43 protein-coding genes and 1 pseudogene are annotated in these 43,479 nt (G+C 65.5%); 16 read left to right on the top strand and 28 right to left on the bottom strand.

Annotated features, from left to right (window positions below; all coding sequences use genetic code 11):
* Positions 1–63 precede the first annotated feature (63 nt).
* Entirely contained in the window at positions 64–1,959 is a 1,896-nt protein-coding gene (locus tag B8446_RS09670) for a CocE/NonD family hydrolase (RefSeq protein ID WP_048849161.1), read from the bottom strand.
* 87 nt (positions 1,960–2,046) lie between these two features.
* Here B8446_RS09670 and B8446_RS09665 point away from each other — a divergent pair, with 87 nt between their 5' ends.
* Both B8446_RS09665 and B8446_RS09660 read left to right on the top strand, forming a co-directional pair.
* Positions 2,047–2,943: a peptidylprolyl isomerase gene (locus B8446_RS09665; protein WP_048849152.1), complete on the top strand. Its 897-nt coding sequence runs from the start codon at positions 2,047–2,049 to the stop codon at positions 2,941–2,943.
* On the top strand, positions 2,940–3,356 hold the full coding sequence (locus B8446_RS09660) for a hypothetical protein (RefSeq protein ID WP_048849151.1): 417 nt from the start codon (positions 2,940–2,942) through the stop codon (positions 3,354–3,356). The genes B8446_RS09665 and B8446_RS09660 overlap by 4 nt, the downstream gene beginning before the upstream one ends.
* A 23-nt stretch (positions 3,357–3,379) precedes the next feature.
* Here B8446_RS09660 and B8446_RS09655 read toward each other — a convergent pair whose 3' ends face one another.
* Both B8446_RS09655 and glnA read right to left on the bottom strand, forming a co-directional pair.
* On the bottom strand, positions 3,380–4,840 hold the full coding sequence (locus tag B8446_RS09655; RefSeq protein ID WP_148505940.1) for a GGDEF domain-containing protein: 1,461 nt from the start codon (positions 4,838–4,840) through the stop codon (positions 3,380–3,382).
* Positions 4,771–6,258 carry a type I glutamate--ammonia ligase gene (gene glnA, locus B8446_RS09650; protein ID WP_048849149.1) on the bottom strand — a complete coding sequence of 496 codons (1,488 nt, stop codon included), beginning with the start codon at positions 6,256–6,258 and terminating at the stop codon, positions 4,771–4,773. Before glnA ends, B8446_RS09655 begins: the two co-directional genes overlap by 70 nt.
* A 126-nt stretch (positions 6,259–6,384) precedes the next feature.
* Here glnA and bla point away from each other — a divergent pair, with 126 nt between their 5' ends.
* Positions 6,385–7,257: a class A beta-lactamase gene (gene bla, locus B8446_RS09645; protein WP_053053798.1), complete on the top strand. Its 873-nt coding sequence runs from the start codon at positions 6,385–6,387 to the stop codon at positions 7,255–7,257.
* A 396-nt stretch (positions 7,258–7,653) separates the two neighbouring features.
* Here bla and B8446_RS09640 read toward each other — a convergent pair whose 3' ends face one another.
* Positions 7,654–8,100: a hypothetical protein gene (locus B8446_RS09640; RefSeq protein WP_053053800.1), complete on the bottom strand. Its 447-nt coding sequence runs from the start codon at positions 8,098–8,100 to the stop codon at positions 7,654–7,656.
* Positions 8,101–8,196: 96 nt separating this feature from the next.
* Here B8446_RS09640 and B8446_RS09635 point away from each other — a divergent pair, with 96 nt between their 5' ends.
* A complete protein-coding gene (locus B8446_RS09635) occupies positions 8,197–9,168 on the top strand; it encodes an MBL fold metallo-hydrolase (RefSeq protein WP_048849148.1) in 972 nt (323 codons plus the stop codon).
* A 35-nt stretch (positions 9,169–9,203) separates the two neighbouring features.
* On the opposite strand, the gene B8446_RS09630 is transcribed toward B8446_RS09635, so the two are convergent.
* The 3 genes from B8446_RS09630 to murA all read right to left on the bottom strand — a co-directional run bounded on the left by B8446_RS09630 (position 9,204) and on the right by murA (position 11,243).
* Positions 9,204–9,428, bottom strand: a complete 225-nt coding sequence (locus B8446_RS09630) for a hypothetical protein (RefSeq protein ID WP_148505939.1) — start codon at positions 9,426–9,428, stop codon at positions 9,204–9,206.
* 91 nt (positions 9,429–9,519) lie between these two features.
* Positions 9,520–9,858, bottom strand: coding sequence for a hypothetical protein (locus B8446_RS09625; RefSeq protein ID WP_148505938.1), 339 nt, complete (start codon positions 9,856–9,858; stop codon positions 9,520–9,522).
* A gap of 122 nt (positions 9,859–9,980) precedes the next feature.
* On the bottom strand, positions 9,981–11,243 hold the full coding sequence (murA, locus tag B8446_RS09620) for a UDP-N-acetylglucosamine 1-carboxyvinyltransferase (protein WP_048849145.1): 1,263 nt from the start codon (positions 11,241–11,243) through the stop codon (positions 9,981–9,983).
* Between the two features lie 150 nt (positions 11,244–11,393).
* On the opposite strand from murA, the gene B8446_RS09615 reads away from it, so the two are divergent.
* Positions 11,394–11,804 carry a hypothetical protein gene (locus tag B8446_RS09615; RefSeq protein WP_048849144.1) on the top strand — a complete coding sequence of 137 codons (411 nt, stop codon included), beginning with the start codon at positions 11,394–11,396 and terminating at the stop codon, positions 11,802–11,804.
* Here B8446_RS09615 and B8446_RS09610 read toward each other — a convergent pair.
* Positions 11,786–12,712, bottom strand: a complete 927-nt coding sequence (locus B8446_RS09610) for a DMT family transporter (RefSeq protein ID WP_158507554.1) — start codon at positions 12,710–12,712, stop codon at positions 11,786–11,788. The two genes, B8446_RS09615 and B8446_RS09610, sit on opposite strands and share 19 nt — an antisense overlap.
* Before the next feature lie 42 nt (positions 12,713–12,754).
* Here B8446_RS09610 and B8446_RS09605 point away from each other — a divergent pair, with 42 nt between their 5' ends.
* Complete coding sequence (locus B8446_RS09605) at positions 12,755–13,174, top strand: GNAT family acetyltransferase (RefSeq protein WP_048849142.1); 420 nt, start codon at positions 12,755–12,757, stop codon at positions 13,172–13,174.
* Between the two features lie 15 nt (positions 13,175–13,189).
* Here the strand turns inward: B8446_RS09605 and dcd are convergent, their stop codons facing one another.
* On the bottom strand, positions 13,190–13,741 hold the full coding sequence (gene dcd / locus B8446_RS09600) for a dCTP deaminase (RefSeq protein WP_048849141.1): 552 nt from the start codon (positions 13,739–13,741) through the stop codon (positions 13,190–13,192).
* 182 nt (positions 13,742–13,923) lie between these two features.
* On the opposite strand from dcd, the gene B8446_RS09595 reads away from it, so the two are divergent.
* A complete protein-coding gene (locus B8446_RS09595) occupies positions 13,924–15,114 on the top strand; it encodes a WD40 repeat domain-containing protein (protein WP_148505937.1) in 1,191 nt (396 codons plus the stop codon).
* 101 nt (positions 15,115–15,215) lie between these two features.
* On the opposite strand, the gene B8446_RS09590 is transcribed toward B8446_RS09595, so the two are convergent.
* The 8 genes from B8446_RS09590 to B8446_RS09555 all read right to left on the bottom strand — a co-directional run bounded on the left by B8446_RS09590 (position 15,216) and on the right by B8446_RS09555 (position 23,570).
* The gene (locus B8446_RS09590; RefSeq protein ID WP_048849139.1) at positions 15,216–16,166 is read right to left on the bottom strand and encodes an efflux RND transporter periplasmic adaptor subunit; all 951 of its coding nucleotides are present in this window, start codon (positions 16,164–16,166) and stop codon (positions 15,216–15,218) included.
* A gap of 27 nt (positions 16,167–16,193) precedes the next feature.
* Positions 16,194–16,388 (bottom strand): DUF1656 domain-containing protein, encoded by a 195-nt coding sequence (locus B8446_RS09585; RefSeq protein WP_048849138.1) that lies wholly within the window; start codon positions 16,386–16,388, stop codon positions 16,194–16,196.
* Complete coding sequence (locus tag B8446_RS09580; protein ID WP_048849137.1) at positions 16,388–18,445, bottom strand: FUSC family protein; 2,058 nt, start codon at positions 18,443–18,445, stop codon at positions 16,388–16,390. The genes B8446_RS09585 and B8446_RS09580 overlap by 1 nt, the downstream gene beginning before the upstream one ends.
* Before the next feature lie 119 nt (positions 18,446–18,564).
* Positions 18,565–19,110 (bottom strand): GNAT family N-acetyltransferase, encoded by a 546-nt coding sequence (locus B8446_RS09575; protein WP_241767729.1) that lies wholly within the window; start codon positions 19,108–19,110, stop codon positions 18,565–18,567.
* A complete protein-coding gene (locus B8446_RS09570) occupies positions 19,107–19,304 on the bottom strand; it encodes a hypothetical protein (RefSeq protein ID WP_048849136.1) in 198 nt (65 codons plus the stop codon). Before B8446_RS09570 ends, B8446_RS09575 begins: the two co-directional genes overlap by 4 nt.
* 13 nt (positions 19,305–19,317) lie before the next feature.
* A complete protein-coding gene (locus B8446_RS09565; RefSeq protein ID WP_048849135.1) occupies positions 19,318–20,544 on the bottom strand; it encodes a glycosyltransferase family 4 protein in 1,227 nt (408 codons plus the stop codon).
* A 41-nt stretch (positions 20,545–20,585) separates the two neighbouring features.
* Positions 20,586–22,508: a transglycosylase SLT domain-containing protein gene (locus tag B8446_RS09560; protein ID WP_306301107.1), complete on the bottom strand. Its 1,923-nt coding sequence runs from the start codon at positions 22,506–22,508 to the stop codon at positions 20,586–20,588.
* Positions 22,509–22,712: 204 nt separating this feature from the next.
* Positions 22,713–23,570, bottom strand: a complete 858-nt coding sequence (locus B8446_RS09555; RefSeq protein WP_048849133.1) for a uracil-DNA glycosylase — start codon at positions 23,568–23,570, stop codon at positions 22,713–22,715.
* Between the two features lie 125 nt (positions 23,571–23,695).
* Here B8446_RS09555 and B8446_RS09550 point away from each other — a divergent pair, with 125 nt between their 5' ends.
* The 3 genes from B8446_RS09550 to B8446_RS09540 are packed head-to-tail and all read left to right on the top strand — an operon-like array spanning position 23,696 to position 26,822.
* Positions 23,696–25,468 (top strand): tetratricopeptide repeat protein, encoded by a 1,773-nt coding sequence (locus B8446_RS09550; protein ID WP_048849132.1) that lies wholly within the window; start codon positions 23,696–23,698, stop codon positions 25,466–25,468.
* Positions 25,465–26,373: a 4-(cytidine 5'-diphospho)-2-C-methyl-D-erythritol kinase gene (locus tag B8446_RS09545; protein WP_048849131.1), complete on the top strand. Its 909-nt coding sequence runs from the start codon at positions 25,465–25,467 to the stop codon at positions 26,371–26,373. Before B8446_RS09550 ends, B8446_RS09545 begins: the two co-directional genes overlap by 4 nt.
* Before the next feature lie 59 nt (positions 26,374–26,432).
* Positions 26,433–26,822 (top strand): hypothetical protein, encoded by a 390-nt coding sequence (locus tag B8446_RS09540; RefSeq protein WP_241767728.1) that lies wholly within the window; start codon positions 26,433–26,435, stop codon positions 26,820–26,822.
* Between the two features lie 18 nt (positions 26,823–26,840).
* On the opposite strand, the gene B8446_RS09535 is transcribed toward B8446_RS09540, so the two are convergent.
* From B8446_RS09535 to B8446_RS09515, 5 genes are all read right to left on the bottom strand, one after another.
* The gene (locus B8446_RS09535) at positions 26,841–27,833 is read right to left on the bottom strand and encodes an SDR family oxidoreductase (protein ID WP_048849130.1); all 993 of its coding nucleotides are present in this window, start codon (positions 27,831–27,833) and stop codon (positions 26,841–26,843) included.
* An 8-nt stretch (positions 27,834–27,841) separates the two neighbouring features.
* Positions 27,842–28,420 carry a YqaA family protein gene (locus B8446_RS09530; protein ID WP_048849156.1) on the bottom strand — a complete coding sequence of 193 codons (579 nt, stop codon included), beginning with the start codon at positions 28,418–28,420 and terminating at the stop codon, positions 27,842–27,844.
* Positions 28,421–28,590: 170 nt separating this feature from the next.
* Entirely contained in the window at positions 28,591–30,162 is a 1,572-nt protein-coding gene (locus tag B8446_RS09525) for an ATP-binding protein (RefSeq protein WP_241767727.1), read from the bottom strand.
* A complete protein-coding gene (locus B8446_RS09520; protein ID WP_048849129.1) occupies positions 30,162–30,881 on the bottom strand; it encodes a response regulator in 720 nt (239 codons plus the stop codon). The genes B8446_RS09525 and B8446_RS09520 overlap by 1 nt, the downstream gene beginning before the upstream one ends.
* 85 nt (positions 30,882–30,966) lie before the next feature.
* On the bottom strand, positions 30,967–32,001 hold the full coding sequence (locus tag B8446_RS09515; RefSeq protein WP_048849128.1) for a cysteine synthase A: 1,035 nt from the start codon (positions 31,999–32,001) through the stop codon (positions 30,967–30,969).
* A 93-nt stretch (positions 32,002–32,094) separates the two neighbouring features.
* Between B8446_RS09515 and B8446_RS09510 the strand changes: the two genes are divergently transcribed.
* Positions 32,095–32,505 carry a rhodanese-like domain-containing protein gene (locus B8446_RS09510; protein WP_048849127.1) on the top strand — a complete coding sequence of 137 codons (411 nt, stop codon included), beginning with the start codon at positions 32,095–32,097 and terminating at the stop codon, positions 32,503–32,505.
* 31 nt (positions 32,506–32,536) lie between these two features.
* Here B8446_RS09510 and B8446_RS09505 read toward each other — a convergent pair.
* The 3 genes and pseudogenes from B8446_RS09505 to mtnA all read right to left on the bottom strand — a co-directional run bounded on the left by B8446_RS09505 (position 32,537) and on the right by mtnA (position 35,641).
* Positions 32,537–33,319, bottom strand: a pseudogene (locus tag B8446_RS09505) (SDR family oxidoreductase).
* Between the two features lie 162 nt (positions 33,320–33,481).
* Positions 33,482–34,405, bottom strand: a complete 924-nt coding sequence (locus tag B8446_RS09500; RefSeq protein WP_048849126.1) for a DUF2272 domain-containing protein — start codon at positions 34,403–34,405, stop codon at positions 33,482–33,484.
* Positions 34,406–34,525: 120 nt separating this feature from the next.
* Positions 34,526–35,641 (bottom strand): S-methyl-5-thioribose-1-phosphate isomerase, encoded by a 1,116-nt coding sequence (mtnA, locus tag B8446_RS09495; RefSeq protein ID WP_048849125.1) that lies wholly within the window; start codon positions 35,639–35,641, stop codon positions 34,526–34,528.
* Positions 35,642–36,060: 419 nt separating this feature from the next.
* Here mtnA and B8446_RS09485 point away from each other — a divergent pair, with 419 nt between their 5' ends.
* Complete coding sequence (locus B8446_RS09485) at positions 36,061–36,753, top strand: hypothetical protein (RefSeq protein ID WP_148505936.1); 693 nt, start codon at positions 36,061–36,063, stop codon at positions 36,751–36,753.
* 170 nt (positions 36,754–36,923) lie between these two features.
* Here the strand turns inward: B8446_RS09485 and B8446_RS09480 are convergent, their stop codons facing one another.
* The 3 genes from B8446_RS09480 to B8446_RS09470 are packed head-to-tail and all read right to left on the bottom strand — an operon-like array spanning position 36,924 to position 39,843.
* The gene (locus tag B8446_RS09480; RefSeq protein WP_048849123.1) at positions 36,924–37,868 is read right to left on the bottom strand and encodes a hypothetical protein; all 945 of its coding nucleotides are present in this window, start codon (positions 37,866–37,868) and stop codon (positions 36,924–36,926) included.
* Positions 37,869–37,897: 29 nt separating this feature from the next.
* Positions 37,898–39,166 carry an AAA family ATPase gene (locus B8446_RS09475; RefSeq protein ID WP_048849122.1) on the bottom strand — a complete coding sequence of 423 codons (1,269 nt, stop codon included), beginning with the start codon at positions 39,164–39,166 and terminating at the stop codon, positions 37,898–37,900.
* Positions 39,163–39,843 carry a hypothetical protein gene (locus tag B8446_RS09470; RefSeq protein WP_148505935.1) on the bottom strand — a complete coding sequence of 227 codons (681 nt, stop codon included), beginning with the start codon at positions 39,841–39,843 and terminating at the stop codon, positions 39,163–39,165. Before B8446_RS09470 ends, B8446_RS09475 begins: the two co-directional genes overlap by 4 nt.
* A 213-nt stretch (positions 39,844–40,056) precedes the next feature.
* On the opposite strand from B8446_RS09470, the gene rimP reads away from it, so the two are divergent.
* The 4 genes from rimP to B8446_RS09450 form a co-directional block, all read left to right on the top strand.
* Entirely contained in the window at positions 40,057–40,692 is a 636-nt protein-coding gene (rimP, locus tag B8446_RS09465; RefSeq protein WP_048849120.1) for a ribosome maturation factor RimP, read from the top strand.
* An 89-nt stretch (positions 40,693–40,781) separates the two neighbouring features.
* Positions 40,782–42,347, top strand: a complete 1,566-nt coding sequence (gene nusA, locus B8446_RS09460) for a transcription termination factor NusA (protein ID WP_048849119.1) — start codon at positions 40,782–40,784, stop codon at positions 42,345–42,347.
* A gap of 10 nt (positions 42,348–42,357) precedes the next feature.
* Positions 42,358–43,023, top strand: a complete 666-nt coding sequence (locus B8446_RS09455; protein WP_084712232.1) for an RNA-binding protein — start codon at positions 42,358–42,360, stop codon at positions 43,021–43,023.
* Positions 43,020–43,479: translation initiation factor IF-2 associated domain-containing protein (locus tag B8446_RS09450; protein ID WP_048849118.1), on the top strand; the 460-nt coding region annotated here is incomplete at its 3' end. The genes B8446_RS09455 and B8446_RS09450, both read left to right, overlap by 4 nt.

Raw genomic sequence — 43,479 nt, 5'->3', positions numbered from 1 at the left:
GGGGCGGGCGCACCTGTCCCGCCGTTCAGGCGCGACGTCCCCGGCCGGATGCCGTGCCGGCCGTTACGGCACGACCGGCAGCATGACGGCACTCGCCTGACCGGGTGCGTGGAACACCTTGATTGTCACCTTCCGGAAATCCTTTGGCTTCGCATCGAAGATGTTCGGAACGAACGTCTGCGGGTTCCGGTCGTAAAGCGGGAACCAGCTCGACTGGATCTGCACCATGATGCGGTGGCCGGGCAGGAAGGCGTGGTCCACGTTGGGCAGCGCGAAGCGGTAGGTCTGCGGCTGGTTGGCCGGGATCGGCTCGGCATGGTCGAACCCGTGGCGATAGCGGCCGCGCAGGATGTCCATGGCAATGGGAAGCTGATACCCGCTCAGTTCCGGCGCATCGGGATCCTCGTCCGGATAGACGTCGATCAGCTTGACCACGAAATCACCATCCGTGCCGGTCGTGGCTGCAATGATGTCTGCAACCGGTGCGCCCGCGATCGTGACTGCATGGTCCAGAGGTGCGGTTTCATAGGTCAGGACATCGGTGCGATCGGAGAACGGGCGCTGGTCGTCCACCAGCCAGTCATGCCAGGTCGAACCCTTGGCGTAGGTCGGACGGATCGGCCGCAGACGATAGGGGATCGGTTTCTGCGGGTCCGAGACGTAAGCATCGGATGCCGGGCCGGTCGCGGGTGCCGCGAACGACAGACCGCCATCCGGCTGAAGATAGAGCGCGCGGCTCGGCTTTGCGGCAGGCCAGTTCCCGAGATGCTGCCACGTGTTCGTGCCGGTCTGGAATGCGAGCACCGGCGGCAGGTTGGCAGGCGGGCTGCCGGGCACGAGCGCCGCGTTCAGGAACGGCAGCAACACGGATTGCCGGAACCACAGGCCGGTCGAACTGTCGAACTGGATCGGTCCGAGGGACGCGCCGCTGCTCGCCCATCCGCCGTGATGCCACGGCCCGAGCACGAGATGTTCCAGCCCATGCGTGTCATGCGGACGCAGCGCCTCGAAGGCCGCGACCGCGCCATACATGTCCTCCTGATCCCACTGGCCCGCGATCCACAGGGTCGGCACGGTGATGGGCGTTTTCGGCAGGATCGTCTCCAGAGCCTGGGCCTGCCAGAAGCCGTCATAGGCCGGATGATCGTGCAGCTTGCGCACGAAGCCGAGCTGTTCGAGCCCGTGCTGCGCCACGAAGCCGCTGGCAGAGCCCGCGTGCAGGAACGTCGTGTAATCGTCGTAGTCGTTGCGCCACAGATCGCCGGAATCGCCGCGGGCCGCATCCTGCTCATAATAGTAGTCATAGCCGATCATGCGGAACGCGCCGCCGTGGAAGTCATCGTCGTTCATCCAGGTGTTGATGACCGGGTTGGCCGGGATCGCGACTTTCAGGGCGGGATGTGGGTGCGTGAGCGCCATCGCGACCAGCATGCCGTCATATGATGTGCCGATCATGCCGACACGGCCGTTGTTGCGCGGCACGTTGTGCGTCAGCCATTCGATCGTATCCCACGCGTCGGTCGCATGATCGATCGGCGTCGGGTTGTCGGGGCCATGCAGCGGACGCTCGTTGACGTAGTCGCCTTCCGAGCCGTCCTTGCCGCGTACATCCTCGAAGGCAAGGATATAGCCCGCGCGGAGCAGGGTGGATTCGTAACCGCGCACCAGCATCGCGCCGTCCGCGTTGCCGTGGCCGACCATGGATTCGGCGTCATAGGGCGTGCGTTCCAGCATGATCGGCGCGGTCGTCCGGCCTGCGGGCAGGGATTTCGCGGCGAGAACCACGGCATGCAGATGCACGCCATCACGCATCGGGATCATGACCGAGGTGCGTGTGTAGTCGAAGGTCGAATCGGCGTCGTGGAATGTATCGGGCGTGTCGGGTGCGATCGAGGGCGCAGCGTGGGCTGCGAGCGGTGCGAGGATGGTGGACAAGGCAAGCAGGGTGCGGCGGATCATGAACGGTTTCCGAAGGATCATCTTGGCCGCGAGCATGGGGCCGGAGTGCCGTGTGCGCAATCTTGCGTTCCGTCGCATGCGACAGGCATGATCGATGCTATGCGCCGCGCCCTGTCGATCCTTGTCGCCCTGTTGCCGACCGCCGCCGTCGCGGCCCCGGCTCTGACACCGTCCGAAATCGTGGATCACGCTCCGAACAGTGCCTGGACCGATGTGCCGGAGGATCGGCTTGTGGTCATGACGCTCGGGGATGGCGGTCAGGTAGTGATCGAGACCGCACCCGATTTCGCGCCCGTGCATGTCGCCAACATCGTGAGTTTTGCACGCGCGCATCGCTGGGATGGTGGGGCGATCACCCGCGTGCAGGATGATTATGTCGTCCAGTGGCAGCCGCGCGACGAGAAGGCGCCGCTGCCCTCGCGTATCGTGGCCCATCCGCCTGCGGAATACGAGCGCTCCAGACAGGGACTTTCCTTACAGGGTCTTGCTTTTTTCGATTCCTATGCAAAGGCGGTAGGCTTCGCCGATGGCTGGCCGGTTGGGAGCGACGGCGGCCATGTATGGCTTGCGCATTGCTATGGCATGGTCGGCGTGGCGCGCGACATGCCGCCGGATACGGGCGACGGGCAGGAACTGTACGTCGTCAATGCGGAAGCGCCGCGTCAGCTGGATCGGAATCTCGCTCTGGTCGGGCGCGTGTTGAGCGGAATGGAACGTCTGGGCGCGCTGCCGCGCGGGACCGGGGCGCAGGGATTTTATGTCGACAAGGCACAGGATGTCGCAATCCGCAGCGTCTCACCCGCCGCCGATTTGCCGCCAGCGCAACAGCCGCATCTTCAGCTCATGCGCACGGATTCTCCGGCATTTGCCGCCTATCTGAATGCGCGCGCGAACCGCACCGACCCGTTCTACGTCCGGCCGGCGCACGGGGTGTCGCTATGCAACGTGCCTGTTCCGGTCCGGACGAGACCATCCGCGCCATGACCGCGCCGTTGCTCCTGGCGGCAGGCGGAGCGTTCGGGATCGGCACGGTCGTGGGCTGGTTCCTGTATTTTACCAATCGCTATCGTCGTGACGTCACGTTCGCGGATGTCGGACATCTGCTGGTCGCACTGGCGGGAGGCGCCAGCACGGCCGTGTTCAGATGGGACGGGCCGACCCATATGGTCATCTGGGGCAGCTACGGGCTCGGCATCTTTTCGGGATTTTTCGGGTATTTCGCGGTGCTACTCGTCCTGATGGCACGCAGCAGGGGTGCGTTTTCGGCATCGTACCTGATCGATGGCCGCAGCCGACTGCCGGGCCCAGGCGAGGGCTATGCACCGGGCACGGAGCCACCCGCGCACAGCTTCACGGCGCGTCCTGAACCAATCGGGCCGTCGCATCCAGATCAGTAGGGGCGTCTCGCGTGGCGCGAGTATCACGCATATGCGATGCGGTTTCGTCCGGCGTGTTTGGCTGTGTAGAGGGCGGTATCGGCATCCTCCATCAGCCCGTTGACGGCAGTTGGTGACGTGCTCTCAGCCCGGGCGATCCCGACACTCAGGGTTGCGCCGATCGCGATCCCGTCCATCACGGCGGCTTCACGGGCGAAGTCCGCGCGAATGCTTTCGGCTATCAGATGAGCCCGCAGCTCGTTCGCCGGTGTCAGAATGACGACGAATTCTTCGCCTCCGATCCGATAGACCGCATCGTGGCCGTGGATATGGCGTAGCACGATTGCGGCAGCCAGCCTGATGATCCGATCGCCCAGAGCATGGCCGTGACAGTCGTTGATCGCCTTGAAACGATCGAGGTCGATCGCGAGGACCGCGATCTCGGACGTCTCATTACGCTGTCGCGCCGTCCATTCATCGAACGCACGTCTGTTGCTGACGCCTGTCAGTGGATCCCGCAAGGCCAGCAACTGACTTTGTGCGAGTGCGCGGTCACGGGGCAGAACGATCAGAAAGAACGTCACCAGCAGGACTTCGCCCATCGCCTGCATATTGAACACAATAACCGACCACAGGGCGGTCGGTCTGGGGCCAAGCGGGGCCGGAAGCCAGGGCAGCACTGGAATACGGATCGCCATGAAGGCGGCCGACAGCGCGAGCACCCAGAACAGCGCTGATATCGCGGAAGGCTCGTCATTCCGCCGACGGTTCACGTCGTACGCGGCGCGCGCATTGAAATAGCTCAGCAGCGTCACATCCATGTATGACCCGGCAACATGCACTAAGCCTGTCGCGTGGTCGAATATGGATAACGCTAATGATCCTGCGCTGGGCAGGAGGGCTGAAAGCAGCTCGGGCGGCTGTTTCGTACAGACCCTGATTGCCTGCCAGCCCATTCCGTACGCGAAAATCAGAAAGAACGAGCCTATGCGCAGGCTCCAAAGCCCGGGCAGAATTGCAGGAACTGTCAGAAAGGCGCCACCGATGCCTGCGCAGATGAACGGACCTGCCAGCCAGAATGCCTGGCGCCGCCACAGCCCGTGGTTTCGTGCGGCCCAGAGAAAACAAAGGCCGATCAGAAAGACGATCGTCGTGCTGTAGCCGATGACCATCGCCGCTTGTGGAGTCTGCGGACCCATGAACTTCCCTGCACGCGGATTGGTCTCGACGTGAGAACTCTTTAGCTCCCTATGCCGACCGAACCAATATGGCATGAATCCAGCGCAGGTTTTCGGGTGTCGCACTCGCACGCATGCGTCTGAAGCACGACCCGACATCGCAGGGCCGTCTGCATACGGGAGATCGGCTCCCGAGAGATCCGGCCAACTGCGGGCAATAAAAAACCCGGCCATTTCTGGCCGGGTTTTCGCTCGGATCAGACCGAGTAATACATCTCGAATTCCGCCGGGTGAGGCGTGTGTTCGAACTTGAACACTTCCTTCCACTTCAGCTCGATATAGCTCTCGATCTGGTCCTTCGTGAACACGCCGCCTTCGAGCAGGAAGGCATGATCGGCCGCAAGCGCCTCGAGCGCCTCGCGCAACGATCCGCACACCGTCGGAATCTGCGCCAGCTCGTCCTTGGGCAGTTCGTACAGATCCTTGTCCATGGCATCGCCCGGATGGATCTTGTTACGGATGCCGTCCAGACCGGCCATCAGCATGGCCGCGAACGACAGATAGGGGTTCGCCGTGGGGTCGGGGAAACGAACCTCGACGCGCTTGGCCTTCGGGCTGGACGCATGCGGGATACGGCACGACGCCGAACGGTTGGCCTGCGAATAGGCCAGCAGCACGGGAGCTTCGAAGCCCGGGATCAGGCGCTTGTAGGAGTTGGTCGACGGGTTGGTGAACGCGTTCAGCGCCTTGGCATGCTTGATGATCCCGCCAATGTAGAACAGCGCTTCTTCCGAAAGGCCTGCATATTCGCCGCCTGCGAAAGCGGGCTTGCCGTCGCGCCAGATCGACTGGTGGACGTGCATGCCCGAACCGTTGTCGCCCGCGATGGGCTTGGGCATGAACGTCGCCGTCTTGCCGTAGGAATGGGCGACGTTGTGGACGCAGTATTTGTAGATCTGCATGAAGTCCGCCGAGCGCACCAGCGTCTCGAACTTCGTGCCGAGCTCATGCTGCGACTGCGCCACCTCGTGGTGGTGCTTCTCGATCGGCAGGCCCATCTCGCCCATGGTCGAGAGCATCTCGGCGCGCAGGTCGTTCTCGCTGTCGACCGGCGGGACGGGGAAATAGCCGCCCTTGACCACCGGACGATGGCCCATGTTGCCTTCCGGATAGTCCTTCAGGGACGCGTCCGGGCCTTCGATGCTCTCGAGGCGATAGATGCCGTAGTTCGGGCCGGTGCCGAACTTGACGCTGTCGAAAATGAAGAATTCGGCTTCGGGGCCGAAGAACGCCGTGTCACCGAAGCCTGCGCTCTTGAGATAGGCTTCCGCGAGCTTCGCCGTCGAACGCGGGTCACGGTTGTAGAAACCACCCGTGCGCGGATCGATGATGTCGCAGAAGAGGATGAGCTGCGGCTTCGCGGCAAACGGGTCCATGACGGCGGTCGCTGCATCCGGTAGCAGGACCATGTCGGACTCGTTGATGGCCTTCCAGCCCTGGATCGACGAACCGTCGAACATGAAGCCTTCGACGAACGTGTCTTCCTCGATCGTCGAGACGTGCTGCGTCGTGTGGTGCCACTTCCCCTTGGGATCGGTGAAGCGAAGATCGACGTATTCGACCGCGTGTTCCTGGATCAGTTCGAAGACGCGCGCGATGGCTGCTTCCGACTGCTTGGGCGGCCCGGCCGGGACTGTCGGTGCGGCCGATGCGGCGGCTTTGCGGGACGGAGCTTTTCTCGCCATGGGTCTGATACCTGCCTTATTTGACTGCGATGCTGACGGGCCTGCAACGATTAGGGGACAATCGCCCCCCTGTCGAGTAGGCGTCCCCGTCACATTCGAGCCCGTTTCCCGCACTTTGGAGCCACCATGACATTTCCGAGCCGCCGCATGATGCTGGGCGCGATGTTTGCAACACCGTTCGCGGCCCGCGCCGCCGGACGGCTCTTACCGGCTGCTTCCCTGGCGGCTCTGGAGCGCCGCATCGGCGGTCGCGTCGGGGTTTGCGCCCTCGATACCGGGACCGGAGCACGCATCGTCTATCGCGAGACGGAACGTTTCGTCATGTGCAGTACGTTCAAATGGCTGCTCGCGGCTGCCGTCCTGCAGCGCGCGGCCAGCGGCGGTCCGGGGCTCGACAGCAGTGTCCCGATCCGGGCTGACGCGATCGTGTCACATTCCGATGCGACCAAGCCGTTCGTGGGCCGGTCGATGACGCTGCGGTTGCTCTGTGCCGCCATGATGGCGACCAGCGATAACGGGGCCGCAAATACCCTGATGAGGGCAATCGGCGGTCCGGCGGCCTTGACGCGTGCGGTCCGGACGTGGGGCGATCCGTTGACGCGGCAGGACACATACGAACTCGGGCCGGATGCCCGGCCCGGGGACCTGCGCAACACGACGACGCCTGCGCAGATGCTCGCCGACATGCAGCATGTCTGGCTGGGCGACGCACTTGACCCGGCGTCGCGCGCGCAACTGATCGCCTGGCTGCGGAGTTGCGTCGTAGGTCAGCACCGGCTGCGCACAGGGGTGCCGGGGCAGTGGGTGGAAGGTGATCGCACCGGAACGGGCGATCCCGGATCCATCAACGATCTGGCGATTTTCTGGCCTTCCGGCGTCGATGGAAAACGTGCCCCAGTGCTGGTCGCATCATTCCTGAGCGGGTCGCAGCACAGTGCCGTGCAACTGGAGACAGCCCAGGGCGAGATCGGCCGTATCGTGGCCGATACGTTCGCCTGACGCGCCGGAAGACATGGCCGCATCGACCATTTGCCATTCCAGGAGAACCTTCGGGTCACACCAGTCTTGTAGCGATGCGCCGCAGGCGATCTTCTTGCGAGCATGCGGCACGGAAAGGCCGACTCGCCACGCACCGGTGTCAGATATCCGATGGCGCCGGCATTCGCGGTCACCGTATTTGCGAAATGCGGCTGTCGGGGACCATTCCGATCAAATCGGCGATGCCGGAAGCGGAGGTGTGAATGGGCGTGTAACGAGCACCTTGCTGGCTACACGCTGGCCCGCACGTTATGTGCATGATCTCCGATCACCTTGAGCGGGCAGAAGGCCGTTCCCATGTGTAGACAATGATGCCGCACGCCACGAGAGCGTAGCGCGCGGCATACATTCGGGCGATCAGTGATCGAGCGTGAATGTGAGGCCCTGTGCGCCGGCTGCCAGGCGCGCACCCTTCGTCACGCTGTCGAGCTTCAGGCGCACGCCGTTGCTGTTGCTCAGGACAGCGCCGCCAAGCCCCTTGTCGAGGGTCGCTTCGCCGCTCAGCGCGCCATAGGTGCCATCGAAATCGTGCACGTGCTTGAGGTCATAGACCGTTGCACGCGCCTCGACCGTGGCATAGCCGACGGCCGCGATGTCGGCGCCGCTCACGTGGAAATGGTAGGTATGATGGCCGTAGGACAGCGTGCCTTCGCCCCAGGTGTAGCCCACACCGACATCGGCGGATTTTGCCGTGAGCACGATATGCCCGACCGGCGTCCCCATTGTGTCGGCAGCATGGGCATGGCCCGCAATGGCGAGCGTCAGGCCGGCGATGGCGGCGATACGGGGCAGACCGATATTCATGAAGACGTTCTCCTCGAAAACCATATGATGGGCGGGATAACGGGAATCCGGTCTCCGCGTTCCCGACATGCGCCGCCTTGATCCGGAACGCCCGTCATGCCCCGATCGTTCAACATCCAGAACAAGGTCGGCCTCCTTGGAGCATGCCTGGCTCTGGCGGGTGCCGACGCGCAGGCAGGACCGCCATGGCGTGTCGACGGCGGTTTTCCGACCAACTGGTCAACGCTGACCGTCGAGACGCGCACGCTCGGCCAGAACCTCCATTTCCTTCATGCATCGGGCGGCAACAGCCTGGCGCTGTCAGGGCCGGACGGCACCGTGCTGGTCGATCCGGAGCTAGCACCTGCGGCGCCCCGTCTGCTGGCAGCATTGCAAAAGATCGGCGCCGACGATGTGCGGTTCGTGATCGACACGCACTACCATTCGGATCATTCGGGCGGGAACGCGTTTTTCCGTCGCCGCGGGGCGATCGTCATCGCCCAGGCCAGCGCGCGAGCGCGGATCGCGGCAGGCGGCCACAGCATCTACTGGAACCAGACCAGTCCGCCGGGCGCACCTGATGCATTGCCGACCCTGACATTCGATCGGCGCATCGACCTGCATGTGAATGGGGAAGACATCACGATCTTCCATGACGATCCCTCCCATACGGATACGGACTCGATCGTCTATTTCCATCACGCGAACGTCGTGCACACGGGGGACATCTTCCTGACGCGGCTCTATCCTTACGTCGACGTTCCGGCTAAGGGGACGATCGACGGCTATTTCCCCGTTCTCGATCGTGTGCTCGCCATGATCGACGATCGGACGATCGTCATTCCGGGCCATGGAACCCCGAGCAACAAGGCGGGCCTGCAGGCATGGCGCGACATGCTCAAGATCGTGCGTGACCGCGTGGCGGGCAGAATTGCCGAGGGGCAGTCCCTCCAGCAGATCCTCGCAGCACACCCGTCACGCGAATACGACGACCTTTGGGCCAGCAATCGCGTCGGCCCGGACGATTTCGTCGTCATGATCTATCAGAGCCTGACCGGAAAGCGGCTCGACTGGCAGCCTAAACGATAAGCGGGACGGAAAACGCGAGGCTGGGCAACGGATGCCTAAGGGATTCCGTGCGGATAGACGCCAAGGAGGTTGTTCGCGATCTGCGGCATCAGGGTCTCGCAAAGCCGCGGCGGCAGCCCGTTATTCCGGTCGGCAGGATAGCGCTTCAGCGTGAGGAACTGCAGGACCGGATAACAGCCGGTCTCGGTCACGCGGCAGACCGAAACACCGTATGGCCTGGGGTCCGCGAACGTCGCCTGCGTCGTTCGTTCGGCTGCCACGATCACCGAGAGTCCGTTGAACGGCCCTGCGTGAAGAAGCGCTGCACGCCGGTTTCGGGAATGACGAACAGCTCTGGTCCGAAAAAGCCATTCATGGTCGTGACGAACAGCCCGCGCGTGACATGCGCACCACCGCTGGTTGTCGCATGAACGAGGAGCGCAGGAATCGTCCGCCGTGGCCGTCCGGGATCGGGGCGACGTAAATATCGCCGATCGTCTGGAATGGGAGAGTTTCGCGGCCGACCGTATCGGACCTCATGACCAGATCGGTGCAATCCGCCAGCGGTGCCGTGCCACCGCTGGCGCCCGATCTGCGCAGGCAGATCCTGGATGGCATGACGTCGAGGCTCGCATCCTCGTCGCCGCCCGCGGGCTGGTATGCTTCCAGCGTCCATGGTGCGGGCAGCCGCATCGGCGGCATCAGGTCCATGCGGTAAACGCAGACTTCATGCAGTGGGTCGACGGTCGGTGTCGGCGGTGCGGCGCGTGCGCATGAGGCGATCGCAGCCAGTCCCGTCAACGTGAGACAGAACTGGCCGGGTCGCATTGGTGCTAGTCGCGGATGCGCTCGATCCGGGCACCGCAGGCGGCCAGCTTGCGATCCACGCCTTCGTAGCCCCGGTCGAGATGATAGATCCGGCTGACCGAGGTCTCGCCACGCGCCACAAGCCCCGCCAGGATGAGCGAGAATGACGCGCGGAGGTCGGTCGCCATGACCTGTGCTCCGGACAGATGATCCACCCCGCGAATGATGGCGGAGCTGCCATGCACGTTGATCCGTGCACCCATGCGGTTCAACTCGGGGACATGCATGAAGCGGTTCTCGAAGATCGTCTCGGTGATCATCGACGCCCCTTCCGCCACCGACAGCATCGCCATGAACTGCGCCTGCATGTCGGTCGGGAAGCCCGGATAGGGCTCGGTCATGATGTCCACGCCACGCAGGGGGCCGGTGCGGCGCACACGCAGGCCGCGCTCTTCCTGCACTGCCTCGATGCCGGCTTCCTCGAACGTGCTGACGACAGCGCCCAGATCGCCAATGCGGCCGCCCAGCAGCAGCAGGTCGCCGCCGGTGATCCCGGCCGCGCAGGCATAGGTGCCGCACTCGATCCGGTCCGGCATGATCGCATGCTCGGCACCATGAAGCGCTTCCACCCCGTCGATCACCAGCGTGCCGGAGCCCTGGCCCGTGATCCGTGCGCCCATGGCGTTGAGGCAGGCCACGAGATCGCCGATCTCCGGCTCGCGCGCGGCATTGACGATCTCGGTGCGGCCCCTGGCAAGGGTCGCCGCCATCAGCAGGTTCTCGGTCGCGCCAACGGACGCGAACGGCAGCAGGATGCGATCACCCTTCAGGCCGTTCGGCGCCCGCGCGTTGATGTAGCCGTTCTCGAGCGTGATCTCCGCGCCAAGCGTCTCCAGCCCCTTGAGATGCAGATCGACCGGACGCGTGCCGATCGCGCAACCGCCCGGCAGGGACACGCGGGCTTCGCGCATCCGGGCCAGCAGGGGGCCGAGTACGAGGATGGACGCCCGCATCTTGGAGACGATGTCGTAAGGCGCCTCGACAGACGTGATGTCGCCGCCGATCGACAGCGTGCGTCCGCTCTCATCGGTCTTTTCGACCGCGATTCCATGCTGGCGCAGCAGGTCAAGCATGGTGGCGATATCGGCGATGGCGGGCACATTCGTCAGCGTCAGCCGCTCGGCCGTCAGCAGTCCCGCCACCATCAGTTTCAGCCCGGCATTCTTCGCGCCGCCGATGGCGATCTCGCCATCCAGACGGTTGCCGCCGTAAATGAGAAATCTGTCCATGGGCAGCGCCTTTCGGTTGGCAGGGCAGGGAGATCGGGAAATGTGCTCCGTGGTTCCTCCGCCGCGCGGTTCAAGTCAAGCATGATCCGCGCAATCCCGTTTCGTATTCGTGCGTTGGCATCGGGTTCGTCGTCGTCGAGGAGTTAATGCGTGTCCCGTCCGTTCATCATCGCCTGCCTGGGGCTGGTCCTCGGGACCTCCGCCTGCACCATGAGCCGTCCCGGCCATCTGGCTCCGCTGAATGCCGCCGCACGGGCGGCCGGGGGCATTCCGTCGCTCGCCATGGCGCAGACCGCACCGCATGATACCGGGCTGGTCTCCTTCGCATTGCCTGACGGCACGATCCTGCATGGACATTTCGCGATCGTCCCGAATTCGACGCCCGACCTGCTGGTCGGACCGGATCAATTGCCGCAGGGCACGAGTGCGCATCACATGTTCGTTCAGGCGACGAACGGCCGCGTGACGATACACTGCGATGCCGCGATCAGCCCCGCGCGGCACGGTGGCGGCGAGTGCCGCAGCGAGCCGAATGGCGCCGTCTACGATCTGGTGTTCTGAAGTTCCCCTGACGGGCGCCTTGATGGGGCCGGCACCGGCGCGGTTTCCATGCCGATGCCGGCCAGGATGATCGCGCCGCCGATCAGCGCCGCACCCGAGGGCGCTTCGCCACAGGCAAGCCACACCCAGAGCGGCGCGAGTGGCAGGTCCATCGTGCTGATCAGCATCGCCCGGCCGGCCGGGATCAGCCGCACCGCGGCGAGATAGGCCGGATAGGCGATCGCCAGCGACATCGTCCCGAAACAGGCAAGCCAGCCTGCAGCCGTCGGCGTCACGCGCAGCGAAATGCCCGATGCCACGGCGAGGCCTGCCGCCAGCACACCGGCAAGCGCGGACGAGAGCAGGGCGACCGCGATCGGTGGCGCATCGGTCGTGCGCATCTGCAGCGCCGCGATGGTGAACAACACCGTCATCAGCAGCGCCAGGGCATCGCCCGGAAGCCGTCCATGCCCGAGCGAGCCTGCAACGGTTATGGCAACGCCGCCCAGACAGACGGCCATGCACGCCATCGTCCGGCGGCCCGGTTTCTCGCGAAACATGATCCATGCGCAGATGGCCGCGATCGGCGGGGAGGCGGCATAGATCACGGAGACGTCCGCCACCGCCGTCTGCGCGAAAGCTGCGATATAAGCCAGGGTCGCGAGCGCGTTGGTCAGCACGATCAGGCGCCCGCGCGGACTGGCGATCGTCAGGCGCAGGCCCGGCAGGATCGGCTCGCGCAGCACGACGGCGACCGCGAGCAGCCCTGCGATGCCGAACACGTCCCGCCAGACGATCATGGGCCAGATTGCCGTGCCGGACAGTCGCGCGAACAGTCCCGCCGTGCTGAATCCCAGTGCCGACAGACCCATCAACAGATCGCCCCTGCGGGCCTGACCCGCTTGCGGAGGGCGCATACTCTCAGACATGAGAGAGGTTCTTCCAGAATTTCGGATCGGAGAACAGGTGCGATGGATCATGTCATCCGGCCGGCGTCGGACGAAGACGAGGCTGCGGTCGTGGATCTCTGGCGCGCAAGCGGGCTTGTCGCGCCCTACAACGATCCGGCAGCCGACTTCCGATATGCGCTCGGGCGTCCGGCGTCCGACGTGCTGGTGGTAATGGATGGCGCGGCGGTCTCCGGCGCGGTCATGGTCGGGCATGACGGCCATCGTGGCTGGATCTACTACCTTGCGAGCCATCCGGACCGGCGAGGCCAGGGGATCGGCCGCGCATTGGTTAATGCCGCGGAAGACTGGCTGTGCGCACGTGCATGCCGCAAGCTGCAGTTGATGGTGCGCGAGACGAACACGGGGGTGGTTCCGTTCTACGAACGGCTCGGGTTCGAGAACACGCCCCGGGTCGTCATGGCGAAGTGGCTTCGGCCCTGACGCGCCTTTCGAGGATCAGAGGCGCGGCGTCGTGACGCCCGACTGGCCCATGTACTTGCCTGCGCGATCAGCGTAGCTGATCTCGCACGGGCTTGCGCCCTGGAAGAACAGGAACTGGCAGATGCCTTCGTTGGCGTAGATGCGCGCGGGCAGAGGCGTCGTGTTGCTGATCTCGATCGTGACCTGACCCTCCCATTCGGGCTCCAGCGGTGTCACGTTCACGATGATGCCGCACCGGGCATAGGTCGACTTGCCCAGGCAGACGACGAGCACGTCGCGCGGGATCCGGAAATACTCGACCGTGTGCGCCAGCGCGAAACTGTTCGGCGGAATGGTGATGTCGCCGGTGCGCGTCACAAAGCTGTTGGCCGCGAAATTCTTCGGATCGACCACGGCATTGTCCACGTCCGTGAAGATCTTGAAATCGTCGGCCACGCGCGCGTCGTAGCCATAGGACGACAGGCCGTAGGAGATCACGCCCTCGCGCTTCTGCGCCTCCACGAACGGGTCGATCATGCCGCGTTCCTGCGCCATGCGGCGGATCCAGCTATCGGGCATGATCGGCATGGCGGTTCTCCGGAGGTCGTGCTGACTTGGTGTGAGACGCTGCCCATACAGGCTCGCGGCGGCGCGTGCAATTTCAGGCCTCCTGCCAGCGCGAAAACGTCATTTGGCGCAATGTGCGATCGACGGCAGAACCGGCGCTGCGGCCCGATCCCGCCGCGCCTGACTCGTCTGGACATCGCTTCATGGTTCGTCGTCTTCGTGCCGCAGCAACCCTCTGCGCGGTATCGGTTCTCGCTCTTTCCGCGGTGTCTCGCGCAAGCCCCCTCGATCTGATCGTGTCCACCCAGGACGGGAAATACCAGCGCACCGACGGTGCCGGCCTGACACGCAATCCACCGGCGCCCGACAGCCTTGTCGTATTCGATGCCACGCACATGCCGCCGCGGATCATCGCCCGTGTCGAAGACGGGATCGAGCAGACCATCGCGGGGCCGCCCCAGTCGGTTGCGATCACGCCGGACGGCAAGCTTGCCCTCCTCGGCGCACCATCGCGCCTCGGCGCCCATGGCGAGACGATCGTCGACACGTTCCTGCAGATCGTGGATCTCGGTGATGCGCATCCGCACGCCGCCCGGATGCCCATGGGCACCACGATCCAGGGGATCGCCATCAATCCGGCGGGAACGCTGGCGCTCGCATGCGGCGTGGACGGGCAGGTGCGCGTGCTCGCGCTGCACGGCACGCAGGTCGAGATGCGCGACACGCTGCGCATTGCGTCCCGGCGTCTGGCGAGCGCGGTTTTCACGCCGGACGGGCGTCACGCTCTGGTGACACGACGCGATGATGGCGGTGTCGAGGTGCTGCGCGTGGAGGGCGATCATGTGACCGATACCGGACGGCGTCTGAGCAGCGGATTGTCGCCCTATGCGCTGAGTGTTTCCAAAGACGGGCATTGGGCGGTGACGGGCAACGTGGGCGTGCCGGGACAACCGGATTTCGCACTTTCCCAGAGCACGGGAGATGCGGACGTCATCACGCTCTACGACCTGTCTCATGAGCCGTTCCGGGCCGTCGATTATGCAGCGGCTCCCACCATACCCGAGGGCATCGCGATATCGCCCGACGGCAGATGGGTCGTGGTCCAGTCGATGGGCGGTTCCTTCCTGCCGCATGACCAGAGCGGCCATGAAACGCATGGGGCGCTGGTTCTTTATCGTAATGAAGACGGTCATCTGGTCAGGACCGGCGAATGGCCGTCGGGCGTCGCGGGGCAGGCCGTGATGTTCGCGCACGGCTCTGATCTCGTGCTGGTCCAGCGCAATGTCGAGCATGAGATTGCGGTATACCGTCGCGAGGGTGGCACGCTGGTGCCTACGAAAACCGTTTATCCGATGGGTGGCGGCCCGGTGGCCTTCAACGAAACCCCACGCTGACAGGAAGAAAGCCGGTCGTCGTCGGCTTGCGACCAGACGGCCGCTTCGGCGACCGCACCAGGGTTTTCAGAAACGGACAGGCGGGAAATCGCGTGCCCGCATCATGAACGTCCGAGCGCATGCCGCCAGGCGACCTGCAGCCGCGCGAGTGCATCGTGAAGCGATCCGTGCTCGCGCCGCCCGGACTCGGAGACGACCGTCACGGTGGCCGTCATGCCCGCCGCCAGCACGAGGCCGTTCGGGACCGTGTCGATCCGGACGCGGACGGGAATACGCTGGGCCAGACGCACCCAGGTATAGACGGGATCGACATCCGGCAGTCCTTGCGTCGTCATGGCGGCATTGCCGGACGCGATGCCGCGCGTGATGCTTTCCACATGGCCGAACAAAGGCTGTTGTGCCCCCATCAGGTCCATGCGCACGCGATCGCCGATCTGGACATGATGGAGCTTGGTTTCCTCGAAATAGCCGTCGACCCACCACGACGCATTGTCGATCACGTGGATGTTCACGGTGCCGGCAGTTGCGAAATCACCACGGCGCATCAGCAGATTCGTGACGTATCCGTCGAGCGTCGAGCGGACTTCCGTTCGCTCCAGATTGATCTGCGCCTGCCGGAGCGAGGCTTCCGCCGCTTCGAGCTGGGCCTTGGCCTGGGACGCCTGTGCCTCGTATTGCTGGCGTTCCTCGCCCGACAGTGCCACGCCCGGGATATTGCGGCGGCGTTCATACTGCGACGTGCGGAAGGCATAATCCGCGCGGCGTTCCGCCACGCGCGCGCTCTCGATGTCGACCTGCACACGGAAATCATAGGGATCGATCACGTAGAGCACGTCGTTTCGATGCACGAACTGGTTGTCGTGCACCCGGACGTCGATGATCGGCGCGGAAACGCGCGGCGCGATGTTGACGACCTGCGCGCGCACCTGGCCGTTTCGGGTCCAGGGGGAGGCGGTGTAGTAGTCCCACAGAATCAGCACGGCCACGACGGCGACGGCCAGGATACTCAGTGTGATCGAAAACCGGATCAGGCGGTAGGCGCGCGGCAACACGTCAGGCGTCCCTTTGTTCTGGAAAAATCATGACAGCAGCGTGAAGAGACCGACGAGGGCGACCAGAAGGCCGAACTGGGCCAGAGGCGGGTTCCAGCACAGGCGCCACAGGTCGAGTGCGGCGAACAGGCGACGGATCACGAACAGCACGAACACCGCCAGTATCACACGCATGACGAACGCCGAGACGAGCACCCCGTCCAGATCCACGACACCCGTCATCAGGTTCGTGCTCCCGCCAGTCCGTAGCGCCGCAGGGCGTTGGCATGCGTTGCCAGAAGATCCGAAACCGCTTGCGCGCCGGCGCTGGCCAGTACTGCCCGCAGGTGGTTGCCAGATGCCTGAACAGCGTCGCGGGGCGGTTCGGTCAGCAGCGCTGCAGCGTGTCGGGCCAGGGCATCTGCCACGCCCGGTGCCGGAGCGTGCGCGAGTGCTGCGCGGGCCGGCGCGGCATGAGCGGCCAATGCCGGAATGGCGGCGGCACGGTCCAGATCCTGCCCGGCGCGTGCAATGGCCGAGGCAATATCCTCGAATGCGACCAGCCTTCCGAAAACCCGCGCCGAAGCCAGTCCCTGCACGGGACGTTTGCGCGTGGCTGCAAGGGCGTGCCCCAGACGGTCGTATTTCAGGCTGAGCCGCTCGGCCGCCGGGCCCGGACCTCGCCCTTGGAATTCCAGCAGAAGGTCATGGCCGATGTCGGCGGCCGCCCGCAGGCGGATGTGTCGATGATTGGTCGGAAACAGCAGCGCGAGGGCAATGAAGGAGAGGCATCCCGCCAGCAGATAGAACACGATCCGGTTGGTCATGACATCCGGATCGTAGTCGTTGTGATTGCCGAGCCCGAGGATGACCGGAAGGAACACGCCGAAGAAGAAACCGATCGCGGAAAAGCGCGGAATCAGCAGGAGGATGCAGAACACGACCGTCGACGGCAGCAGGACGAAGGACAGCGTCACCATGTCCTGAACATGCGGCAGTACGAAGAAATGCAGCGCGACGGCCAGCATGCAGGCACACGCTGTGCCGACCATCGCGCCCACGCCGAACGGCACCGTATCGGCCATCATGGCCGCAAGGCAGAGCGCGAGGGCTGCCTGGGCGAGGGCGGTCTCCGCCGCTGGCTGGCCCAGCGCGATCCAGATCCCGGCGAACAGCGTAAAGCCGATCAGCGTCCGACCCGCGTTGACGAACGAGCCTGCCCAGTCCGGCCGACGCCAGAGCGGACCTGTCGGCGGCACGTCCCGCAGCGGCGTTGCATGGCGCAACGTCTCCATGCCGGCTGCGATCCTGCGGCGGCTGGCAATCAGGATCGCTGCACGTTCGAGATACAGGGCGTCCATCGGGGTTGGCTGAAACGTCGGGTCCTCAGCCAGGATGTCGTCCAGCAGGCGCTGAAGCACCACGTCGCGCTCGGCATATTCATGCGGCCCGGCGTGATGGCGCTGCGTATGGCGCAGGACGATGTCGGCGATGCCGGTGCGTGACCGCAGATCGGCAAGGCCGCGTGCCGCACTCAGGACCGTCAGCATGCCCACGATCCCGCATCGGGCCCCCCGCAGACGGATTCGCGCATGCTCCATTTCGGTTCGGGCATGGGACATCCGACCCAGCAGCGCCAGCACGGCGGCCGACAGGGAGATCATCTCCATCGGATCGGGAACCGCGCCTTCCCCGAGCCCCGTCCTGCCGATAGTCGCGATGCGCCCGGCCAGCCCGTCCATTTCGTCGATCAGCTTGCGCCAGACCTCCGGCGTGCCGGTCAGGAGAGCGACTACCGTCGTCGCCGCAACACCGATCCCGATACCGCTGGCACGCGACATGGCGGCGTCGAACACAGAATCGGGCCGGTCGATGCTGTTGACCGCAACCAGCGTGACCGTATAGCCGGCGAGCAGCGCCCCATAGGCGCGAAAATCCCGCTCAAGGCTCCCGACCAGCGTGCAGAACGCGAGCCAGAGTGCGACGCCACCGAGAAAGATCGGGCGATCCTGACTGAAGCAGGAGACAAGGATGATCGAGACCACGACACCTGCAAACGTGCCGACGAGGCGGTAGGCCGCTTTCGACAGCGCCTGGCCACGCAGCGGCTGTGCCAGGATCATGACGGTGACCGCCGTGCCCGCGGGAGAGGAAATCTGGCACCAGAAGGCTGTCGCCAGACCCAGACATAATGCGAGCCATGTCCGCACTGAAAAACCGAGCCATCCGGCCGGAAGTACCGCTGCGGACAGTGCGAGGGGCCGGAACCACCCGCGCGCGTCCGCCGTCCGAACCGTCATGACGTCGTGTCTCCTCCGTCGGGAACGTCCGATCAGACGTCGCGGAGGTGACACGGGGTGTCAATCCGACAATCTGGTGAGCAGGTCGGGAGCAATACTTTGTCCCGGCAGTTTTCGTATCATTGCAGGCGCTTCGTCATCCTGATCAGCGGGATGGCGATCTCTCCGGCGTCCGCCTGGAAAGGAACCTCGTCGCCCCAGCCGTGGCGGCGGTAGAACGGCGCGCCGGCCAGGGTCGCGGCAAGCGTTCCGCGGCTGAAACCGGCGGTCCGCGCCGCGGCCTCGCTATGGGCCAGGATCAGGGTTGCGATACCCTGTCGGGCAAGCGATGGATTTGTGTACATGGCGCGAAAGGGTGCCGCGTCCTGCGCGGGATCGAGCAGCGCGGGCGCGCGACCCGCGGTATGGTCGCCGCCGAACAGCGTTGCGCGCCGACTCCATCCGCCGCATCCGGCCAGGGTGCGCTCTGCATCATCCGTCTCGGCAATATAATAGGTACCATCCGCGATGAGCTGGGTATCGAGGCCCATGATGGCATGGCTCGCGGCGATCTCCGCAGGCGAGAGGAAGCCCGTCTGAAGGCGATCGATCGCGTCCGTCATCAGCGCGCGCAGGGCCGGGATGTCTGCCTGCGTTGCTGTGCGGATGTGAAATGTCCGGCTCACGCGGATGTCTCCGCGTCGGGGTCCGGCTTTGGTGGTGGCTCCTGATCGGCGCGGCTGCGGATCTGCGCCTTGCGCCGGTGCAGGTTTGCGCGCAGGGCCGCCGCTTCGCGTGCGCGGCGCGCTTCCAGATCGGCCTGGGCGCGATCCTTGAGATGCGGTTGCTGTTTGACGGGCTTGGGCGGTGTGTCGTCCATCGATGGTCCTGCGTCAGGCCGATACGGCGCGGGCGTGGGGAAACAACGGCGAAGAGGGCGCGCTGACGGCAAGCTCGAAACGGGATTGCAGGTCCGTGTTCAGCAACTCGTCATAGACGCCCAATGTCGCGGATTGCATGGCGGCAATCCCGTAGGTCGACACGATATGGGCGCGCGCGCGTTCTGCAAGCCACGCAAGCGCATCAACGGACGCCGTCAGCACGTCCGCAATCCCTTGCGCGAGTGCGGCCGTGTCATTGGGGGTGACCAGAAGCCCGGTTTCCCCGTCCCGCACGATTTCGGCAGCGGCCCCGTGATTGGCGACGACGACCGGGCGTCCCATGGCCTGAGCCTCCACGACGACGCGCCCGAACGGCTCGGGGCGCTGCGACGGGACGACGACGACGTCCGCCAGCGCCATCGCGGCGGCCATGTCGGCGCAGGCGCCGGAGAAACGCAGGCGTTCGGCGATCCCGAGCGCCCGGGCCCGCGTCGTCAGTTCCTTTGTATACCGCTCCTGCGCATCGCCGGGCCCCACCAGTACACAGACCCAATCGATACCCGGCGCGCGGCTGGCCAGCAGCGGCAGTGCTTCGATGAGTTGAAGCTGGCCCTTCCAGGGTGTCAGCCGTCCGGGCAGCATGATGACGCGCACGTCATCGGGGATGGCCCATGCCTGCGCCAGGGCCTGCACGCGCGGACCCGGCACCCGGGCCGGATCGAAGACGGTCAGATCCGCGCCCCGCGGGATCAGGCGCAGTTGGTCGGGACCGACCGCATAGTCGCCGCGAAGCCGGTCCGCGATATACTGGCTGATGGCGATGACCCGATCACCTTTGGCCAGCACGCTGTTGTAGCGCTTCTTGCCCCACCATCGCGCCTCATGGACGCCATGCCAGGTGGTGACGAAAGGGACGTTCGTCCGGCGCGCGGCGCGCAGCGCGGCCCAGGCCGGTGCACGTGACCGCGCATGCACCAGATCGACCTTCTCGCGCCGGATGATGTCGGCAATCCGTCGCGCGTTGCGCGAAATGGCGATAGGAGATTTGGACCGAAGGTCGAGCGGGATGTGCACGGCGCCACAGGCATGCAGTGCCGGAAGGAGCGGGCCTTCGTGACAGGCGACGAGTGCACGGCCGCCGCCCAGAACAGTCGCGCGGGCGATTTCGATGGCACCGCGTTCCAGCCCGCCCGTGCCGAGCGCGGGCAGCACCTGCAGGATTGTCGGGCATGCAGTCATATCATGCCCTGTAACACACCCTGTGTGGATGTGGCAGGCGACTAGTGCAGCGTTACCGTGCGCCCTGCCAGCGCGGTTTCTTCACTGAACGCTGGCCAGTGGGCGTCGGCCAGGGAGGCAAGAGAGGGCGCCGGCAGGTCCAGCTTGTCGGCGTAGATCCAGAGATAGGTGAAGGCGCGATGGACGTAGTTGCGCGTCTCCGGATTGGGCAGCGTCTCGATGAACATCAGCGGGTCGGCGATATGGGTCTGGATGGAAGCCCAGCGCGAGATGGCGCTGGGCCCCGCATTATAGGAGGCGAGCATCCGCACCATGTCGCCTCCGGTCGGCGGTTCCACGGTGCCGCGTGCATTGCGCGACAGATCGGCGAGATAGAGCATGTAGAGCTGGCCGATCTCGAGATTGATCGCGGGCACATGCAGCCGATCCACGATGTCGGGGCTGGCGATCACCCGCGCGCCCGCGCCATGTGGCGCCGTCACGAACGCGGCCGTCACCGGCATGATCTGCATCAGCCCGTGGGCGCCCGCGCCGGACGAGGCCCGGGCATCGAAATTCGATTCGAGGCGCGTCATGGCATAGACCAGCGCCGGGTCCATGCGGAACCCGTGCCGGGGCTTCAGCTGCGGCATCGGAAATCCGGACACATGTGCTAGATCGCCGTCGCGCGCGGCAAGAATGGTCGCGATCTGCTCGGACAGGTCGCGATAGCCAGCTTCCTGCGCCACGAGCTGAACCGAGCGGCAAAGGGCTGCGTCCCCCTTGATGTCGGGCCAGAGACGCCGCAGCAGGGCTTCCGCCCGATCGGTCTCGCCAACCTGCAACAGCGCGAACAGGCGTGCGCCCTGAGCCGTCGCAGCGACGGCGTCGACGTCGATTTCGCTCAGCACGGGAACCGGCTCGCTGGCGGCGAGTGTGGTCTGCGCATCCCCATGCGGGTGGTGTGCCACCTCCAGCGCCCGTGTGGCCAGGATCCCGTAGAACGTGCCCGGCGCTGCGGCAGCCCGGCTCATCCAGGCCGTGTAGCCGCGATGATCATGAACGCGCGCCCGCGCCCGTGCCGCCCAGAACCGGCTTGCGGCACGTATCTCGTTCTGGGCAATGGGCGCGCGCGATGCCGTCTCGAACAGATGGCCGGCCGTGTCGATCATGTCGCGGTGCCACGCGGCAAGGCCCGCGACAAAACCCGCAAAGGCAAGCTGGCCGTCCTGTGCGAAGGCTGTATTGGCGATCTCGTAGGCTAGGGCATCCTCGCCGCTGCTCAGCATCGCAAGTGCGATCTCGGCCCGAAGCTGGGCCGCGTAGAGCGGGGTCATGCCGGGCGTCGCGGCGATCAGCTTCAATGCGCTGCGTGCGCCGTTCGGTCCCCAGCCCGTCCGCTCGGCTACGGTGTGATCGAGCAGCGGATTGCGGATAACCAGGTGGGAGAGCGGATCGAGTGCCGCTTCAGTCTGATCGGCGACCGTGCTGGGCGAGAGGGGTTGCGGAAAGCTCTGCGACGGGACCGTTCCGCGCGGGCTCACCGCACTGAGGCGCGCCAGAATCTGGGGTGCGTCCGCCAGAGACGGGAAGCTGTGCAGCCACTGCCGCAACTGGGCCGCCGTCGGATGATAGGCGGGGTTCAGGTAGCGATCGGCGAGAATGTCACCCAGCAGCGTGTCGTCGTCGAGATGGTCGGACAACTGCTCCGCGGTCGCGAAATCGCTGGCACGCTGGGCTGCGAAGATCGCGCGCAGGTGAGCGGCAACGCTCGGCTTCAGCGGCCGCGGCAACGGAACGGCATAGCCGTTCGGGCCGCTGCCACGCTGGGGCGCGAACGCTGTTTCCTCCGATCCCGGTACCGGGGATCCGGTTGATTGGGTGGTAGCACCTTCCGTCGTCGCACCGTCGCTCCGCATGGAACTGGACGATGCCTGTGCACGGGCGGGCAGGAATGCCGCCCCGGCCAGAATCGCAGCACTCACGAGCAAGGCGCGTGCGGTGCTGCGGGAGAAGGTGTGACTGGTCCCTCGCATGATCGGCAGGGGTCTAGCCGTCATTGGACAGCAAGGCAACCCGCGCCGCGAAAAGCGTGCAGGGAATAGGCTCGTCATCGTAAGATTTTCGATAAAACTTGACTAGGGCCTCGCGCCCCAAAAACGACAAAAACAGCAACTTTTTTGCCGTCTCTACGGCCCGGCCTCCTCGAGCGCCTCCGCCAGTGCAAGAAGGTCCCGCCAGGCGTCTTTCCGGGCCTGCGGACTGGCCGCGACCTGAGCCGGATGACGCATCGGCAGGAAGCGAATCGGATGCGGCGCCTGCGGCAGGTTCAGGGTCACCCAGCGGCCCCGAACGCGGTTCAATTGGGTATCCGCCCCCATCAGCATGCGCGCCGAAGTTGGACCGAAGCCTGCCACGATCTTGGGAGCACACAGCGCAATGGCCTGCTGAAGCAGCGGTACGCAGGCCTCGCGCTCGGCATCCGTCACATCGCGTTCGCCCGGCGGTCGCCAGGGGATCGCGGCCGCTCGCGACAGGGCGTCCGGAGCCAGGCCGATGCTCCCCAGCATGCGCGTCAGCAGCGCGCCGGGAGCACCCGCGAACAGCACGCCGGTGCGATCCTCGTCCGAATCCGGGATATCGCCCAGAATCATCAGGGCGGCGCCGGGCACGGCGACGGGAACCAGCGTGTGGGTCGCAGTGCGGCGCAGCGCAATATCCGGCACTGTCTTGAGCCGGGAGATCAATGTCTCCAGATCGGCCGCGGGCTCGACCGCGACACCTGTCGGAACACGGGATACCGGGGCCGGGCGGGCTGCAGAGCCTGGGCCCGTCTCCCGTGCGGCCTCGGGCTCCATGCGCGGTCCGGCGCTGCTCGCGCGCTGCCGTGCAGGAGCCGCAGGCATAAGTTCCGCGCCGGAAATGCCGGTCGCACGATCGAGTGGCGCGGGGTCGAGTGCGGAGTCCACGCCCCACTCGGCATAGAGCCGCAGCAACGCACCCAGCGCATCGTGCAGATCGGGAGAGTGAGGGAGATCGGATAACATCGCGCCCAGTTTGCCGCAGGGGAGGGGCTCAGGCTAGGTTCGCATCAATGCACACGCGCCCAATCTCGTTCGGAGGGTCCATGCCCGCCGCCTTGCCCCGTTTCGCAAGGCTGATACATCGCCGCGTGTCGCGTGCCCTGGGTGGTGCAACAGCAGGAGTCGCCCTTGGCGCCTTTATCGGATGCATCTCGGGCTCTGCCCTCGCGGCCCCGTTCGACTCCGGCGACTTTCTGAACGCCACGATCGCCGCCCATGACGGCGATATCGCGGGTGCCGATCGTGCGTTCGCCCGGACGCTGGCCCAGACGCCCGACGCACGCTTTCTGCTGCATGACGCATTTCGCTTCGCGGCAATGGATTCGGGCGCGGATGCTGCTCGACGCGCCCTGGCCCTGGCACCATCGCAGGGACGAGACGAACTCGCCCTCATCGTGCTGGGCGACGATGCCTTCATCCGTGGCGATATCGACCGGGCCCGGAGCCTGTTTTCGGCAAGCGGCGACGCGACCCATATGACGGCCGGCCCGATCATGCGGCTGATCTCGCCCATACTGCAGGCCTGGTGTCTTCAGCAGAAGGGCGATACGGCAGGCGCGCTGGGCCTGCTCGAGCCCCTGTCGAAGGGAAAACCGTTCTCGGCGGTCTACGCGCTGCATGCGGCGTTGATCGCAGCGCAAGCGGCGCCGAAGGCCGCACATCAGGGCGCGATGTCCCGCGATGCGGCCAATCGCGCTTCGCCCACGGCAGCACACGTGACTGCGCTGTTCGAACTGGCGCAGAGCCAGAGCCATGACACGGATCTGGTGCTGACGCGCGCGCAGGCGGCATGGCTCGCGGCGCAGGGCCATGCGCATGAGGCCCACGCGGCGCTGGCGACACTCATGGCCGCGCGCCCCAACCTGTCGCCTGCGAAAAACTGGGTCCTGACCATCGCGCCGGACGCAATGCGTGTCTCGCCGCGCGAAGGCATCGCACTTGCCTATCTAGCGGTCGCGACCGGATTGCAGTCCAGTGTCGGCGATCATGGGCATCTGACGCCCAACGGCCAGCAGGTCGCGATCGTGCTCGTTCGCCAGGGGCTGGCGCTCGCACCCTCCATGATGCTCCTGCGCATGCCGTTTGCGGAAATCCTCGGCAGCGAGGACGATCTGGAAGGCGCGCGCGAAACGCTCGCAGCCGTGCCCGCAACCGATCCGCTCAGCCCGGTCGTCGCCGTGGAAATGGCCAGCTTCGAGGACAGAAGCGGGCACCTGAAGGCGGCCATCGCCGACCTGCGGCAAGCGCTTCGTACCGACCCGGACAACGCGGATCTCCATGCCGCACTCGGCGACATCGCGCAGCGCGATGGACAATTGCGTCTGGCAGTCGACGAGTATGATCGTGCACTGTCGGAAATCCCGCTGATGGCGCAACGTCGCTGGTCTCTGCTTCTGGCGCGCGCTGCCTGCCATGACACCGCCGGTCACTGGGACGTGGCGCGCGGAGACCTGGAACAGGCGGTGGCGCTGGCGCCCGACGAGCCGATCCTGCTGAATTATCTCGGCTACGGCGAAGTCGAGCACAATCACGATCTTCCGCGCGCTACCGCCCTGCTCAAGCATGCCGTCGAACTGGCGCCCGATGACCCGGCCATTCGGGACAGCTTCGGCTGGGCGCTCCTGCGCACGGGACACCTCGATCAGGCGCTCGTCCTGCTGCAATCCGCAGCCGAGCGAACCCCGCGCGATCCCGAGGTGAACTACCATCTCGGCATGGCTTACTGGCAGCTCGGGCGCGTGGTGGAAGCCCGCGACCAGTGGAACGAGGCGCTGGTCGACAAGCCGTCGGCCATCGACCGTCACGAGATCGATGCCGCACTGGCCATGCCCCTTCCGGACAAGACGACCGTCAAACGATGACTGCTGCCCTTCAGGATCTGGCCCGCGCCAAGATCAATCTCTATCTGCATGTGACCGGACGCCGCGCCGACGGCTATCATACACTCGACAGCCTGGCCGTGTTCGCGGCCGCGGCCGACACCCTGATGCTTGCGCCCTCGCCCGGCGATGCGGACGGTCAGGTGCGTTTTTCCATCAGCGGCCAGTTCGGCGCAGGCCTCGTGGCGGATGCGGATGACAATCTCGTCGTGCGCGCTGCGCGTGCGTTGCAGGCGGCGGCGCCCGGACGGCGCTTCGCGCCCGTCTCGATCGACCTGCGGAAAATGCTGCCTGTCGCGTCCGGCATCGGTGGCGGGTCAGCCGATGCCGCGTGTGCGCTGCGGCTGCTGGCGCGCGCCTGGGATCTCGACGTCGATCTCGCACCGATCGCGGCATCTCTCGGCGCGGACGTTCCGGTCTGCCTGTCTCAGGCCCCCGCACGGATGGGCGGGATCGGAGAGATCCTGACCCCGGCGCCGGTGCTGCCGCCCTGTGCAATGTTGCTGGTGAACTGCGGAGCGGCCGTGCCGACGCCTGCGGTCTTCCGGGCGCGCGCGGCATCGGGGGCGCCATTCCGTGCCGAGGCGGCGCTGCCCGATGGATGGACGGATCTCGTATCGATGGTGGCGGATCTCGAACAAACGATGAATGATCTTGAGCCGGCGGCCATTGCGCTCTGCCCGGCCATCGCCAATGTATTGGAAGCGATCGCTGCCGAGCCGGGCTGTGCGTTCGCGCGCATGAGCGGGTCCGGTGCGACGTGCTTCGGCCTGTTTGCCGATGCAACGCAAGCGGGGCAGGCGGCTCAACGCCTGAACGACGCGCATGGATGGTGGACATCCGCAGGTGCCATCGGTCATTCTTCAGCCAGTCATGGTGCGGCCTGATCCTCGGGCTTCCGGCGATTTCAACAGAACAGATTACCAGACATCAGGAGGTGCCAGGCATGGCGCGGATGCGGGTGAGCCGTAAGGACGACGGGTCCGGCGCAGAGCTGGAATTCCTTCAGGAAAGCGGCATCGAAGGCAAGATCGAGCTGAATGTCGACCAGCTGTCACAGCTGATTGCGAGCCTGGGCGCTGCACGCGCGGGGCTGCTCGAAAATACGAAGATCCCGCCGATCGACGGGGCCAGCTTCATGCCGGTATACCGGACGAACTGGGCGCTGCAGATCGATGCGCTGACCGAAGGATCGCTGCTGGCATTCCAGCACCCCGCATATGGTCCGATCGGTCTCGTACTCGGACCCCAGGATGCGGAAATGGTCATCAAGGGCCTTCAACGGCACCGGGGCATGATCCATTCCGATCCCGGAGCTGCCCGCAAGCCAAGCTGAGCTCGGTGTTGCGCCGGTCTAGCGGCGTCTGCGCAGGAGCCAGGTCGAGAGTGCAGCTGCGACGGCGATAAGGCCGAGGCGCAGACCTGGCGTCACGATGGCAGGCTGTGCTCTCTCGCTACGAAATCCTACCGTCTCGAATGCGCCATGTGCCGCAAACGCGCCGGCTGGACTCTCGAGAAGCGTATCCGGGGCGTCGGCCTGCAGATCTTCATGCCGATCGACCTGTGCCGAGATGGCGGAACGGGCCAGCCAGCGATCGCGCATGCCGGGCAGAAGCGCTGTCAGGATGCCATGATGGGCTCCGCGCAGCCCGAGCCAGATGTCGCGCTGGCCACCGAACGCCGCACGCACGATGGCGAGCGCCGCAGCTTCGGGCTCATAGGGCGTGCCGTAGGGGCGCAGGGCGTGGCCCGTGCGGTTCCGGCTCCAGCCAAGGCGCGGCGTATTGATGCTGGGCAGATGCACGACGGTGACGTCGATACGATCGCCATGGGCGATCAGCTCGGGACGCAGTGAATCCGAAAACGCCTCGATGGCGGCGTGGGCCGCGTTGCCCGCTGCATGGAGCGGCAGCCCGCGCAGCTGCGGCATGAGGCCGAGATTGATGATCCGCCCGCGGCCCCGCCTGCGCATGCGCGAAAGCGCCGCGCGTGTTCCCAGCACGGTGCCCAGATAGGTCACGCGCATGCTCTGCACAATGTCGTCGGCCGCCAGATCCGAAACCGCGCCAATGGCCGAAGCACCCGCCGCGTTGATCCAGATCGCGATCGGACCAAGCTCCGTTTCGATCCGGTCGGCCGCATCCTCAAGCGCCTGCTCGGACGTGACGTCTGCCACGTACGTGGCAACCCGGACATGATGGCCGTCCAGTTCTGCCGCCGCATCGGACAGGCGATCCGCATTGCGGCCGAGAAGCGCTATATCGCATCCGGCTTCGGCCAGCGTGCGCACTACGGCCCGGCCGATGCCCGCTCCCGCTCCGGTGACGACGGCGATGGGATGGGTCATGTGGGCTCCTACAACCATTTCACGGCTGCAACGCCGCCGATCACCAGAATCAGGAAGCCCAGCAGCACGACTGTCAAGCGTCCGGCAATGAAAGCCTCGATCCGTGGACCGAACAGACGCAGCAGCAGCGCTTCAAGGAAGAAGCGGCCGCCGCGCGTCACAATGCAGGCCACGAAGAACGGCAAAAGCGCGAAATGGGCCGCCCCGGCTGCGATCGTCACGATCTTGAACGGGATGGGGGTCAGCCCCTTGGCGAGGATGATCCACACGCCGTACTGCCGGAAGCGCGCCTGCAGCAAGGCAAGGGTCGCCTCTGCGTGATATGCATGCACGATCGGCAGGGCCACATGCTGCAGCAGAAACGCGCCGATCACCCAGCCCAGCAATCCGCCCAGAACGCTGCCCAGCGTGCAGACGAATGCAAGCCACCACGCCCGATCCAGCTGCGCCAGAACCATCGGGATCAGCATCAGGTCGACGGGGATAGGGAAGACCGAGGCTTCGGCGAATGCGATCGCGAACAGCCACCAGACAGCATGGGGTGAGGCCGCAAGAGCCTGTATACGGGCATAAAGACGGTCGAGCACGGGCACTCCAGCGGTCATGGCCTGTGATCATGGCAGGGAGCGGCCACGTGAGGGGGCCGATACCACGGGACAGACCCCGCGAACAGGCGCGCAAGCCCTTGGCGCACGCGTGTCCTGTCACCACGGATGTTGCAGGAACTGCCATTCAGAGTGGCGGCACGGCCCCGGACTCAGGCGATCAGCGTCAGCACGACCCTCAGTCCCCCACCGGCGCGGTTCTGCAGGATCACGTCACCACCCTGGCCGCGCACGATGGTGCGCGCGATCGAAAGGCCGAGACCCGTCCCGCCTGTTTCGCGATTGCGGCTCGTCTCCGCGCGGACGAACGGCTCGAACATGCGTTCGAGATCGGCTTCCGGCAGACCCGGGCCGTCGTCCTCGATCAGGACACGGACCGTGTTTTCGCCATTGCGGCTGCGCTTCGGCGCAGCCAGCGTGACATGCGCGCTGCCGCCATATTTCAGGGCATTGAGGATGAGATTGGCCAATGCCCGTTTCAGCGCGAACGACTGCGCGCGGATCGTGACCGCCTGCTCGGGAGCCGTGAACGATACGCGCTCGGCATCTTCCGGGCGGCTCTCCACGCTCTCGTCGAGGATGGTCTGCAGCAGCGCCGTCAGGTCGATCGCGCTCACCGGTTCGCGGGAAGCGCTGTCGCGGCCGAAGGCAAGTGTTGCTGCGACCATGGCCTCCATCTCGTCGAGATCGGCGAGGAATTTATCCCGCAGTTCATCGTCGTCGATGAATTCGGCGCGGAGCTTGAGGCGGGTGATCGGCGTCCGTAGATCGTGGCCGATCGCCGTCAGCATCAGCGTGCGATCGGTCACGAAGCGACGGATGCGGCTCGCCATCGTGTTGAAGGCGAGGGCCGCGCGCCGGATTTCGGCCGGGCCATCCTCCGGCAGCGGCGGCGCATCCACATTGCGACCGAGCGCTTCTGCTGCGCGTGCCAGCGTGCCCACCGGCGCGATCAGGCGGTTGGCGCCCCACACGATGAGGGCGCCCCCACAGACCGTCATCAGGCAGAATGCGATGATGAAGGTCGCCGAGCCGAACAGGGAGGAAGCCGGCAGCCTGAAATGAACGATGACCCAGCGCGGTTCATCGGGCAGCAGCAGGGAGACCGATCGCTGGCGGCTCGCACCATAGGCCGAGATCTCGATGCGGCGCGGCCACGCGCTGCCGGGCAGCGCCGAGAACGTCGCCAGAGGCCAGTTCGGGTGCCCCAGATGCATGAAAGGCGGCCCGTCCTCGGGATCGAAGGGGCCGCCCGGCGGATGCGGACCCTCGAACGGGGGCCGCATCGGTCCGCCATTGTCGGGCATCATGCCCGGGCCGCCCGGCGGGTGCAGATCCGGCCGGTCGGGCGGTAGTCTGCCCAGCATTGGCTCCAGCGCGAGCAGCGGCACGCCATGGGCGTGTGAATCCGGCTTGTTCGAGAGCTCGACGGTGAAGCCGAAGGGGGTGCGGATATTGGACGTGATCTGGGGGCGGACCGCCGCCGGCGACTCGGCAACCGTGCGATAGATCGCACCGACACGGGTTTCGGCCTCGCGTAGTGCCATGCGATCCGAAATCGCGACGTGGTCGATGGCATGGATCGCAAGGCCTGCCGCCTGCACGATGCCAAGACCCACGATCAGGAGCAGGCTCGTACGCGCGGCAAGCGAGCGCGGCATCAGGTGCAACCGGCGGAAGCGAGACGCCTCAGGACGCGTCTCGTCCCCCGTCAGTGCGGACATCAGACCCGTTCGACCTCGGTGGCCAGAACATAGCCGCCGCCGCGCACGGTCTTAATGACCTGCGCGTTGCGCCCGTCATCCTCGAGCTTGCGACGCAGGCGAGACACGGCAACGTCGATCGCGCGATCGAACGGCCCGGCCTGTCGGCCGCGCAGCAGTTCCAGCAGCATATCGCGCGTCAGCACGCGGTTGGCGCGGTCCAGAAGCGCAACCAGCAGATCATATTCGCCGCCCGTCAGCGGCACTTCCGTTCCATCCGGGTTCAGCAGGCGGCGGCGGCTTGGCTCGAGCGTCCAGCCCGAAAACCGCACGAGGCGGGTATCGGCGGCCTGCTTCTTCTCCGCCGTCTCGGCCGTGCGGCGCAGCACCGCGCGGATCCGCGCCAGCAGCTCGCGCGGATTGAAGGGCTTGGCGACGTAATCGTCGGCACCGAATTCGAGCCCGATGATCCGGTCGGTCTCGTCGCTCATGGCGGTGAGCATGATGATCGGCACGTTGTCCTGGCTGCGCAGCCAGCGTGCGACATCGAGACCGCTCTCACCCGGCAGCATGAGATCGAGCACGACGAGCTGGTAATGCCCGGCCGTCCACGCTCGCCGCGCCTCGCGTCCGTCGCGGGCCGCTGTGACGCGGAAATGGTTGCGCTCGAGGAAGCGGCTCAGCAGCTCCCGGATCTCGCGGTCGTCATCGACGATCAACAGGTGAGGAATGGTTTCCATACCCATCGCCTATACCATGTCTTCAAGCGGTCTTTCGACGCGTTGCACTCTGTTTCATCACGAGACTGATCTTTAACCGCCGGTATCAGAGCCACTCGGGAACAGGCAGGTCCTTCGCCCGCAGGAACTCCGGATTGAACAGTTTGGATTGATACCGTGCGCCGCCATCGCACAGGATCGTCGCGACGCGATGACCCGGACCCAGACGGCGCGCGACCCTGATCGCGGCTGCAACATTGATGCCGGCCGACCCGCCCACTGACAGGCCTTCATCGCGCAGGAGCTCGAACACCTGGGTCAGCGCCTCGGGATCCGGAATGCGTTCGGCGTCGTCGATCGCAATCCCTTCGAGGTTGCCCGGCACGCGCGACTGGCCGATTCCTTCGGTGACGGAACTACCGCTGATGCTGAGGTCATCGCTCTTGACCCAGCCATAGAGCCCGGAACCTTCCGGGTCCGCCAGCACGATCTGCGGACGCGGGCGTCCGGCCTTCGTCGCCAGGTCGTCCAGTCCAAGCGCCACGCCGGCCAGTGTCCCGCCCGTGCCGCAGGCACAGGTGAATGCATCGATCCGGCCATCCATCTGATGCCAGATCTCGGGCGCGGTCGTGGCGCGATGGCCTTCGCGATTGGCGATATTGTCGAACTGGTTGGCCCAGACGGCGCCGAGCTCTTCGGCCAGACGCTTGGAGTAATGAACATAATTGCCCGGGTCGCGGTACGGCTTGGCCGGTATGAGACGCAGATCCGCGCCGATCATGCGCAGGAAGTCCAGCTTCTCGCGGCTTTGCGTCTCCGGCACGACGATGACGCTTCTATAGCCGCGGGCATTGGCCACCAGCGTCAGCCCGATCCCGGTGTTGCCTGCCGTGCCTTCGACGATCGTCCCGCCCGGCTTCAGCGCGCCGCTGCGCTCGGCTGCCGTAATAATGGCGAGGGCCGCGCGATCCTTCACCGATCCGCCGGGGTTCATGAACTCGGCCTTGCCGAAAATCTCGCAGCCTGTGATGTCGGAGGCGCGCTTCAGACGGATCAGGGGCGTACCGCCGATTGCGTCCGTCATGCCGGCACTCGTGCTGGACCATCCGGTGGACTGCGCGTCAATCGGGCTGTGTGTCATCAAAAGCCGGCCTCTTTGCTGTTCGGTTCGTGGAGCCTATCGTCAACGCCGGATCAGACCTCCAGGTCGACAGCCAGTTAAGGAATTTCACATATGATCGCACAGATCAGCGCGCAACAGACGTGGGAGGCGCTGAAAGATGCGCCCGATGCCGTTCTGGTCGACGTGCGCACCCCGATGGAATGGCAGCAGGTCGGGCTGCCGGATCTTGCATCGCTCGGCCGGCCCGTAGCCACATTGACGTGGCAGCCCGGCACCGAAGCCGCGTTTGCGGCCGCGTTGACGCAGGCCGTCCCGGCGCGCGAGACGCCGCTTTATTTCATCTGCCGCTCGGGTGCGCGCTCGCAATCCGCGTCGCTGCTGGCCGAATATCTCGGCTATGCGCATGTTCACAACGTGGCGGATGGCTTCGAGGGACCGCCGGACGAGACCGGCCAGCGTGGCCGCGTCATGGGCTGGCAGGCCGCCGGACTGCCGAGCCGCACGCCATCCACAGGCACATAACGCTCCCCGTAGATCTTGATCGCCGGGAGCGCTAACCGCCCGGCGATGCCGCGGAGCCGGCCAGCAGACCACCATCGATGTTGATTTCCGTGCCTGTCATGTAGGCGGCCTCGTCCAACGCCAGCATGACCGCGACTGCGGCTACTTCGTCCGGCAGGCCGAACCGCTTCAGTGGCGTGTCGGCGACGAACGCGCTCATGCGCGCTTCCCGGTCCGGGCCGGTGCCGAGCACGGGCTCCCAGATCGGCGTCAGGATTGCCGCGGGATGGATGGAGTTGCAGCGGATGGTCTATCCCTGCTGCGCGCAATACAGCGCGACAGTCTTGGTGTGATTGCGTATGGCGGCCTTCGATGCGGCGTAGGCCGCTGCCATCGGAATGCCGACAAGGCCGGAACGCGACGAGATGTTGATGATCGAACCGGCACCGCGCGCTTTCATGGCCCCGATCGCATAGCGACAGCCGAGAAATGTCCCGTCGAGATTGACCCGGTGCACGGCGCGCCAGTCCTCCAGGCGCGCATGCTCTGGGTCATGGGCGACCATGCCCTGTTCGAAACCGGTAATGCCCGCATTGTTGACGACGACGTCGGCCTGCGGAATCCGTTCAGCCAGTCGTTGCCAGGCGTCCTCGTCGGCCACGTCGAGAGCCTCGAACCGGCATCCGATCTCGTCCGCTGTGGCGGCCCCGTGGATGTCGTCGATGTCGGTCCCGACGACAATGCCGCCTTCGTCATGAGAGCGTGCTGCGATCGCGCGGCCGATCCCGCGCGCAGCGCCCGTCACGACGCATGTTTTCCCCGTCAGTCTCGGCATGATGCTGTCCGGGTGCAGGGTCTTGGGAGGGCGGTGGATACCGCCGGTTCCTCGTTTTGCCGCGTCAGCGGTGACCCCTGTTCATGCCACTTTCTCCCTCGAGTCCGGCTTTTCAATTTGTGGGCAACGCGTCAGGGAACCTGACGATTGCCCGGTCGACGCCTATTGCCCCGCGCCGGGCTCGAAATCGGCGTCGTAGAGAACTTCGAGAATGACGGCCCATGGATAGCGGTTGTCGATGATCTTCCCGTCGTCCCCGATCAGCGCGCCGGTGGGCGATGTCGGCACGTGCGTCAGCGTCACCGCGTCGTCCACGTTGCCGCCGATGATGCTCAGCTCGTGTCCGAACGGCGGCGCGTTCTGGTTGACGGCGACGACGAAGCCGCAATGCGCCGGAAACCCGTAGGATGTCGGAAGCATCGCGAATGTGACCGTCTTGCTGCGTCCACGACCGACACACAGGAGATCACCAAGTTTCGGAATGTAGGTCGCCGGGTCATGCGCACGCAGGCCGGGCGACTGACCGGACACGGCGGCATTGATATAGGTCGAATGGTTGGGCGAATAGGGAAAGCGGTCGTTCGCGCCAGCCACGCGCATGACATAGGAAATGAAGGCCGCCGACCATGCGTAACGCCCGTCGTTCTCGGGTGCGAACGGCGTGCCGTCGGCATCCGTCTTGCCGGTCCAGTTCACCTCGGTTTCATAAGGATCCTGTCCGATCCACCAATATTCGCCAATCCGCTGCCACAGACCTGGAATCCGCTCGGGCTTGAGGGCCGGGATTGCCGCATCGGGTCGCGCTTCAGGATCGTCATCGTCCACCGGGCTTCCGAACATGCGCCACTCGCGCATGGCGATGGCGGGCACATCCTGACGGTTGAACGGCACGAAGTTGCGACTTGCAAAATCCGGCACGTGATCGTCAGCCCCGACGGGGCCGGGCCCGGTGCGATATTGGGCGACCGGCGTCTGGACCGGCCGGGGAGAAGGCTTCGGCGTTTCCGCGCATCCCGCAAGAGCGGTCAGGGTCAGCAACGCACAGGACGGGGCAAGAGAAGAACGGGGCAGGGGAAAGCGCGGCATGGTCACTCCGTCAGGCGGGCCGGCGTTGGCGCCGGAAGTCCCGCAAGGCGGAGACGACCCTAAAGCAGATTGCGCGTTTTGAAACGGTCAGCGGATCGTCTTCCGGACGAGACGCGCCGGTCAGGCACGCTCGGGGAACATCGCTTCCAGGGCCTCGCGGCTCGCGGCGCAGCGGCCGCGTTCCGTCAGAAGGCCACTGACCAGACGTGCAGGTGTCACGTCGAACGCCGGATTGGCCGCAGGCGTTCCGTCCGGCGCCACACGAACCGACGTCGGCCGACCATCAGCGCCCAGACCCTGCACATCCAGGACCTCGGAAGCCGAGCGTTCCTCGATCGGGATGTCGCGCACACCGTCTTCCAGCGTCCAGTCGATCGTGGTCGATGGCAGCGCCACCCAGAACGGGACTTCGTTGTCGAAGGCAGCCAGCGCCTTGAGATAAGTGCCGATCTTGTTGGCCACATCGCCGCTGCGCGTCACGCGGTCGCACCCGACAATGACGAGATCGACATCGCGGCGCTGCATCAGATGACCGCCTGCATTGTCGGCAACCAGCGTATGCGGGACACCGTGGCGGCCAAGCTCCCAGGCCGTGAGCAACGCGCCTTGGTTGCGCGGCCGGGTCTCGTCCACCCACACATGAACCGGCAGGCCCGCATCATGGGCAAGGTAGATCGGTGCCAGCGCGGTTCCCCAATCCACGGTCGCAATCCAGCCGGCGTTGCAGTGCGTCAGGACATTGATCCGGCCGGCACCGGAATTTCCGGAACGTGCCTGCTTGGCAGACCAGATTTCACGGATCAGTTCGAGGCCATGCTGGCCGATCGCCTCGTTCGTCGCGACGTCCTCGTCACAGATGGTAGCCGCTTCCATGTAAGCGGCTTCGACGCGTGCCGCCGGCGGCAGGGGGCGCAGATGGCGCAGCATCCGGTCGATCGCCCAGACGAGATTGATCGCCGTCGGACGCGTTGCCGCCAACATCGCCGCGTTAGACTCCAGACTTTCGTTGGACGGATCCCTCGTCAGCGCCAGGACGAGACCATAGACGGCAACCGCGCCGATCAGCGGCGCACCACGCACCTGCATGGTGCGGATCGCATGGGCGACCTCGTCCTGATGGCGCAGATCCAGCCTGACCAGTGACCACGGTAGCTTCGTCTGGTCGAAGATATGCACACAGGTCCGGTCTTCGGCATCGAGCCATACACTACGATAGGGCGTTCCATCGATTTTCATGAGGTGTCCTTGTTCCGGCCCAGGGCCCGCGGCTGCAATTTCGGGAAGCTGCCCGCCATGTGCCCTGCCTCAGCGCGATTTTCAAGGATCAGACAGTGTGAAGATGCGGTGAACACAGGCCGGCCGGCGGCGGAATGCCCGATCGCGGTCATGAAGACATGCGCATGCCGGGCAAATTGCGTCCAGCGAGCGGTCAATATCACATAACGACACCGAAACAGTTCCGCGTGACTAACGGTGTTCATCAATGCGCCGTTAATCGCTCTTGACAGAGAACTAATGCGAATGCTCGCCTGTCATAAGGCGGGTGTTGGAACCCAAAGTTCTTGCAGGCGATATCATCGAATTATATGACGCCGCACCATGTGTTCCAGTCGGACCGTGCAGAACAAAGAACAGGCTAAAGGAAGTTTGTAGTCATGGCCAGGAAAGTTACGAAGTCGGCACCCGTTCCGACCGCCGCGCCGAAGGAAAAGGCACCTGCGCGACGCGGTCGTCCGCCCAAGGCGGCATCCGCCGAATCGATTGCGCCCGCACCTGCCGCAGCCGTCATGCCGACGAAAGCACGCAAAAAGGCATCGGCGCCCACAATCGACATCGCGCCTGTCGAGACACGTCCTGCCCGTACTGCAAAGCCCAAGGCACGCGCCGGATCTCCGGCAAAGCCTGCACCGGCCCCCGTCGAGGCGACGCCGGTCGAGACCAAGGCCAAGCGCGGTCGCAAGCCTGCCGTGAAGTCCGTCGAAGTTGTGGCACCCGCAAAGCCTGTATCTGCAAAGCCGGCGCGTCGTTCCGCTCCGAAGGCCGCGGCCCCTGCACCCAAGGCTGCACCTGCGAAGAAGACGACGACAAAGGTTGCGCCTGCAAAGGCGACATCCGCAAAGGCCGCCTCGACAAAGTCCGTTGCGCCCAAGGCGGCCCCCGCCAAGCCTGCTCGCGGCAAGAGCGCACCGGCGAAGACGCCCAAGGCGGCCCCTGCACCTGCACCCAAGGCAACCAGGGCATCCGGAAAAACCAAGACACCGTCTGCACCCGTGAAATTGACGGCGGTCGACAAGTTCCGTGCGACGAAGGCTGCCCGCAAGGCAAAGCGCGACGCACTCAAGGCCTGACGCTTCAAAAACGGATCGACGTTTTCCGCACTTGTTGGAAGGCGGACGCGTCGATCCGTAGCCGGACGGGTTTTGCCGGCTCATGTTCCGGCATGGACACGGGTCATACTGCGTCGCTGTTGTCACAAGCAGACAGGCCAACCCCGGATGCGCCGGGCGGCGGTGCGGTATCAGTGCACCGCAGGTGCCGCCGGGTCCATCGTCAGGCTGTCAGGAATAGTTGTCGGATCGAGCGTGCCTGCATGGCCCCGCTCAAGGATCGGCGCCCACTCTTGCGCCCACACACGCATACGATCCACGAAATGGGCGGCGGCCGGCGCCCCTGCGATCGCCCCACGATCCCATTGATCGATCGGGACGGGCAGGCGGATCGTTCCCGGGGCTGCCGGGCTGAGCATGACGTCGGCCTGCTCCAGGCCAACCCCTTTCTTGGGCACGGTGGTCAGGTGCATCCACCGCATTGTCATGAAGAGCGGCGGGATGGGGTAACCCAGCGCGTTCAGGCGGTCGACGGCCTGGGCCACGACCGGATTGAGCGTGCCGGGTGCGTCATGCACCGGGGTTGCGCCGATGGCCCAGCAGGAGACGACGTTCTCGCCCGATGGCAGCTCGCCGCGCGCATAGGCGCGATCGTCATGACACGGTGAATCGACCGAAAGCAGGTTCGGATCAGGGATCGGCTGCGCCGTGCCCATGGCTACGACCATGCCGGATACGACGCCACGATCCGTCCTGACATACACGTCCGTCAGCATCGCGCCATTCGGTCCGGTCTGCGCCGAGAGGACCGGATGCCAGACGCCTGCGGGCAGGGGCAGCACATGGCCGCCGAACGGCACGGCACGCGTCAGCCCCTGCGTCAGGGGCAGGAAGCTGATCCGCCCGTCGCCTGGCCCCGGCGGCCCGCCGTTGCCGCCCGGTCCGGGGCCGGGTTTCGACGCGTCAGGCGCTGTCCCACCATGCAGTGCCCCTGGATGCAGTTTCCCGAGAGATGGGATGGCGCGGATGAGGTAGGCGGCCGGATAGAAGGCTGCCAGCCCGGCAAAGAAGACGGTTCCGTACACACAGAGACGCCAGAGCGGCGCGCGGCGCCAGAGTCGCGAGACAGCAGACATGAAGACGACTTTGGTTCCTGCTCAGGTCTTCAGCGGGCCATACGGCCACGCTGGGATTCGGCGTCGCTCGCGATCTCGGCCACGACGCCATGCTCGCCCGAGACGACACGTACCATGCGCGCGCCTTGCTGACGGGCGACAATCAGGCTTTCGCTGATCATGTCCTCGATCGAACGGACGAGATCGCGTGCGCTGGCCCCGGTGCCGAGGCGCGATTGCCGCTGCATCACGGTGAACAGCAGGGCAGGGTCGATCCCGCCCGGCTCAACGTGCAGCCCGTAGCTGTCGATCATCGCTTCGATCTCGAGTGCCGCGACACGGGCGAGATCGAGGCCTTCCAACGCGTGGAAGACGAAGATCCGGTCGATCCGGTTCAGGACTTCGGGCGCGAACCCGGCCTGGCGCAGGGCCTCGACCGACTCTCCACGCTGGCGATCCGGCTCCTCGGCCAATCGATCCGCAATCTCGGACAGCGCTTCGGTCGCGATGTTCGACGTCAGGATGAAGATGGCCCGCGAGGTCGAGATCAACTCGTTGTTCGACGCTTCGGTGACATGCCCGTCGTTCCAGGCCGTCAGGAACTTCTTGAGGGTATCGGGATGCGCCTTCTCGATCTCGTCGAGCAGGACGACGGCATCGGGCTTTTCCTTCAGGCCGCCGGTCAGCTTGCCGTATGTCTCGGACCCGACGAAGCCCTTCGACATGCCGAACATCTGTGTGGCGGAAACCGGGCTCGACATCTGCGTCATGTCGAAATGCAGGAGCGGACGCTCCGTTTGCCGGGCAATCTGCTTGGCGAGATACGTCTTGCCGGTGCCCGGCGGACCGGCGAGCAGGAAGACGCCCACGGGCTTGCCGCGCACCTGGAGCGCGAGGCGGCGCCGGAGCTGCTGGGCGATATCCTCGCAGACCCGATCCTGCCCGATGACGCGGGCGCGCAATGATGCGGCCAGCTCCTCGGCGTCGATCACGGTCTCTCGTTGTTCGCGTGCCATCATGTCTTCGAGGGCAGCGCGATTGGTCAGTCTGGCCAGGACGTCCATGAGGAACCCCCCTCTGCGTTTGAGGCCACGGCGAAGCAGCCGCTCGGTGCGATTGTCATACAGTAGTCCTGCAAGCGCCATCAGCGCCAGCATGGCCGCGATCACGGGGTAGGCCGGATCGGCCCGGATCACCTGGCGTTCGAGCCCCGCGAGCGACAGATGCAGCGCGATCGCGGCCTGAAGGCTCGCAAGCGCCAGGAAAATCACCATCATGACCGGCATCAGCCGGTTGAGCATGGGCAGAAGCGATCTCATTGTACGATCACGTTCACGGCGAGCCCCTGGCCCATGGCGGAAAATGTCGGCAACGCGACGGCACCGACAGGCGAGAACATGCCGACCGTCGTGCCCGAAGCGCCCGTCGGGCCGGTCGCCGCGATCTCGATCTGTCCCGTCGGCGGTATGCCCACGATCAGAAGGTGTGGTGTCGGCGTCAATGTCGCGGTCTGGGTCACGCCGGCCGAGGTGACGGAAATGACGTGTCCGCTGGCCCCGGCCGCATCGAAGACCGGCATGGTCGCAAGCTTGAGGTCACCGTCCTGCACGCCCTGCAGGAGGCGCGCCTGATCGGCCGCAGGCAGGGTGCTATGGCGCAGGGCGTTCTCAGCGTTTTCCGGTGCGATCAGAGCCAGCTGAACGGCGGAATGCGCCGTCTGCTGTGTTGCGATCTGCTGGATCGCCTGATGCTGCGCGACCGGCTGGGGCGCATCCTGCCTGCCGGCTCCGGGCATCATGTGAGCACCGACGAGCACCGTCATGGCCGCGATCGCAGCGCCGAGCGTTGCCTTCTGTGTGCCGGAATAGCGCGCATCGATCGTTTTGACCTTCGGGCGCGCCTCGGGCCAGTCATGCTGACGATCGTTGCCCGCGCGACCGTTGTCGTCGTGCGGGGCGGACAGGGTGGGGGATGTCGGCGCGCGCCACTCGTTCATGCTCTCCATGTGACCTTGCGTTTCGTCACATGGCAAGCGCATCGGAGGCGAGTGCGTTGTAAACAAATATATCGTGCCTACCCCGCGGCCTTTCGGGAGGCATGCGGAAGCAAGACTTGCACCCCGGGGAGGGATCACCTAGATAAGGCTCATTCCTTTCATCTTTCATCAGTTCTTTGGGAGGGTGGCCACCTGCGGGCCGCCTCTTTTGTCTTGGACACAGATCTGCCGCATCTCACGGGCCTCGATGCCCGCATTGCCGAACGCATCGCGCCAACGCTTGCCGATCTCGGGTTCGAACTCGTGCGCCTGTCCGTTCTCGGCCGTGAAACGCCGACGATCCAGATCATGGCCGATCGCGCCGATGGCTCGCTGATCTCGATCGAGGACTGCGAGCAGATCAGCCATGCTGTTGGCGCCGTGCTGGACGTGGATGACCCGATCCCGGGCGCTTGGTCGCTCGAAGTCTCGTCGGCCGGTATCGATCGCCCGCTGACCCGCCCGAAAGACTGGGATCGCTTCGCCGGCCATCTGGCTCGCGTGGAGCTCGACGCGCCGGTCGATGGCCGCAAGCGTTTTTCCGGCATCGTGCTGGGTGCGCGGGACGGGCATGGCATCATGCGGCTGGACGATGGCACCGAGGTTGCGCTGCCGTTCGAGCGGGTGCGCAAGGCGAGACTGGTCTTGACGGATGCGCTGATCGAGGCCAGTGCCGCGCTGATGGGCGTGCCGGCGACAGTGTCGGAGGAAGGCGAGGAGCCGGCGCCGCGGCGTCGCGCGCCGCGTCTCGATCCCCAGAAGCCGGGCGGGCCGAAGCCCGGCCGCAAGAAAGGCGGGACGCGCCACTGACGCGTCCGGAAGTTTGTTTGCGACGGCGTGACTGAGGCGCCGCCGACCGAGATCACGCGGCAAGGCGCCGCAGAGGGAGAACACCGCCGATGGACACGTCCGTCACCCGCCCCGAGCTGCTTCTGGTTGCCGATGCGGTCTCGCGCGAGAAGAACATCGACCGCGACGAGGTGCTCGAGGCGATGGAGCAGGCGATCCAGAAGGCCGGCCGCGCCAAGTACGGGCACGAGAAGGACATTCGCGCGACCATCGACCGCAAGACCGGCGAAGTCCGCCTGTCGCGCTGGACCGAGGCCGTCGAGGTGGTCGAGAACGAGGATACGCAGATCCCTCTGCATATCGCGCGCAAGTTCCGTCCCGAAATCCAGCTCGGCGAGCATCTGGTCGATCCGCTGCCTCCGATCGATTTCGGTCGTATCGCAGCCCAGACGGCCAAGCAGGTCATCGTCCAGCGCGTGCGTGAATACGAGCGCAAGAAGCAGTACGACGAGTTCAAGGATCGCGTGGGCGAGATCGTCAACGGCACGGTCAAGCGGACCGAGTACGGCAACATGATGGTCGAGATCGGCCATACCGAAGCCCTGCTGCGCCGCGACGAGCTGATCCCGCGCGAGAGCTTCCGCAACTCGGACCGCGTGCGCGCCTATATCTATGACGTGCGTGACGAGCCGCGTGGCCCGCAGATCTTCCTCAGCCGCAGCCATCCGGCGTTTCTCGCCAAACTGTTCGCGCAGGAAGTGCCGGAAATCTATGACGGCATCATCGAGATCAAGGCCGTGGCCCGTGATCCGGGATCGCGCGCGAAAATGGCCGTGATTTCGCGCGATGCCTCGATCGATCCGGTCGGTGCGTGCGTCGGCATGCGCGGATCGCGCGTGCAGGCGGTCGTGGCCGAACTGCAGGGCGAGAAGATCGACATCATTCCCTGGAGCCCGCAGGCCGCGACGTTCGTCGTGAACGCGCTGGCGCCGGCCGAGGTGACCAAGGTCGTCATGGATGAAGAGGCCGGGCGCGTCGAGGTCGTCGTGCCGGACGAGCAGCTGAGCCTTGCGATCGGTCGTCGTGGCCAGAACGTGCGTCTGGCGAGCCAGCTGACGCGCTGGGACATCGACATCCTGACGGAAGCCGAGGAATCGGAGCGCCGTCAGGAAGAGTTCCGCAAGCGCACGGGCCTGTTCGTCGAAGCACTCGACGTCGACGACGTGATTGCAAGCCTCCTGGTGACGGAAGGCTTCCATACGATCGAGGAACTGGCTTACGCCGATCCGGACGAGCTGCATAACATCGAAGGCTTCGACGAGAGCGTTGCCGAGGAGCTGATGCGTCGTGCCGAGGATTATCTCGCCGGCAAGGAGCAGGAGCTCGACGACAAGCGCCGGACTCTCGGGGTCGAGGATTCGATTGCGGAGCTGGGCGTCTTCTCGAACAAGATGCTGGTGACGCTCGGCGAAAAGGGCGTCAAGACGATCGACGATCTCGCCGATCTCGCCGGCGACGAGCTGGTCGAGATTCTGGGCGCGGACGCGATCGAGGAAGATGCCGCCAACGAGATTATCATGGCGGCACGTGCGCACTGGTTCGGTGACGAAGCAGCTGCGCCGGAAGGCGAAACTGCGGCAGCCGAGGCTGAAACGAAGGAGTCGGGCGACGTCTGATCGCACGAACATGACAGCGCCGGACGGTGACGACGATGTCGAGTCGCTGTGGCAGTCCGAGCGCGGGCCGAAGCGGCGATGCATTGTCACGCGGGAGCAGGGATCGTGCGAGCGCATGGTGCGTTTCGTCATTTCTCCCGACGCCGTGGTGGTGCCTGATCTTTCAGCAACGCTGCCCGGCCGGGGAATCTGGTTGAGTGCGACCCGGGATGTGTTAGAAACCGCCCGAGGCCGTAACCTGTTCTCCCGCGCGGCACGCGGGCGGGTGACGGTGCCGGCCGATCTGGAAAGCCAGATCGAGGCCGGTCTCCGGGAACGCATCGTGCAGACGATCAGTCTGGCACGGCGCGCGGGGCAGGCGGTCGGCGGTTTCGTCAAGTGCCGGGAGTGGATCGCATCCCGTAAGGCGGGCCTGGTCGTTCAGGCGCGCGGCGGGAGCGAAGAGGAACGGGCCCGACTGATGTCGGGCGCGAAGGATCTGCCGATCGCCCTTGTTGAGGCGACGGCTCTGGCACAGGCTTTCGGCCGCGAGCATGCGGTCTGGGCGGTGCTGGGCGAGGGGCGGCTGGCTGCCCGGCTCGCGGCCGAAAGTGAACGTTTTTGGGGGCTGACCGGCGGGTCGGCGCCGGTGCCGCGGCAGGGTTCGCGGACTGGGTTGGAACAGGCAGGTATATGAGCGAAGGCAACGAACGGGACCCCGGACGCGACAACCCCGGGCACGAGCAGGGCCAGGATCAGGGCAAGGGACGTCTGTCCCTGCGTCCGGCTGGACGGATGGAGCTCGGCCGAACGGTGGACGCGGGCTCGGTGCGTCAAAGCTTCAGCCATGGCCGCTCGAAGGTCGTGCAGGTCGAGGTGCGCAAGAAGCGGGACGGTCGTCCCCAGACGGGTGCGCCCGGTGCGCCGCAGGCGGCCGGCGGTGGCCGTCCGGGTCGCGCAGCGCCCGGTGGGCGCGCCCTGACCGCATCTGAACTCGCAACGCGTCAGCGCGTGCTCGAGGAGCAGCGCCGCGAAGCCGCGCGCCGCGAAGAAGAAAAGATTCAGATCCGCTCCGCGGCCGAAGAGGCGCAGCGTCGGGCCGAGGAAGAGCGTCGGGCTGCCGAGCAGCAGGAAGCGCAGGCAGCCGCCGCCG

Source organism: Tanticharoenia sakaeratensis NBRC 103193, assembly GCF_000963885.1.
Lineage (GTDB): Bacteria > Pseudomonadota > Alphaproteobacteria > Acetobacterales > Acetobacteraceae > Tanticharoenia > Tanticharoenia sakaeratensis.
This window is presented reverse-complemented; position numbering and strand designations above follow the sequence as displayed.

Coding starts and splice junctions, on each gene's coding strand:
- B8446_RS09670 (WP_048849161.1), bottom strand. CDS start 1,959: ATGATCCGCCGCACCCTGCTTGCCTTGTCCACCATCCTCGCACCGCTC.
- B8446_RS09665 (WP_048849152.1), top strand. CDS start 2,047: ATGATCGATGCTATGCGCCGCGCCCTGTCGATCCTTGTCGCCCTGTTG.
- B8446_RS09660 (WP_048849151.1), top strand. CDS start 2,940: ATGACCGCGCCGTTGCTCCTGGCGGCAGGCGGAGCGTTCGGGATCGGC.
- glnA (WP_048849149.1), bottom strand. CDS start 6,258: ATGGCGAGAAAAGCTCCGTCCCGCAAAGCCGCCGCATCGGCCGCACCG.
- bla (WP_053053798.1), top strand. CDS start 6,385: ATGACATTTCCGAGCCGCCGCATGATGCTGGGCGCGATGTTTGCAACA.
- B8446_RS09640 (WP_053053800.1), bottom strand. CDS start 8,100: ATGAATATCGGTCTGCCCCGTATCGCCGCCATCGCCGGCCTGACGCTC.
- B8446_RS09635 (WP_048849148.1), top strand. CDS start 8,197: ATGCCCCGATCGTTCAACATCCAGAACAAGGTCGGCCTCCTTGGAGCA.
- B8446_RS09625 (WP_148505938.1), bottom strand. CDS start 9,858: ATGGACCTGATGCCGCCGATGCGGCTGCCCGCACCATGGACGCTGGAA.
- murA (WP_048849145.1), bottom strand. CDS start 11,243: ATGGACAGATTTCTCATTTACGGCGGCAACCGTCTGGATGGCGAGATC.
- B8446_RS09610 (WP_158507554.1), bottom strand. CDS start 12,712: ATGTCTGAGAGTATGCGCCCTCCGCAAGCGGGTCAGGCCCGCAGGGGC.
- B8446_RS09605 (WP_048849142.1), top strand. CDS start 12,755: ATGGATCATGTCATCCGGCCGGCGTCGGACGAAGACGAGGCTGCGGTC.
- dcd (WP_048849141.1), bottom strand. CDS start 13,741: ATGCCGATCATGCCCGATAGCTGGATCCGCCGCATGGCGCAGGAACGC.
- B8446_RS09595 (WP_148505937.1), top strand. CDS start 13,924: ATGGTTCGTCGTCTTCGTGCCGCAGCAACCCTCTGCGCGGTATCGGTT.
- B8446_RS09585 (WP_048849138.1), bottom strand. CDS start 16,388: ATGACGGGTGTCGTGGATCTGGACGGGGTGCTCGTCTCGGCGTTCGTC.
- B8446_RS09580 (WP_048849137.1), bottom strand. CDS start 18,445: ATGACGGTTCGGACGGCGGACGCGCGCGGGTGGTTCCGGCCCCTCGCA.
- B8446_RS09570 (WP_048849136.1), bottom strand. CDS start 19,304: ATGGACGACACACCGCCCAAGCCCGTCAAACAGCAACCGCATCTCAAG.
- B8446_RS09565 (WP_048849135.1), bottom strand. CDS start 20,544: ATGACTGCATGCCCGACAATCCTGCAGGTGCTGCCCGCGCTCGGCACG.
- B8446_RS09555 (WP_048849133.1), bottom strand. CDS start 23,570: ATGTTATCCGATCTCCCTCACTCTCCCGATCTGCACGATGCGCTGGGT.
- B8446_RS09545 (WP_048849131.1), top strand. CDS start 25,465: ATGACTGCTGCCCTTCAGGATCTGGCCCGCGCCAAGATCAATCTCTAT.
- B8446_RS09540 (WP_241767728.1), top strand. CDS start 26,433: ATGGCGCGGATGCGGGTGAGCCGTAAGGACGACGGGTCCGGCGCAGAG.
- B8446_RS09535 (WP_048849130.1), bottom strand. CDS start 27,833: ATGACCCATCCCATCGCCGTCGTCACCGGAGCGGGAGCGGGCATCGGC.
- B8446_RS09525 (WP_241767727.1), bottom strand. CDS start 30,162: ATGTCCGCACTGACGGGGGACGAGACGCGTCCTGAGGCGTCTCGCTTC.
- B8446_RS09520 (WP_048849129.1), bottom strand. CDS start 30,881: ATGGAAACCATTCCTCACCTGTTGATCGTCGATGACGACCGCGAGATC.
- B8446_RS09515 (WP_048849128.1), bottom strand. CDS start 32,001: ATGACACACAGCCCGATTGACGCGCAGTCCACCGGATGGTCCAGCACG.
- B8446_RS09510 (WP_048849127.1), top strand. CDS start 32,095: ATGATCGCACAGATCAGCGCGCAACAGACGTGGGAGGCGCTGAAAGAT.
- B8446_RS09500 (WP_048849126.1), bottom strand. CDS start 34,405: ATGCCGCGCTTTCCCCTGCCCCGTTCTTCTCTTGCCCCGTCCTGTGCG.
- mtnA (WP_048849125.1), bottom strand. CDS start 35,641: ATGAAAATCGATGGAACGCCCTATCGTAGTGTATGGCTCGATGCCGAA.
- B8446_RS09485 (WP_148505936.1), top strand. CDS start 36,061: ATGGCCAGGAAAGTTACGAAGTCGGCACCCGTTCCGACCGCCGCGCCG.
- B8446_RS09480 (WP_048849123.1), bottom strand. CDS start 37,868: ATGTCTGCTGTCTCGCGACTCTGGCGCCGCGCGCCGCTCTGGCGTCTC.
- B8446_RS09475 (WP_048849122.1), bottom strand. CDS start 39,166: ATGAGATCGCTTCTGCCCATGCTCAACCGGCTGATGCCGGTCATGATG.
- B8446_RS09470 (WP_148505935.1), bottom strand. CDS start 39,843: ATGAACGAGTGGCGCGCGCCGACATCCCCCACCCTGTCCGCCCCGCAC.
- nusA (WP_048849119.1), top strand. CDS start 40,782: ATGGACACGTCCGTCACCCGCCCCGAGCTGCTTCTGGTTGCCGATGCG.
- B8446_RS09455 (WP_084712232.1), top strand. CDS start 42,358: ATGACAGCGCCGGACGGTGACGACGATGTCGAGTCGCTGTGGCAGTCC.